This is a genomic window from Candidatus Amarolinea dominans, assembly GCF_016704685.1.
Classification (GTDB): domain Bacteria; phylum Chloroflexota; class Anaerolineae; order SSC4; family Amarolineaceae; genus Amarolinea; species Amarolinea dominans.
Map to the genome: position 1 here is coordinate 173,014 of NZ_JADIZS010000006.1, position 57,671 is coordinate 230,684.

At 62.0% G+C, this 57,671-nt stretch carries 39 protein-coding genes (2 of these 39 only partly in view); 12 read left to right on the forward strand and 27 right to left on the reverse strand.

Translation table 11 applies throughout. From position 1 onward, the window contains the following. Positions 1-247 carry the 5' portion of a CBS domain-containing protein gene (locus tag IPF85_RS05965; protein WP_343407154.1) on the reverse strand. Its footprint begins 176 nt before the window's first position, so 247 of the gene's 423 nt are visible here — the first part of the coding sequence; it begins with the start codon at positions 245-247; its stop codon lies beyond the left edge, outside the window. A gap of 201 nt (positions 248-448) precedes the next feature. Continuing rightward, a complete protein-coding gene (locus IPF85_RS05970) occupies positions 449-748 on the reverse strand; it encodes a hypothetical protein (protein WP_343407155.1) in 300 nt (99 codons plus the stop codon). A gap of 143 nt (positions 749-891) precedes the next feature. On the opposite strand from IPF85_RS05970, the gene IPF85_RS05975 reads away from it, so the two are divergent. Beyond that, positions 892-3,147, forward strand: coding sequence for a DUF2142 domain-containing protein (locus tag IPF85_RS05975; RefSeq protein ID WP_343407156.1), 2,256 nt, complete (start codon positions 892-894; stop codon positions 3,145-3,147). 17 nt (positions 3,148-3,164) lie between these two features. Here the strand turns inward: IPF85_RS05975 and IPF85_RS05980 are convergent, their stop codons facing one another. Continuing rightward, the gene (locus IPF85_RS05980) at positions 3,165-4,208 is read right to left on the reverse strand and encodes a LysM peptidoglycan-binding domain-containing protein (protein ID WP_343407157.1); all 1,044 of its coding nucleotides are present in this window, start codon (positions 4,206-4,208) and stop codon (positions 3,165-3,167) included. A gap of 55 nt (positions 4,209-4,263) precedes the next feature. Beyond that, entirely contained in the window at positions 4,264-5,112 is an 849-nt protein-coding gene (locus IPF85_RS05985) for a hypothetical protein (RefSeq protein ID WP_343407158.1), read from the reverse strand. 446 nt (positions 5,113-5,558) lie between these two features. Here IPF85_RS05985 and IPF85_RS05990 point away from each other — a divergent pair, with 446 nt between their 5' ends. From IPF85_RS05990 to IPF85_RS06000, 3 genes are read left to right on the forward strand one after another with little or no spacing between them, the layout of a single operon-like run. Continuing rightward, a complete protein-coding gene (locus IPF85_RS05990; protein ID WP_343407159.1) occupies positions 5,559-6,716 on the forward strand; it encodes a hypothetical protein in 1,158 nt (385 codons plus the stop codon). 17 nt (positions 6,717-6,733) lie between these two features. Beyond that, a complete protein-coding gene (locus tag IPF85_RS05995; RefSeq protein ID WP_343407160.1) occupies positions 6,734-7,387 on the forward strand; it encodes a response regulator transcription factor in 654 nt (217 codons plus the stop codon). Beyond that, positions 7,384-9,135: a cache domain-containing protein gene (locus IPF85_RS06000; protein ID WP_343407161.1), complete on the forward strand. Its 1,752-nt coding sequence runs from the start codon at positions 7,384-7,386 to the stop codon at positions 9,133-9,135. The genes IPF85_RS05995 and IPF85_RS06000 overlap by 4 nt, the downstream gene beginning before the upstream one ends. Positions 9,136-9,161: 26 nt before the next feature. Here the strand turns inward: IPF85_RS06000 and IPF85_RS06005 are convergent, their stop codons facing one another. From IPF85_RS06005 to IPF85_RS06040, 8 genes are all read right to left on the reverse strand, one after another. After that, positions 9,162-9,581 carry a DUF1801 domain-containing protein gene (locus IPF85_RS06005; RefSeq protein WP_343407162.1) on the reverse strand — a complete coding sequence of 140 codons (420 nt, stop codon included), beginning with the start codon at positions 9,579-9,581 and terminating at the stop codon, positions 9,162-9,164. A 621-nt stretch (positions 9,582-10,202) separates the two neighbouring features. Then, positions 10,203-10,685: a DoxX family membrane protein gene (locus tag IPF85_RS06010; protein ID WP_343407163.1), complete on the reverse strand. Its 483-nt coding sequence runs from the start codon at positions 10,683-10,685 to the stop codon at positions 10,203-10,205. A 213-nt stretch (positions 10,686-10,898) separates the two neighbouring features. After that, on the reverse strand, positions 10,899-11,705 hold the full coding sequence (heR, locus tag IPF85_RS06015; protein WP_343407164.1) for a heliorhodopsin HeR: 807 nt from the start codon (positions 11,703-11,705) through the stop codon (positions 10,899-10,901). A 244-nt stretch (positions 11,706-11,949) separates the two neighbouring features. Next, on the reverse strand, positions 11,950-13,218 hold the full coding sequence (locus IPF85_RS06020; RefSeq protein WP_343407165.1) for a glycosyltransferase: 1,269 nt from the start codon (positions 13,216-13,218) through the stop codon (positions 11,950-11,952). 62 nt (positions 13,219-13,280) lie between these two features. Then, positions 13,281-13,859 (reverse strand): hypothetical protein, encoded by a 579-nt coding sequence (locus IPF85_RS06025; RefSeq protein WP_343407166.1) that lies wholly within the window; start codon positions 13,857-13,859, stop codon positions 13,281-13,283. Positions 13,860-13,876: 17 nt separating this feature from the next. Continuing rightward, positions 13,877-16,804 carry a S8 family serine peptidase gene (locus tag IPF85_RS06030; protein ID WP_343407167.1) on the reverse strand — a complete coding sequence of 976 codons (2,928 nt, stop codon included), beginning with the start codon at positions 16,802-16,804 and terminating at the stop codon, positions 13,877-13,879. 3 nt (positions 16,805-16,807) lie between these two features. Continuing rightward, positions 16,808-20,608 carry a WD40 repeat domain-containing protein gene (locus IPF85_RS06035; RefSeq protein WP_343407168.1) on the reverse strand — a complete coding sequence of 1,267 codons (3,801 nt, stop codon included), beginning with the start codon at positions 20,606-20,608 and terminating at the stop codon, positions 16,808-16,810. Beyond that, the gene (locus IPF85_RS06040) at positions 20,605-23,013 is read right to left on the reverse strand and encodes a CHAT domain-containing protein (protein ID WP_343407169.1); all 2,409 of its coding nucleotides are present in this window, start codon (positions 23,011-23,013) and stop codon (positions 20,605-20,607) included. Before IPF85_RS06040 ends, IPF85_RS06035 begins: the two co-directional genes overlap by 4 nt. Before the next feature lie 300 nt (positions 23,014-23,313). On the opposite strand from IPF85_RS06040, the gene eno reads away from it, so the two are divergent. Together eno and IPF85_RS06050 are read left to right on the forward strand one after the other, a co-directional pair. After that, complete coding sequence (eno, locus tag IPF85_RS06045; RefSeq protein WP_343407170.1) at positions 23,314-24,612, forward strand: phosphopyruvate hydratase; 1,299 nt, start codon at positions 23,314-23,316, stop codon at positions 24,610-24,612. Between the two features lie 236 nt (positions 24,613-24,848). Then, positions 24,849-25,121 (forward strand): hypothetical protein, encoded by a 273-nt coding sequence (locus IPF85_RS06050; protein WP_343407171.1) that lies wholly within the window; start codon positions 24,849-24,851, stop codon positions 25,119-25,121. 327 nt (positions 25,122-25,448) lie between these two features. Here the strand turns inward: IPF85_RS06050 and IPF85_RS06055 are convergent, their stop codons facing one another. Next, positions 25,449-25,601 (reverse strand): hypothetical protein, encoded by a 153-nt coding sequence (locus tag IPF85_RS06055; protein WP_343407172.1) that lies wholly within the window; start codon positions 25,599-25,601, stop codon positions 25,449-25,451. Between the two features lie 145 nt (positions 25,602-25,746). Here IPF85_RS06055 and IPF85_RS06060 point away from each other — a divergent pair, with 145 nt between their 5' ends. Further along, positions 25,747-28,281 (forward strand): DUF87 domain-containing protein, encoded by a 2,535-nt coding sequence (locus tag IPF85_RS06060; RefSeq protein ID WP_343407173.1) that lies wholly within the window; start codon positions 25,747-25,749, stop codon positions 28,279-28,281. A gap of 737 nt (positions 28,282-29,018) precedes the next feature. Here the strand turns inward: IPF85_RS06060 and IPF85_RS06065 are convergent. From IPF85_RS06065 to IPF85_RS06075, 3 genes are all read right to left on the reverse strand, one after another. Next, positions 29,019-29,942, reverse strand: coding sequence for an SUMF1/EgtB/PvdO family nonheme iron enzyme (locus IPF85_RS06065; RefSeq protein WP_343407174.1), 924 nt, complete (start codon positions 29,940-29,942; stop codon positions 29,019-29,021). Continuing rightward, complete coding sequence (locus tag IPF85_RS06070; RefSeq protein WP_343407175.1) at positions 29,936-30,589, reverse strand: hypothetical protein; 654 nt, start codon at positions 30,587-30,589, stop codon at positions 29,936-29,938. Before IPF85_RS06070 ends, IPF85_RS06065 begins: the two co-directional genes overlap by 7 nt. A gap of 228 nt (positions 30,590-30,817) precedes the next feature. Then, positions 30,818-31,975, reverse strand: coding sequence for a serpin family protein (locus IPF85_RS06075; protein WP_343407176.1), 1,158 nt, complete (start codon positions 31,973-31,975; stop codon positions 30,818-30,820). Between the two features lie 329 nt (positions 31,976-32,304). On the opposite strand from IPF85_RS06075, the gene IPF85_RS06080 reads away from it, so the two are divergent. Next, positions 32,305-33,108, forward strand: a complete 804-nt coding sequence (locus tag IPF85_RS06080) for a DUF4397 domain-containing protein (RefSeq protein WP_343407177.1) — start codon at positions 32,305-32,307, stop codon at positions 33,106-33,108. A gap of 180 nt (positions 33,109-33,288) precedes the next feature. Here the strand turns inward: IPF85_RS06080 and IPF85_RS06085 are convergent, their stop codons facing one another. Beyond that, positions 33,289-33,546, reverse strand: a complete 258-nt coding sequence (locus IPF85_RS06085) for a hypothetical protein (RefSeq protein ID WP_343407178.1) — start codon at positions 33,544-33,546, stop codon at positions 33,289-33,291. Positions 33,547-33,816: 270 nt separating this feature from the next. On the opposite strand from IPF85_RS06085, the gene IPF85_RS06090 reads away from it, so the two are divergent. Then, positions 33,817-35,025 (forward strand): 6-phosphofructokinase, encoded by a 1,209-nt coding sequence (locus IPF85_RS06090; RefSeq protein ID WP_343407179.1) that lies wholly within the window; start codon positions 33,817-33,819, stop codon positions 35,023-35,025. Positions 35,026-35,107: 82 nt separating this feature from the next. Here the strand turns inward: IPF85_RS06090 and IPF85_RS06095 are convergent, their stop codons facing one another. Together IPF85_RS06095 and IPF85_RS06100 are read right to left on the reverse strand one after the other, a co-directional pair. Next, complete coding sequence (locus IPF85_RS06095) at positions 35,108-39,226, reverse strand: LAGLIDADG family homing endonuclease (protein ID WP_343407180.1); 4,119 nt, start codon at positions 39,224-39,226, stop codon at positions 35,108-35,110. Between the two features lie 142 nt (positions 39,227-39,368). Further along, the gene (locus IPF85_RS06100; RefSeq protein ID WP_343407181.1) at positions 39,369-40,289 is read right to left on the reverse strand and encodes a hypothetical protein; all 921 of its coding nucleotides are present in this window, start codon (positions 40,287-40,289) and stop codon (positions 39,369-39,371) included. Positions 40,290-40,525: 236 nt separating this feature from the next. On the opposite strand from IPF85_RS06100, the gene glgP reads away from it, so the two are divergent. The 3 genes from glgP (at position 40,526) to IPF85_RS06115 (ending at position 48,866) form a co-directional block, all read left to right on the forward strand. Then, positions 40,526-43,069, forward strand: coding sequence for an alpha-glucan family phosphorylase (gene glgP / locus IPF85_RS06105; protein WP_343407182.1), 2,544 nt, complete (start codon positions 40,526-40,528; stop codon positions 43,067-43,069). 72 nt (positions 43,070-43,141) lie between these two features. Then, entirely contained in the window at positions 43,142-46,879 is a 3,738-nt protein-coding gene (locus IPF85_RS06110; protein WP_343407183.1) for a glutamine synthetase adenylyltransferase, read from the forward strand. 19 nt (positions 46,880-46,898) lie between these two features. After that, positions 46,899-48,866 (forward strand): hypothetical protein, encoded by a 1,968-nt coding sequence (locus tag IPF85_RS06115; protein ID WP_343407184.1) that lies wholly within the window; start codon positions 46,899-46,901, stop codon positions 48,864-48,866. Positions 48,867-48,938: 72 nt separating this feature from the next. On the opposite strand, the gene IPF85_RS06120 is transcribed toward IPF85_RS06115, so the two are convergent. From IPF85_RS06120 to IPF85_RS06155, 8 genes are all read right to left on the reverse strand, one after another. Beyond that, positions 48,939-49,151 carry a cold shock domain-containing protein gene (locus tag IPF85_RS06120; RefSeq protein WP_343407185.1) on the reverse strand — a complete coding sequence of 71 codons (213 nt, stop codon included), beginning with the start codon at positions 49,149-49,151 and terminating at the stop codon, positions 48,939-48,941. 290 nt (positions 49,152-49,441) lie between these two features. After that, positions 49,442-50,935, reverse strand: a complete 1,494-nt coding sequence (locus tag IPF85_RS06125) for a glycoside hydrolase family 32 protein (protein ID WP_343407186.1) — start codon at positions 50,933-50,935, stop codon at positions 49,442-49,444. Positions 50,936-51,011: 76 nt separating this feature from the next. Then, positions 51,012-52,043 carry an oligopeptide/dipeptide ABC transporter ATP-binding protein gene (locus IPF85_RS06130; RefSeq protein WP_343407187.1) on the reverse strand — a complete coding sequence of 344 codons (1,032 nt, stop codon included), beginning with the start codon at positions 52,041-52,043 and terminating at the stop codon, positions 51,012-51,014. After that, a complete protein-coding gene (locus tag IPF85_RS06135; protein WP_343407188.1) occupies positions 52,024-53,043 on the reverse strand; it encodes an ABC transporter ATP-binding protein in 1,020 nt (339 codons plus the stop codon). Before IPF85_RS06135 ends, IPF85_RS06130 begins: the two co-directional genes overlap by 20 nt. A gap of 37 nt (positions 53,044-53,080) precedes the next feature. Then, positions 53,081-55,291 carry a GH32 C-terminal domain-containing protein gene (locus IPF85_RS06140; RefSeq protein ID WP_343407189.1) on the reverse strand — a complete coding sequence of 737 codons (2,211 nt, stop codon included), beginning with the start codon at positions 55,289-55,291 and terminating at the stop codon, positions 53,081-53,083. A gap of 13 nt (positions 55,292-55,304) precedes the next feature. Next, positions 55,305-56,381 carry an ABC transporter permease gene (locus tag IPF85_RS06145; RefSeq protein ID WP_343407220.1) on the reverse strand — a complete coding sequence of 359 codons (1,077 nt, stop codon included), beginning with the start codon at positions 56,379-56,381 and terminating at the stop codon, positions 55,305-55,307. Positions 56,382-56,528: 147 nt separating this feature from the next. Next, the gene (locus IPF85_RS06150) at positions 56,529-57,626 is read right to left on the reverse strand and encodes an ABC transporter permease (RefSeq protein WP_343407190.1); all 1,098 of its coding nucleotides are present in this window, start codon (positions 57,624-57,626) and stop codon (positions 56,529-56,531) included. Next, positions 57,627-57,671 carry the final stretch of an ABC transporter substrate-binding protein gene (locus tag IPF85_RS06155; protein WP_343407191.1) on the reverse strand. The gene runs 1,917 nt beyond the window's last position, so only the last 45 of its 1,962 coding nucleotides appear in the window; its start codon lies beyond the right edge, outside the window; the stop codon is at positions 57,627-57,629.

The following is a 57,671-nucleotide window of genomic DNA, read 5'->3' on the forward strand; positions in this document are numbered from 1 at the left end:
CCAGGCTGGCCGTGACGACACTGCGGGTCATGATGTCGGCCGCTGTCTTGCCTTCCAAAGGCTGCCCATAGTGCGGAATGACGTCCATGTGCGAGATGATGCCCGTCAAATCACCGTCGGGACTGGTGACGACAATCGCGTGAACTTCCGTGTCTGCCAGCACGCGCACAACCTCCGTCACGGCCGTGTTGGGATGGCAGGCAATGACACCCTTGTGCATGATGTCTTTGACAATTTTGACCGACATGAAGTACCCCTTTCTATTGCTGTGGAATCAGGTTGGGGCGCACCCCTGTGGTCGCCCCGGTGGGTGGGCACACAGCCGCGCCCCGCCTATGGCTCACAGTGTAGCAGGTTGTCATCAGGACGCAATGACGCAGGTCAGGTCAATCATGAGAAACCCGTTTGCAGAAATGCAGAAACCCGTTTGCTGCGAGAAAACGGGTTTCTAGACCTGGTGAACGTCCGTGCGATCCAGATAGGTCAACAGATAGGCCGTGCGCCCGGCCGGCACCGATTCATAAAACACGGTAAAACCGGCCTCTACCTCCAGGGCGAACGCGGCCTGTGCCTCGACCACCACGCTGATGCCACCGCCGTGGTCGGCCAGCGCATCCAGCCGAATGCGGTTGTCGCCCAGGCGCGCATCCACCCGCGACGGCACCGCTTCGATACGCCAGACGATGCGATTCTCAGCCGCCACGATCTCGACTGCAGCCTGCGCAGCGCTGATTTGTAAACCAGTCATAATTTATCGTTTCAACGCGCCCTTCAACGCGCCCTTCAACGCGCCCTTCAACGCGCCCTTCAACGCGCCCTTCAACGCGCCCTGTGCTATAATTGGGTAACGCGGCCATGCGCGGGCCGCCAGACAACCTGGGACAGGCAAATATGCTCGCTCAACAATCACCGGCGGCACGACGCCCCCTCATCCTGATCTTGACCGCGTTCCTGCTCCTGGGCCTTGTGACCAGCAGTATCAACCCGTTGTTCGAGTCACCGGATGAAGACCTGCACTTTCAATACGTGCGCTGGCTGCGCCAGGGTTATGGTTTGCCGCCGGCCCAGGCCGCTGCGGACCTGCCCATGCGCCAGATCGCGGCCCAACCGCCGCTCTACTACCTTCTGGCTCACTGGTTGACCCTGCCCATTGACATCAGCGACGCCGATCAGGTCATTCGCCCAAATCCATATGCCAGCAGCGATCAGGTAGGCAGCACCGCCAACCTCAATCACGTCATTCACGGGGCCGATGCGACGTGGCCTGGCCGCGGCGCCGTGCTTGCCATGCGCGTGCTGCGCTTGTTCTCCTTGCTGCTCGGTGCGGTCACAGTGGCTGGCACGTTTGCCCTGGCCTGGCAGGTTTTTCCCAATCAGCCTTCGATCGCGCACCTTGCCGCACTCTTCGTGGCTGGCAATCCGCAGTTCATCTTCATCAGCACGTCGGTCAACAACGATAACCTGGTCATCGCCGCCACCACGCTGACCTTGCTGCTCCTGGCGCGCACACTCAATCGTCCGCCCACCACCCGACGCCTGGTCATGCTTGGCCTCGCGTTGGGCCTGGCAACCCTGACCAAGCAAAACGCCTTGCCGCTGCTCCCCCTCACCTTCATCATCCTGACCGCCTTTGCCCTGGTGGAGCGTTCCTGGGGATACTTTTGGCGTTGGCACGGCATCACCTTTGGCCTGGCCTTTCTCGTCGCAGGGTGGTGGTATGTCCGCAACCTGCTGCTCAGCGGCAACGTTTTTGGTCTGCGCAGTCTCTTTGATCTTCTCCCCCCGCGGCCTGACTGGCCGTCCTGGAGCGAATTCGCCATGCACGGCGCCCGCGCCTGGCGTTCGTTTTGGGCGCTGTTCGGCTGGCTCAATGTGCCCCCGCCGGCCTGGGTCTATGTCGTCTACAATATCCTGGCCATCATCGGGGCCATTGGCTGCCTGGGTGCATTGATCGTCTGGTGGCGTTTCAATCGCGGTCGTCTCAACGAGCATACGGCCGGCGAACACCTGGCGCGCGCCGCACGCGGCAGTTCACTTCAGTTATGGCTGCTCATCATCTGGTGCGCCATCGTTTTCGTATCGGTGTGGGGCTGGACCACCCTCTACCCGCCCCAGGGTCGCTACCTGTTCCCGGCCCTGGCAGCCTTTGCCGTGCTCTGGGCCGCCGGGGTCAACACGTTGACGCCCTTTGTTTGGCGCCACCGCGTGGGCCTGTGGCTCGGCGCTGGCCTGATGACCCTGGCCCTCATCATCCCCTGGCTCAGTATCGTGCCGGCCTATGCCGTACCAGCCGCGCCCACGCCGGCGGCTGTCGCCGCGGCCAGCGCCGTGGAGACCACTTTCGATCAAACCCTGCGCCTGCGCGCGGTTGCGGTGACGCCCAACGACCTGACACCCGGCCAAACCGTGGCGGTCACGCTCTTCTGGCAGGCTCTGACCGCACCTGGCGCCGATTACAGCATCAGCCTGACCATCGTGGACGATGCCGGCCTGGTCATCTTGCGCCAGGACAGCTTCCCCGCCCGTGGCAACTACGTCACCAGCCGCTGGCGGGCCGGCGAGCAGGTACGCGATGAGCATCTGCTCACGCTGCCGCTCAGCGCACCCGCGCCCTGCGTATGTCGCCTGGTGGTCAGCGTGACCCGCGCCGCTGACGGGACGCCTGTCAGCGCCAGTCCGGCCACCCTCTTTCAGGTGTCCCTGGGCGATCTGCGCATCCACCCGCGGCTCGGCCTGGCCGGCATACCCAATCCGGTGGCCTGGAATTTCGATGACCAGATCGAACTGGTGGGCTACGATGTCAATCGTCGCAGCCTTGCGCCCGGCCAGACCCTCGACCTGGCCCTGTTCTGGCGGCCGCTGCAACGGCTGCGCACCGATTACGTTGTGGTCACAAGTTTGCGCCCGCCGGCCAATGGCGCGGCGGCAGTTGACGCCGCGCCGATCAGTACCACCAATGTCACCCCGACGCAAGACTGGCAGGTTGGACGACTGCGCGAGGAACACTATCGCCTGACCATACCGGCCAACGCAGCCATCGGCGAGTACGACATCCTGGTCAGCATTTTCGACTCATCCACGCAGTTTCAGTTACCCGTCAACCTGACGGCAAAGGCTGCCATGCTGGGTCGCGTGCAGATACGGTAAAAACCGCGCCCTGGCGGCTAGAAATCCTTCGCCTCCGGCGCCACCAGCACAATGCCGGTCCAGCGCATTTGTCCCTGCTGTGCGCCCAGGTAGAGGAATGCTGACCACGTACCGTCTTCGCCCCACCCGGTGCTGTAGGCAACATGCTCGACCCCCGGCGGTACTCCACCGCTGTCTTGCAGTAACGGGCGCGCGTCCACCGAAAAATCTACAAATACGGTGGGGTTGTTCAGGCCGTACGACGCCAGCAGATCCATGACCTGCACCGGGTCTTCACTGAGCAACGCCTCGCTGCGATAGAGTCCAAACAGGAAAGGGCGGCCCAGCAGTTGGCGCAACGCCTCCGCGTCGGCCTTCTCCAGCGCGGTCTTGAGCTGCTCCAGGGTAGCATCCAGCCCGGAGCCAGGCAATTGCACTGAAACCGAGTTCAGGTGCTCGAACGCGCCATCGCGTGGGCTGGCGGCAAATACCTGGATGCGGCCAGGCTGCGCATTGGCCGGCATGGTAAACGTGATCACGCCGGTGTAGGGGCCGCGCTGCCCCAATTCGCCGCTAATCATGGCATTGCCGCTGCCGATCTCGAAACCGCTGGCGTCCAGGATGCGCACGCCCAAGTTCTGCTCGAAGCCGCGCCCCACACCCATCACCGTCACCGGGCTGGTAATCATCATCCCCATCGAGGGTTGGATGATCGTAATTTCCTCCACCGGCTCGCCGGGTACCGTGGTGGGACCGGGCGTTGGTGTGGGCGTCGGCCCGGCGGTCGGGATCAGCAGGCGCTGACCGATGTAGATACGATTGGGATTGCTGATATGGTTGACCCGCATCAACGTGGCGACAGATACGCTGAAGCGCCGGCCAATGGCTGACAGCGTATCGCCCCGACGCACGACGTAGACGATGGCGCCAGCTTGCGCGGCCTTGCCTGCGCTGATCACCTGCGGTGCATGGCTCACCGGTGCGGCCAGGGCCACACCCTGCCCGGCCGCCAGCAGCAGCAGCGCGCCCAGCAAGATGCCACCCACAGCCAGCGCCAGCCACAATCTGTTGATCGCTTTCATCCTATTTTCTCCTCTCTGGTTGCTCTGATTACCTGTCATTACCTGTCATGACCTGTCATGACAAACACTGCAGAACCTTGCCCGTCCGCCCTTCGATCGTCGCATCCTGCTGCAAACGGCCATCTGCGTGGAGGCGCGTCACAATCTGATCCAACCGCCACGGTTCCCAGTCGAACAACCGGCAGACCGCGCCTGCTGGCGCCGTCACCACCGTGTTCAGATAAGCGAGCAAGATACGACTCATGGCTTCCGTACTGTTGATATGACGAGCAACCGTGATGATGGACGCGAAGCGGCGCGGCAGCAGGTCATAGATGTAGCAGTATTTCCAGGCGTTGGTGTCCGCGATGCCCACTTTGACAATTTGCCACTTCATTTGCAGTTCGGCCAGGGCACGATCGAAGCGACCCATGTTATCTTCACCGGCCAGGCGGGCCGCGCGGCGCAGTTCGCTGGTGGGCAGTGCGCCCTGCAAGAGCAACGCTTCCGCCACCTGGCGCGCCTCGGCCGTGAGTTTGGCATCGTGATACAGCTCACGGAAATCGTCTGGCTCCCCAAAGCTGCCGCTGAGGGCATAGAAACTTGGGGCGAGGCTCAGGCTGATGAAAACCGGCTTGCGTTTGAGAAACTTGCCGTACAGCACATCGCCGGCAATCGGCAGATCGTCCTTCCACTGCCAGGCCAGGCCCAGCTCGCGCTCGTTATGATGGGCCGGCGGCGCCTTTTCCATACCGCACAGCGCCCCATACAGCGTCGGCAGTTCCATGCCCTTCGCCGAAAAGAGCAGGCACATCCCCACCTGGTTGATGAACGCCAACGCTTCCGCCGGCGTGTTGACACGCAGGTCTGCTCGCTGGCGATAGCGGCGCGCCCGCTCCGTCGCCAGGGTCACCTCGTTCCACACGTGCGATTTTCCTCCATGTCCTCGCGGCTGCAGGCAGCATCAGCGCCTGTTCGATCGGTAAACAAAAAGACCGGCGCGCCCAAAGGGCAAACCGGTCTCGGCGCTGCCGCGGGCGCCATGCACCGTCAGAGTGAAAAAACGCGGCGCTCAGCTCTGGCGGAAGCTGTATCACCCAGTCTGCTCGATAGTCGAGCAACTTGACAACAGGAAACTTGATGCCGACTTCGCAGCCCCACAGGTTGTATGACGAACAACCAAATTGTAGCACAGGTTGTGGCAAAGCGGCAACATGGATGCACCGAAAAAAGCGAGGCGTCCTTGTTCCCCTCTACGCCGTTTCGCCTACCTCGCCTGCGCCACTTACCGGTTGACCATTCACCACGAACCGGGTATACTGTACAACCAGAATCCAGTCAGGCATAGGCCATACCGGAATTCAGGATGACATGACGATTCTATTCGAACCTTTGCGACATCACCGCTGCCCCTGGCGGATCATCACGTTGATCGTGATTGCCGCCGTCGTGCTGAGCGGCTGTTCTGCGGCAACCAAACCGCGCGATTTACGCAGTGTGCCGCTGGAAAGCAGCGTGCTGTATCTGCAGAACGGGGCCTTGCGCACCCAGACCCTCAATGACGGCGCCGCGCGCGTGCTGGCGACCAGCGTGCGCGTCGGCTGCGCGCCCTATGCCATCGCGCCAGACGGCAGTCGCGTCGCGTACCAGGATCAAAACGGCGTCTGGTGGGCCATCTCCACCGCGGGCGGTGCAGCCGTGCAGATCAGCGACAAGCCGGTGCAGATGGTGGCGTGGTTGCCCAGCAGCCAGGGCGTCTATTTCAGTGACGGCGCTGACATTCGCGCCCTGCTCTTCGATCAGACGCGCAGCAGCGCGGTGCTGCCCGGCGGCGGTCAGCGTTTCGTCTCGCCCACCTGGGCGCCCAACGGGGAGCATATCGCGCTCATTGAAAACCCGCGTGCCAACGTAGCTGAAGTCAAGCTGGCCAAAGCTGACGGCTCTGGCATGCGCAGCCTGGGTCGCGTCTTGCTCTCCCCCACCGAAGCAACGGAGCTGTGTCCGCCGCAGATCATCTGGTCGCCAGACAGCACCCGCTTTCTGTTCAATCCCGGACGCAGCGCTACCATCTTCTACCTGACCGGCGGAACCCCTTTGCCTCTGCCCGCGCATGGCGCCGACGCAGTCTACGCCTGGGCGCCGGATGGCAGCCAGGTGGCGTTCACCGATGGTCAGGGCACGCTGTGGCTGGTCAGCAGCGGCGGCACGGGCGTGCGCAACGTGGCAGACGCCGTCGCCGGCCCGGCCTGGTCGCCAGATGGTAAGCAAGTGGCTTACATCAGCCAGGATAAAGGCGGCTACGCATTGCGCACCTATGATCTGAGCCGCAGCAGTACACGCCTGCTGGTGCAGGTACCGAATGATGCGTTGCTCAACCCGCAGTGGTTCCCCGCTGCTGAGGCGCTCCTGTTCACTCGCCAGGCGCGTGATGGCAACAGTACCATCTGGACGGTGCCGGCCAGCGGGAGCGGCAGCGCGCAGCAGATCGCATCTGGCGCGGCGGCCACGTTGTTCCAGAAACCCAAATGACCGGTGGTAAGCTCACGATGTCACCCATTCGCTTGATCCTCGCGGACGATCATGTGATGCTGCGGCAAGGCACTCTGGCCCTGCTGGCGCGCGAACCGGACCTGATAGTGGTCGGTGAGGCCAATGACGGCGCCGAGGCTGTGCGCCTGGCCGAAATGCTGCGCCCCGATGTGGTGGTGATGGATGTGCGCATGCCCAACATGAACGGCATCGAGGCTACGCGTCAGATCTGCAGCCGCACGCTGGGCGTGCAGATCCTGGTGCTCACCGCGCACGAAGATGATGAGTATGTCTTTGCGTTGCTCGAAGCCGGCGCCAGCGGCTATCTGCTCAAAACGGCTCCGGTATCCGAGCTGGTCCGCGCCATTCGCGGCGTGATGGCCGGCGAATCTGTCATGGCGCCCAGCATCGTGCGCAAGCTGGTCAACCGCGTCAGCGGGCGCAAAACCCATCCAGCCGAAGACGAGATCGAAGCTCTGACCGGCCGCGAGATGGAAGTGCTCAGGCTGCTGGCGCAAGGGATGACCAACAAACAGATAGCTGATACCCTGGTCATCAGCGACCGCACGGTGCAGACTCACCTCAGCAATATCTTCGCCAAATTGGCAGTCAGCTCACGCACCGAAGCCGTTCTGGTCGCCATGAAGCGAAACCTGCTGCAAGCACCGTGAAACCTGCTGCTGATCGTGCCCATTCGCCGCACTCCCTGTCTGATCGCCTGAACAGCCTGCGTGTTCAGGCCGTCCTGTGGCTTTTACTTCCTTTTGCCCTCCTGCTCTTGATCATCCTGGCTGTCACCACCCTGGCCTATCAGCAGGTCGTCAACTCATTGATTATCGCACGCGACCGCGAGATCGCCGTAGTGGCGGCCGAACGGATCTCTGAGAAACTGCAGAATTACGCCGACATCCTGACCGTTCTAGGCAACGACCCAGGCTTGCGCGCCGATGACGAGGCGCGACGCCTGGCGGTGCTGCGCGGCGCGTCCGAACAGCTCGCGCCCTTCGATGGCGGCGTCTTCATCCTGGACGCCTCCGGACAGCTCGTCGCCAGCCTGGCGCCGGCTGGCGTCAAGCAAGCGCCGGTGAATCTTGAACCCTATTTTCGCAGCGTGCGCACGCTGCAAGTTCCGGCTTTTTCTGACATCCTCGACCAGCCCGATCAGGCTGATAGCGTACTGGCGGTGCTGGCGCCGATCGGTGGGTCAACAGGCGATGTGGTTGGCGCGCTGGTGGGCGTCTTCCAACTCAAGAACCAGCAGTTGGGAGGCGACATCCAGCGCCTGCGCATCGGTGAGCGGGGCCTGGCCTACCTGGTAGATCGTCAGGGCCGCGCCATTTACCACCCCGATGCCTCGTTGTTGGGGCAGGACCTGCGCCGCGAGGCGGTGGTGCAGCGCGTGCTGCAAGGGGACCACAACGCGCTGGTCGCCACGGCCGGCGACGAGCAGGTGGTCTACGGCTATGCCAGCGTAGCGGCGAGCGGTTGGGGTCTCATCACGCGCGAGTCGTTTGCCACCCTGACCGCCCCTGTGCGCCCCTACCTGGGCACCGCGCTATTGGTGCTTGGCCTGGGTTTGCTCCTGGGCCTGTTCTGGCTTGCTCTGGGCGCGCAGCGCATCACCGAGCCGATCAATCGCCTGGCGGCCCAGGCGGTGCGCCTGGCAGCCGGCGCCGAGGTGACGCACGTGGACGGCGGCGCCATCCGCGAACTGCAAACCCTGGCGCAGGCTTTCGATGACATGGCGCAGCAGGTGGCCGGTTCGCGGGCCGCGCAGCGCAGCTATGTGGCCGCGCTGACCCGCACACAGGAAGACGAGCGCCGCCGCATCGCCCGTGAATTGCACGACGGCACCGTGCAGGCGTTAGTCGCCATTGGGCGCCGGTTGGAGTACCTGGAAGGCAGCGCGCAAAACCCGGAGCTGGTTGGCCAGTTGGCCGCGCTGCGTCAGGAGGTGGGGGCGGCCGCAGCCGAGGTGCGGCGATTCAGTCATGAATTGCGGCCGCTGGTGCTGGAAGACCTGGGGCTGACGCCGGCCCTGCGCTACCTGGCGAATCAACTGCACGAGCAGCACGGCATCCTGGTCACGCTGACGGTGCGCGGCGCCCTGCGCGGGTTGACCGGCGATCAGGAGCTGGCGCTGTTTCGCATCTTCCAGGAAACGCTGACCAACGTGGCCAAACACGCCCAGGCCACGGGGGCCAGCGCGCTGCTCGAAAGCGATGCTGAGGGTGTTCTCTTGCAGGTGAGCGACAATGGCCGCGGTTTCACGCAGGCGCTTTCAACCGACGATTTTGCGCGTCGCGGCCATTTTGGTCTGATCGGCATCCAGGAGCGCGCCCAGCGGCTGGGCGGCCGCCTGGAAATTGAGTCGCAGCCCGGTCAAGGAGCTACCGTCCGCGTCTGGCTGCCCGTTTGATTGCCATCTACCGGCTACGGCCGCCCTCAGCTCACTGCTTTCTGCACGAGCGCGGCGATTGCTGCCTCTTGCGTGGCGGTCAACTCCTTCAGCGCGAAGGAGGCCGGCCACATGGCGCCTTCGTCGAGCCGCGCCTCGTCGGTGAAGCCGAGCGTTGCGTACCTCGTCTGGAACTTCTGCGCACTTTGGAAGAAGCAAACGATCTTGCCGTTCCTGGCATACGCGGGCATCCCATACCAGGTTTTCGGCGAGAGGGCTGGCGCGCTGGCCTTGATAATCTCATGAAGCCGCATCGCCATGGTGCGCTCTGGTTCCGGCATCTCCGCGATCTTTGCCAGCACGTCTGGGCCCCCCCTCGGGCCGCTCTCTCGCCGCCTCGCCTTGAGCCTCCTCCTTGTTCGCGCGGCGTCCCGGCCTTCAGCTGTTTCTTGGGTCACGCTCCTCATCGCCGCTCGTTCGGCTCAGCCAGGTGGAATTCCTTCGACTCCTTGCTGGTCGCGCCGGCGTCCCCCGCCCACGGCAACCGGACTGGGGTGCGCTCGAAACTCGCTTGTTTTGCGCCCAGACGCGGTTGCGGTCATTCCTAGGACTCCTCGTCTTCCTTTCGGCTGCCAGCCGGGCTGGGCCGTTGGCGTGGCATCAGATGCCCAGCCAGTGAAGCTCCCGACGGACTTTCCTGGCATCTGTCTCGGCAGTGCTGCGCGTTGGCCAGGGCAAGCCGGGTTGGCTGACCTGCTGAAGAAAGGGGGAGCCCCCGGGCGCCCGGGGGCGGTTGCGCGGGTTCCGCCTGAGATTGGGATCCCCATCGGCGACTTGTTCATGGACACCCCGTTCGGTATGCCACAGGGAACAATCACGTCGGGTAGAAAGAACGCGTTCTCTGCCGCTATCAGGCTCAAGCGAATCGGGCCTCGCGGTTATGCCCAATTGGTGCGTTTGGCCAAGAGGGAAGACGCCGTAGTGGAATGCCCAACGGTTTCGAGCTAAGCTGCCCGGCGGAAGCGGACAGGCCGGCGGGCCAAGCGCCCCACCCTATCCGCCAGCCCGGGGTCAGCTTCAGCGAGTTGTCAGGCCGCATCTTCGCTTGGAGGTCGCGCAGTGAATGGGCCTCCCCTGAGCGTTGCCCCGATGACAAGTCCGGCCGTCACCAAGACCAGGTTCTTGATAATGTATTGACCCTCGAGAGTGGGCGCAATCGGCACTACAGTGAAGCATTGCTCAGGAAAGAGGAACAAGGGAGTAATCGTGCCGAGCATCTGGAGCCATAAGAGGAGGAGCGTCGCCCGGAGGAGGTAGCCGACAATCAACCCGATCCCAATTAGGCACTCCCAGACTGCGAGAATGAACACAGCCAGCTCGGGGGTGAGAAGACCGAAGGACAGGATTGAGATAGTGTTGCCGGCGAGCGTCTGGGCAGGGCTCAGCCCGGGGAAGAACTTGAGGACGCCAAACCACAAAAAGACAACGCCAAGGCTGATGCGCAAGAAACGGATACCGTTCCGAGCCATCCACGTTGTCAACGCCGTATCTATCCGGTCGTAGCTGCGCAAGAGAGTGCTCATCTGGATTCCTCAACCGAGTGAGAGGCGGTTATTGAAAGACCCCCAAGACGGAGCTGGCGCCGCCTAACGGTTTGCGTTACCTGCGCTGGGGCGGGGACGGCAAGGCCGTCCAACTGGGAAAATGCTCAGGCGTAGAAAACTGCTTGAGATTGCCGCAGAATCCCCAGCGTCAGGTGCATGCTTTGTTAGGCGGCGTGTGCTTTAGACCGGGGCCAGCGTGCCAGTCCAAATCAGCCAGCACAGAACGCTCTTGGCTAACAGGCTCAGAATGATGTAGACGCGTTCTCCGTATAGATAATCCTTCCACGGCCCCACTTTTTTGTACTGCAACACCATGTTGATAGCGAAAATGTTGAAGAAGACAAACAGTGTGGGAACGATTGCGTATACAAAGGCCGGCGGTTTGGCGTCGCCAGAGTTGACCGCGCCCACGAAATACAGCGCGATGACCACCCACGGGACGAACCCGGCAACGCAACCGTAAATGAATGCAGTCCAGTCTGTTTTGGAAGTATGTTGGTTATGCAACTCCATCATAATGCCAAACAGGTTCATTGTGGCATTGAGTGTGAAGATCAAGATGAGCGCGCCCAGATCCCAAAGCCCAATCAACATGCCGATCAGCACGATCATTAGCGAAGAGCTCAAGGCATATTCATAGAAGCGGACTGGATTCATGCCTTTCTTCAGATTCTCCACATAACGTCCATAGCCAATCGTCGCCAGGTAGAAGTGCGCCACGGCTGAGATAAGCAGGAAGCAGGCAACAGCCGGTCCAAAGGGGAGTTCATAGAAGAGTTGGGTGTTCGGTTTCAGCGAGCGGGTTGCAACATCAAAACTCAGGTAATTGGTAAAGATGGGATAAGTAGTGGCCCTGCTGACCACGATCATGAAGATACCTTGAATGAGATGCAGGAATCCCATGATGGCGTTGAAACGCCGCAACCCTGTGAACTTGCGATCCATTACGCTGGTTGAACTGGCTGTTTCGATACTCTTGGATGTCATTTTATTGTCTCCTTGTCTCCTTTTGTGCAACTGATCTGGTCAATCGCAGCATTAGCCTGAGCGTTCGTCTCTTCTGCAGGATGTAACCTGCTACTCAATATCTTACCATTGGAACAACTTGCTCGCAAAAAAGCTGATAGCACTTACGAATGCCAAGCATAGAATTAGCTCCTGCCTGAAGCAGCCCAACTTCTGGCATCAGCGGCGAGCGTAGCGAGTCCGTTGCATGCCGGGGCTGGGCGGATTATTTAGGGTGCCTATTCTGCTCAATAATTGTCACAGCCCGTGCAATTCCATTCTCGGCGCGAATATGCTCCCCCAGACTGGATGCGTTCTTCCGCATCGTCATGTCGTACACAGCACACTGAATTGCGTCCGCCAGGTTCTTGACTGTTAGGCGCTGGCGCGAAATGGGCTTAGGGCCAACCCCCAACTCATACACCCGGTGTCCCCAAAACGGTTGGTCACCAAAAAATGGTGTGATAATGGATGGGATTCCAGCTTGCAGCCCTGCGCCCGTCGTCCCCGCGCCGCCATGATGCACAACCGCAGCCATCTTTGGAAATAGCCAGCTATGGGGAATTGAGCCAACGATAAATACGGTCGTCGGAAAATTCTCTTTTTTTAGCCCGCCCCAGCCCGACGATAACACCGCACGCTGACCGGTGCGCGCCAACGCTTGCAAAACCAAATCGGCGGTTTCTTCTGGTTTTCGGCTGAGCATACTGCCAAAGCCAACATAGACTGGCGGTGGGCCAGCCTGTAGGAAATTTACCAAGTCACTCGGTGGTTCCCACCCGGCGGGCGGCTCCAAAAACCAGTACCCGGTGACATGAATGTAATCCGCCCAATCGGCAGGAGGTGGTATCACTTGCGGGCTGTACCCATAGATAATCGGTTGTGATTTCCGTTGCAGGGATGCAAATGGTCCCCAGAATGGGGCGGGCGCCATCTGCAAGATCTGGGTACGAGCTTTGTTATCGGCTGAACGTAACATCTGCCACATCATCTGTTGTGCCAAGCGATGCGACCAGCCATTTGCCCATGGAGTCAACCGTGTTTGTGGTAACTGCGGCGTCAGGACACCGGGGAATTCGCTTGTCGGCGTAAACGGCATTAAGTAAGCCTGAAGAAATGGGATACCCAGCTTTTCCGCAAGAGCTAACCCGTTGGAAAGCCCGGTGAAGCCGGCAAGGATCATGTCAGAACCCTGACAAGCCACCAGCCCATTTATGGCTGATTGAAGGGCAAGTTGTTGCGCACCTTGTCCTGTAACCGCCAGAATTTTCAGGATATTGCCTTGCTCGACGATATCCTGAATCTGGCTTTGCGCCATTGTTTTCACCCCGCCGCCCATGTCAAAGAATTCCAAGCCATAGGCTGTTATCAGGTCTTGGTAATCCTGAGGAGCCAGGACCCGAACCGTATGCCCCGCTTCCTTCAATCCCTTTCCTAACGCCACATAGGGCTGAACATCGCCGCGGCTTCCTCCTGCGATTATAGTTATTTGCATAACAGGCGACTCTTCCTGACTATAGAACCAGGGGTGGATGTGCGCGCCAAGAACAGCGCCGCCTAGCCCCATTTCCAGTCAGCATAGAACAGACCGGCGATCAGCAGAATGGGAAAGACGAAAATCAGCAGGTTGGGCAGGGACCCGGCATCACGCACGAAGAAGAGGGCGAACAGGACGCCGGCGACCAGGAAGGCCACGAATCCCACCGCGGGGCGTTTCCAGGCCACGATCAGCAGCGCCAGCATGCCGATGGACGGGATGTTGTGGATCAGGAAGCCGCCCAGCAACTCCAGCGGGGGCGCATCCATGCTGAACACGTCGAGGGAGAAGAGGCTGATGAAAAAGATGATCAGGATGGCCGCGATGCGGGGCGCCCAGTGGATGATCCTGGTCAGGCGGGGGCTGACCTGACCGAGGGCCTTGCGCTCGCGCCAGGCGACCACCAGCACATAGATCGCCCCATACAACAGCACCAGTGGGATAGACAGCAGCACGCTGTTGACCAGCGTCATCCACCATTGCATGAACTCCGGGTCCGCAGCCCAGTTGGCATAGTTGAACGCGGCAAGGGTGAGCACGTACAGGACGATCAGGACGGTCAACAGAATCCGGTTGAACTGAGATTTCTGAGTGTCCACAGCAAAGACCTCCTTCATCATTCATCCTTCATCATCATCGGCATCCACACCATACCCGGTGCGCTCGCTGCGGCCGTGACGGTGCGCGCCTGCCCGCTCTGATCGCTGATGGTCGCGGTCGTCAGGGCCTGGGCGCCGTGCGGCCGCACCGTGAACCAGGCCTGCCCACTGGCCCGCGGGCGCAGGTTCCCCAGGTTCCAGGTCAGCACACCGCCCTGCGGCTGCACCCCGCCCGCCGCGGCCACGAAAGTGCTGCTCGCCGGCACCGTGGCGGTCAACACGGCCGACGCCGCGCCGCCAAAACCGACCTCGTTCCAGTGCAGGTGATAGGTCACCGTGTTGGCCGCAACCACCGGCGCCGCGGTCAGCGTGTACGCGTGATCGCAGCCCCAGGAGACCCCGTTGCCACTGGCGGGCGTAAAGCGCACGGCCCGCCCCGCTTGCAGCCCGGCCGAGTTGGCATACGAGTAGAGCTGACCCACGCTGCCGGCCGCATCTTCCAGCCCCACCGTGGTGTAATCCGGCCAGCTCAACGTCTGATACTGATAGGTGACGGCGCCGGTCGGCAAATCCAGAATGATCTCGAATGTCTCCGGGTCGCCGCTGGCCCAATGCTCCACGGCCTGCCACTGCGCAATGAACGCGTTGGCCGTGGACTTGACATGTACCAGCCCCTGCGTGCCCTGCGCCGGGTTCAGGTCTTCGCCCAGCGCGGTGAGCGCGGCGTTGGGCGGGCCTTCGAAGGGAAGCATCATCTGCACGCGCGACCACCAGGCGTTCGTGAAATAGATGTAACCGTTGGAGTTGACGGTGACGGTGGTGTAGGGCGTGCCGAAGTAGGTGAACGGCTGCGCCAGGGGCAAGAATGCAGTGCTGGCGTCATCGCCCAGGTGGTAGGTGACGCCGTCGCTGGCGTCCTGCCAGTTGAAAACCGGGCCGCCGGGCTGGCGGTCGTCCAGGCAAGTGTAGTTGGGCCGCGCGCTCAGGCTGAAATCCAGGGCAACCGTCCCGCTGACCGCCGCCGATTGGGTGAGCGGGTGGAAGCCGGGGTGCTGCGCGGTGATGTCAACGGTCGCGACCGGGCCGCGGGTGGTCACCGGCACGGGCAGCGAATACATCCCGCTGGCGTCGGCAAAGACCGGCGCCGCGCTGGCTTCGTTCGCCAGCATGACCAGCGCCGGCGCCCCCTCGCCGGTGACGCTGTCGGTGACGCGGCCATGCACGACGGCCGCAGGCAAAGCGGCAAGGTCAGCGTCCACGGCCGTGGTTTGATCCTGGCTCACGGTCACATGGGCATGGAGCGCCGGCGCGTAGCCGAACGCCTTCACCTCCACGGTCCATACGCCGGCGCCGGCCACCACGCGGAAATCGCCCCCCGCGTGGGTCATCGTGGTCAGGCTCTTGCCCATGCGGCTGAAGGTGACGGTAGCGCCGGCCATGGGCAGGCCGCTGCTCGTCACCCGGCCGGCCAGGTAACCCGCCTGCCAGACAAGGTCGGCCGCGGCTTTGACATCCAGGCGGCCCCAGCCAAAGGCGTTGTTGGGTACTGCGCTGCCCGCCACGCCGCCGCAGGACTGCGTGCTGGTGCGGGGCACGGCCGTCTTGCGCAGCAGCTCTTCGATCTGCTCCACCTGTCCGGCCAGCCTCGGCTCCAACGAAATCAGGAGCGCCACCGCGCCGGCCACATGCGGCGCGGCCATCGAAGTACCGCTGTAGTTCTGATAGCCGCCGCCGGCAATGCTCGAACGCACCATCACCCCGGGCGCGGACACCTCCGGCCCGGTCCGCCCGCTGAAGGGATTGGGGCCGCGCGAGGATGAACCGGCAATGGTATCGCTGCTGTCGGTGGAACCAACGCTGAACACCAGCGGATTGTCGCCCGGCGAGCCGAGCGTGCCGCAGGCGCTGCCCATGTTGCCGGCCGAAATGCTGGAAAAGATGCCGCTGGCGCGCAGCGCGGCCAGCGCCGGCTGGAAAATCTCACTGCCGCCCGGGCCGCCCCACGACTGATTGAGCACATGCGGCCGCAGCGCGGGGTTGGCATTATTTCCGGCCAGGTCGGTGGGCGCCAGCATGAACTGCTGCGCCAGCAGCAGGGTCAGGTTGTCGGGGCAGCACCCGTACGCGGCGATCCAGGTCGCGCCGGGCGCAACGCCGATCTGATTGGCGCCGCCGTCCCAGCCCACCTCCGTGCCCATGACGTGCGTGCCATGACTACCCTCCACGGCCACAGGCGCGGGGTGTACGCCGGTCGGGTCATACCAGTTGAAATTGTGATCGAACACACCGTTGCTTACTGCGTTTTCTCCGAAAACGCTCAGGTTGCCGCGGTATTGGTTGACCAGCGCCGGATGGGTGAAATCCACGCCCGTATCCACATTGGCCGCCACCGCGCCCGCGCCATTGACCTGATAAGTCGTCCAGACCTCCGGCGCGCGAATTTTGCTCACGCCCCACTCCACCCCCGCGGGCGCCTGCGCCTGGCCCGCGGCCATTTCCACGCCCGGCGGCTCCAGCTTGCGATTGGGCACGATGCGCGCCACCTCCGGCCACGCGGCCAGCGTTTTCAGCGTCTCCGCGTCCGCGCGCACAGCAATTGCATTCACAATCCACAGCGGCTGCACCGCCTGCACATGGCCGGCCGCCTTCAGCCGCGCCAGCCGGTTCAACACACGCGGCTGCGTGCGCCCGGCCACCTCGCTCAGCGCCGCGTAAACCGCCCGCCCCCGCGCCGTCCAATCTTCGATCGTGGCCGCGCTCGTCAAATCTGCCTGCTCCCCCAACAACAAGAACACCGAGGAAAATTCCGCCCCGGCATCCCCAATCTCCGCATCGGGCGCCCCCGCACGCCCGGCCTCCAACCCGACGCCCCTTGCAGAAACCACCGCCCCCGCCATCAGCACCGCCACCACACCGATTCCAGCCAGTAGCCATTTCCCACACACTTCCTACCTCCTCACCGCCAGCTCATACAAATACTTCTGCCGCTCTTCCGCGGTCAGCTCGCGAGTCACATGGCTGGGCGCCAGGGCCAGCAGGTCGTCCAGGCTGCCGCAGACGTTGCAGTCGTAGACCTGCGCGGCGCCATCCGCGCCCGCGCTGGCGAAGTGACGACCGTCCGCGCTGAAGCTCAACCCGCGCACGCCCGCGGCATGTCCCCAAAAGGTCATCAGGGTCTGGCCGGTGCGCAGGTCCCACAGGCGCACCGTCGGGTCGCCGGTGTCGCCGCCGGTGATGGCAAAGCGGCCATCCGGGCTGAACGCGGCCGCGGTGACCGGCGCCTGGTGCCCGGCCAGCCTGAACAGGCGAAGACCGCTTGCCGCGTCCCACAGCGCCGCGGTCTGATCCTGGCTGGTGGTGAGCACGAAGCGGCCATCCGGGCTGAACAGGGCGTGCGTGACCGCGCCTTCGTGCGCCAGCGGAGCGCCCTGCGGCTGCCCGCTGCTCGCATCCCACAGGCGGGCCGTGCCATCGGCGCTGGCGGTGGCGACCAGGCGGCCGTCCGGGCTGAAAGCGGCATCATAGACCAACGCGCTGTGCCCGCTGAGGGTGCTTTGCGCCTCGCCGCGGCCCACATTCCAGATGATGGCGCTGCCGTCGGCGCCGGCCGTGACCGCACGCGTCCCGTCTGGGCTGAACGCGCCGGCCAGCACCGCGCCGCTGTGACCGCGTAGCGTTGCCATGACCTGGCCGCTGGCGACGTCCCAGAGCAGGGCGGTCTGATCGTTGCTGGTGGTGAGCGCCCGCTTGCCGTCCGCGCTGAAAACCGCGTGGTTGACCGGGCCGCTGTGCCCGCGCCAGATGACCGGTTCACCCGCGGGGTTGACCGGCCACAGACGCACGCTGCCATCTTGACCGGCGCTGAGGATCTGCTGTCCATCCGGGCTGAAGGCCGCCTGGTAGACTGCGCCCTCATGGCCGGCCAGCGTTGCCAGGCGGGCGCCGCTGAGCGCGTCCCACAGGCCGACTGTGCCGTTGGCGTTGGCGGTCACGACGCGACTGCCGTCCGGGCTGAAGACCGCGCTCCAGACCGGGTTGCACGAACCGTCGCAGCCGGGCGCGGTAGAGGGCATCTCCGCCAACACCTGCAAGGGCTGCCCGGCGTTGGCGGTCCACACGCGCACCGTGTTGTCCTGACCCGCGGTGATGACCAGGGCGCCGCTGGCCGAGAAGCGTCCGCGGTTGACCGCATCGGTATGGCCGCGCAAGGTGGCCAGGCGCTGCCAGGTGCGGGTGTTCCACAGGGCGGCCGTGCGGTCGGCGCTGCTGGTCAACAACAGGCGCTCATCAGGGCTGAGTTCCAGGGCGGTGATTCGATCCTGATGGCGCAGCTCGGCCTGCGGCTGCCCGCTGGCCACATCCCAGACGATGGCACGACCGTCGGCTGAAGCGGTGAAAAGGCGGCGGCCATCTGCGCTGAGCCTGACCACCAACACGCGGTCGGTGTGACCGCGAAATTCGCGATGGAACTCGCCGGCGGGCAGCTTCCACACGCGAGCCGTGTCATCCCCGCTTGCGGTTGCCAGCCATTGCCCGTTGGCGCTAAACGAGACATCTACGATCTCGGCATCATGGCCGGCCAGCACGGCCAGTGGCCGGCCGGAGGCTGTCTCCCACAGGCGCGCCGTGTTGTCCTGGCTGGTCGTGGCAATGACCGAGCCGTCGGGTGAAAAGACCGCATTGATGAGACCGTTGCGATGCCCTTCAAGAAAGAGGGTCATCTCCCCGGCCTGCACGTCCCACACATAGCCGGTGTGACTGCCGCTGCCAATGGCGAGCAGGGCGCCGTCCGGGCTGAAATTGACATGGTAGACCTCACCGCCGAGATTGGCGATCTCCGCGTGCAGCGCGCCGCTGGGCACGTCCCACAGACGCACGACCGCCCCGGTGCCGCCGCTGGCGAGCAGACGGCTGTCCGGGCTGAAGGCCAGATCGAGGATGCGCGGAGCGTGGCCGGTGAGCCAGGCGAGGTGACGGAAGGTGGCGGCATCCCAGATTCCGATCAACCCGTTGTAGTCCGCGGCCGCGAGATAGCGGCCGTCAGGCGAGAAAATGGCCTTGACCACGCCACGTTCATAACCCGAAAGAATCGCACGAATGGGAGAGGCGATCAGCGCCTGGCGCAGGGCATCTTCGGCCTGCAGATTGGGGTACAACTGCGCGGCAGACTGCGCCAGCAGCACGCTCAACTCGGGGTCCGTCTGCATCTGCAGGTTGGCGCTGACGGCAATGTTGCGCGACGCGGCGTCCCTGGCCGCAACAGTGGCCTGCGTCGCGATCAGGTACTGGTTGCGCGCATAGGCCGCCAGGCCCACCATGAGCAGGAGCAGGGCGAGAAGGCCCAGCGCGGTCAGGCGCAGGCTCCGGACTCGGCGGCGTTCCTGCGCCAGGCGGGCCGCGGCTTCGGCCTGCTGTTGGCGCAGGCGCTGCTCGGCCGCGGCGCGTTCGGCCAGCAGCCGCGCCGCGGCCGCGGCCTGTTCCACCGCGTGGACGAAACGCGTGCGCCAGTCCAGGATGGGCGCGGCCAGGACATCGTGAAAAATCTCGAAGCGCGAGACAGCCGCCTGATCGGGCGGCGGCGCCACCGGGCGCAAGATGCGCATACTCGAACTGGACAGTTTTTCCAGCACCGGCTCCAACTGGGCAGGCGTCAGTCCGCTGTACTCGGCCAGGTCGGGGACGCTGTGCGCAATCTTGGTGCCGGACGGCGTGACCAGATGATGAAAGATGCGTGCGGCGTGATCCTGCTCGGCGGGCGTCAGTGTGCTGATGACGGTGTCGAGATGGGTCCGTACGATGCGCTCCGCGCCGCCCAGACGCTGCAAGGTCGCCAGGCGCAGGACCGATTCGCCGGCCTGCACTTCTTCGGCCCACAGACGGCTCATCACCAACTGCAGATAGGGCGTCTCCACACGCGCCGGACCGCCGGCGCCGCTCACGGCGCCGCGGCCCGATTCTCCCACAAACACCTGGTTGGTCTGCACCTGCGCCAGCACCTCATCCACCAGGGCCGGTTCGATGGTGACGGGCTGGACTGGCGCCATAAGGCGGTTATAGGTCAGCAGCGGCTGCTCGATGGCGTCGCGGGCGGCCGCCACATCCAGGTGTTGGATGCGCAGGTAGTTCTCGAACAGGCGGGGAATGCGGCCCTTGAAGCGATCAAGCCGGGCCAGGGCATCCTCACGAATGGCAATGAGGAAGTTGACGCGCAAATCAGGATGATTGACCGCGCGCGGAAACTCCATCGCCAGGGTGCCCAGACCATCTTCCGTGGCATGGTAGAAGAGGTATTCCTCGAATTGATCGAGGATGAGCAGGAGGTCGCAGTCGAGCGCGGTGGTCCAGGCCTGCAGGGTGGGCACGAACGCGGCGGCAGAGGGCGGAGCCAGGGAGGCGACGGCCGGATGCAGAGGTCCCAAGTCGGCCTGCAGGGCGGTGTAGACGCTGTTCAGCAGGCTGGTCAGGGGGTCATCGCGCCAGGCGTTGACGATGACGACGGCGAACTCCGGGTTGCCGTGGTTGGCCAGGTCCTCGGCGGCCAGGTGACGCAGGTGATGGACGACTCCGGCGCGCAGCACGGAGCTTTTGCCCACGCCGCTGGCGCCATAGAGCAGCGTCAGGCGTGTGGCAATCAGGTTGGCCTCGATCATGTCGCGCTCACGCTGGCGGCCAAAGAAGAAGTTGGCGTCATTCTCGCTGTAGGGAATCAAGCCTTTGTAGGGCGAGAATGGCAAGGCATGATCGTTCATGAACGGCTCCCGGTTCCCCGTCCCCCGTCGTTAAAGAGGTTTTGCAGACGTTCACTCAAGCCGGCCACGAACTGCTCCAAGCTCAGGTCGAGGATGTCCACGTTGTGACGGCTCCAGAATTTTTGGCTGATGATGGCCGGTTCCGGCTCCACGGCCCAGGCATAGCCACGCTTGGGGGAGAAAACACGGTGCAAGACCGTGCGCGAGTTCCAGGCGCTCAGATCGAAGCCGAGGAAGAGAAAGTAGCTGCGTTTGAGAAAGGCGAGAAGCGGCGCCGGCGCAATGGCAGCGATGTCCATGCGCGGGATGAAGTTGATGAAATGATCCTCGGTGATGACATAGCTGTCAGCGTCGTCGTGCTGGCGGTCAATGGCGCCATGAAGCTTGAGAATGAGCATGCGCCGGGCCGCGGTCTGATCAATCGGTAGATCCAGGTACTCATTGGGCCGCTCGATCAGGATATTCTCTGTCTCGCCGCTGGGGTCGTGCAGGAAAGATCCCCGCTGATCGCCTTCCGCCACATAGGTTACGACATCGCACGGTTCGCCCGCGGCCTGCAAGGTGCGCTCCAGAACATCATCGTAGTTAAGAGTAATAATTAGTTGATGCGGATAAGCGCAGCCCTGCTTGCGCAGCGCGGCGGGCAGAGCGGCCAGCAATTGGTGTACCGGCGTTGGCGGATAGTTGGCATCGAAGATAGGGTGCAGTTCTTCATAGAGCGGGCCCACATCGCGCATGACTGCGATGACTTGCGCGACTTTGGCCAGATTTGAGCGCTCGGTCAGGGGATACCCAAAGGTGTCAGCCAGGTGCGTGGCCAGTTCATCGGCCGTAGGCAGGTATTGGCCGGTCTGCCAACCGACGCCGGGCGGCCGGCTGCACAGGTTGACGCCTGGCCCCAACACCGGCACCAGGCGTCCGGCCATCAGCGCCTTGATGATCGGACCATACACCAATTGCGTTTTCTCCGAAAACGCATGGTCGGTAGCAGCGGGCTGGCGGGCGATTGGCTCGGGTTGTTCGCTCTGCGCGATCTTCATCTTGACCGTGGCCAACAGGCCAAAGACCCCTCTGAAGTTGCCGCCCAGGTCTTGCACGCGCAGGAAATAATCGAGCGCCTGCCGCCAGCGGCCGGCGTTGTAGTGCTCCTGCCCGCTGGCAAAGGCTGCGACCATTTCCTGCTGTTTTTGCACATCACGCAAGCATTGAGCCGCTTCGGTCTGGTTTGGATCGAGTTGCAGAATCGTCTGTAATTTCTGAACGGCTGTGGGCCAGTCCCCGCCGGCCTGTGCGCCCGCGGCCTGACGCAGCAGAGTGGCGATCTGATTCTGCTGGCGCTCGGCCTGGCTCAAGGGCTGCACGTCGAACAGGCGGCCATCCGGCGCACGCATGAAAAGCACCGGCACGCCCCATTCCAGCGGGTTGCCGGTGGCAAACACGGCTTTACGCGCTTCCACCAGCGCGCTGTCCACGGCATAGCCATCAGCCAGCGCGCCGTAGAATTCCTGGCTCAGGGCCACGGCGGCCGCATCGCTGATGGCGGTCTGCATGGCGATGACGGCGGGGATGCCCTGCTGTACCAGGCTCTGCGCCACCCCGGCAAAGGCATTACCGCTGCTGCTGGCCGCGCCTTCGCACGCGTTGAGAAACACCAGCGCGGGCGGGCGGCCGCCCAACAGGGTGCCCACGGTTTGTCCGCTGACCAGCCGACTCTGGCGCGCCTCATCCTCGAAGATCAGCAGCCCCTCCTGGGTGGTTGGATCGAAAGCGCCATGACCGATGAAGTGCAGCAAATGCACATCCTGCTGGCGTAAACGGCGCTGCAGAGCGGGCAGGGTCGCCTGCTCCAACCGCTCCACCTGCAACAGGCCGCGCGCCTCCAGGGGTTCCACCGCGGCGGCCAGGTGCGCCCATTCTTGCGCGGCGTTGAGCGCGGGCGTATCGCTCGGGTTAGCGATGACCACCAGGAGGCGCAGCGGCGGTTTGACGATCGCGCGGTGTTCCGGGATAGGCAGTTCCAGGAAGCGCACCAGCGGTGTGTCTGGCGTCAGGCACAGAAATCGAGCCTGCTGTGGGTCGAAAAGATATTCCCAGGGCCAGGCGCCCAGTTCGGGCGCGTCAGCCAGGCGCAGGCGCAGGCGCAGCCCCGCGCCCTGACGCCGCGCTTCGTCCAGGCTGCGGCGGTAGCAGGCGCCAACGTCGTCCGCCAGCACGGCTTCGAACAGGCGCTGCCCCTGCACGCGGGCCGCTGCCGGCGCGGACCAATCCGCGGACGCGGCGAAATCCGGCGGCAGGGTCAACGCGCCGCTGGCCTGACCGGCCGGCGAGTTCAGCACGCGCACCCGATAGCCCGTGGCGCCGCGGTCAATCAATAAATCGAATTGCAGATACGTCGTGTCGGACATAGTATGGAATGATGAACGCTCAGAGCTGAATAGGTGGGAGCATCGCCGGATTATACAACGCGCAGAGGGCAAAGTGCAAAGCCCCCGCAGACAATCTCAATCTCAATCTTCGACTCCGACCCAAAGTCTCCGGTCTCCAGAGTGCAAAGTGATCCGAGCGCAGATCCGATCTCCGATCTCCACTATAACCTTGCACTTTTGTTACTTTCGGGGTATCATCTTCTTGTTTGCAGTCGTCGGCGGCTGGTCCGCGGTGGCGCAGCAAAGAGTAATACAAGAAGCCCACAAAGGAGACTGAACATGACTATTATCGAAGATATTTCGGCCCGTGAGATCCTGGATTCACGCGGCAACCCCACGGTTGAGGTTGAGGTGGTATTGACCGATGGCTACAGCGGCATGGCGGCGGTGCCATCCGGCGCTTCCACCGGTGTGCATGAGGCGCTGGAGTTGCGCGATGGCGATAAGTCGCGCTATGGCGGCAAAGGTGTGCTGAAGGCGGTGGAGAACATCAACGACAAGATCGCCGAGCAACTGCTGGGCTGGGACGCGCTCGACCAGGTGGGGATTGACAACTTCCTCATCGGCCTGGACGGCACGCCCACCAAGCGCAACCTGGGCGCCAATGCCATCCTGGGTGTTTCACTGGCCGTGGCCAAGGCGGCCGCGGCGGCTGTCGGCCTGCCGCTCTACCGCTACCTGGGCGGCGTCAGTGCGCGCACCCTGCCGGTACCGATGATGAACATCCTCAACGGCGGCAAGCATGCGGTCAACTCCACCGATTTTCAGGAGTTCATGGTGATGCCGGTGGGCGCGCCGACCTTCCGCGAGGGCCTGCGCTGGGGCGCGGAGACCTACGCGGCGCTGAAGAAGGTGCTGACCAAGAAGGGCTTCGGCACCAATGTGGGCGACGAGGGCGGTTTTGCGCCGTCGCTCGGCTCCAATGCCGAGGCTATCGAGGTGATCTTGCAGGCCATCGAGGCCGCCGGTTACAAGCCGGGTGTGGACATCTGGATTGCCCTGGATCCGGCTGCGAGTGAGATTTATGACGCGGAGCGCAAAGTCTATGTCCTGGCCAAGGAAGGCCGCGAGATGACCAGCGAGGCGATGGTAGAGTTCTACGTGGGCTGGGCAAATCAGTACCCGATCATCTCGCTGGAAGATGGCCTGGCCGAGGATGATTGGGAAGGCTGGCAGCATCTGAATGCCAAATTGGGCCACAGACTGCAGATCGTAGGCGATGACCTGCTGGTGACGAACGTGGAGCGCATCGAGCGTGCCATTGCCGAGAAATCGTGCAACTCCCTGCTGTGCAAGGTCAATCAGATCGGCACACTGACCGAGTCCATCGCCGCGGTGGACATGAGCCATCGCGCCGGCTGGACCGTCGTCACCTCGCACCGCTCCGGCGAGACCGAGGACTCGACGATTGCCGACCTGGTTGTGGGCCTGAACTGCGGCCAGATCAAGACCGGCGCGCCGGCCCGTTCGGACCGCGTGGCGAAGTATAATCAACTGCTGCGCATCGAAGAGCAACTGGGCGACGCCGCGGTTTACCCCGGCCTCAAGGCGTTCCGTCAGAAGCACCAGGACAGTTAGGTGTAAGTGATCCGCTGGTTCGTAGTGGCGACTTCAGTCGCTCTGGCCGCAGAAACGGCTAAAGCCGTCACTACGAACTATTGAGCACACGGGGACACAAAAGCCAGGATGCGACCACGTCATGTTCGGGAAGAATACAGATTTGACAGACTAGAACACTTGTGCTATTCTTGGTTCATGTCTCAGCCGATAGGTGAGGCTCAGGAAGACCGGTGACTATGGAGGAGGAAACGATCATGTTGGCATCTTTTGGGGCCATTTTGGCGCTTGTCACTCTGATTTTGGGCGGTATCGTATTGACCCTGACCTCCCAGGGCCGCGCGTGGCTGGGGCGCCTCTTCCTGCGTGTGACGCTGAACCTGTTGCGCGTCAGCCCGCGGCTGATGGGCAGTCACCCCATTGCCACACGGCGTCTGCACAACGCCAGCAGCGAAGTGGCCTGGGCCTTGCAAGCGATCCCCTCACGCCCCATGCGTCATCGTCGCAGCCCGGCTGCCCGGCTCGGCTAAAATCAATTCAAAGATCTATGCTGCAAGCGGGAATAGACTTCACTTTTCCGCCTAAGGAAACAGGCGCAAATCGTGCCTGCTTGCAGTAGCCTGGGCAAAGAGCGAGAAATTGCTCCTTGACCGATTCTAAAAAACGTCGGCGGCCAGATTGCCTGGTCGGCGGCGTTTTTTGTTGTCGGTACGCCGGAAAGGATAATCCTGGCTTCTACTGTTATCGCCAGCGCCGATCCGCTGACGCCCAGCGGGCTTGCGTTACGGCCGTTCATGATGACAATCCGCGTCACTTGTGCTAAAATGACCTCAACGAGGAACCTGGGCATGGACACATCAACCTATCCTGCCGACGACATGGCGCGGTACGTTGCGGTTTGTCGGCGCAGCCAGCAGCAGTTGGCAGCCCATCACGCATGCCTCGCCCGCCAAGCGCGCGCAGAGGCCGACCGTTTGGCCGATCATCTGCGCCAGCAGTACAGCATGCATCGCGTGATCCTGTTCGGCTCCCTGGTGCGCGGCGGCTTCGTAGAGGGATCCGACTGGAGAACGCGCAGACTTCATCTGACTCTTAACCTTGGATGCGTAGACTGTGTTGATTGCCCCTGAACTCAAAAGACAAGGAGATGGCACTATGCAGGATTTCGAAAAACTCGGTGTGTTCTACCTGGGACGCGAGTATGACCTGGCCCGCAAAGCGGCGGAGGATAGCCCCATCCTCTACGACTCTAAAGACCTGGTTACCCACGCGGTCTGTGTCGGCATGACCGGTTCGGGCAAGACCGGCCTCTGTATCAGCCTGATCGAAGAAGCCGCGATTGACGGCATCCCATCCATCTTGATTGACCCCAAGGGCGACCTGAGCAACCTGTTCCTGACTTTCCCGCAACTGCGCGGCGAGGACTTCCTGCCCTGGATCAACGCCGAAGATGCCGCCAAGAAGGGCCTGTCGCCTGAAGACTACGCCAATCAGCAGGCCGCCACCTGGAAAAAAGGCCTGGGCGATTGGGGCGAGGACGGCGGCCGCATCCAGCGCCTGCGCGATGCCGCGGAGTTCGCCATCTACACCCCGGGCAGCAACGCCGGCATGCCGGTGTCTATCCTCAAATCGTTCGCGGTGCCGCCGTTCGAGATCCTGGACGATGGTGAGATGCTGCAAGAGCGCATCAACACCACCGTCACCAGCCTGCTGGGCATGGTGGGCATCAGCGCCGACCCGCTGACCAGTCGCGAGCACATCCTGGTCTCCACCATCATCGCCCGGACCTGGCTCGATGGTCACGATCTCGATCTGGCTTCGCTCATCCAGGCGATTCAGACTCCGCCCATGACCCGCATCGGCGTGCTCGATCTGGAGGCATTCTACCCGGCCAGAGATCGTTTCAACCTGGTGCTTGCGCTCAACAATCTGGTGGCCTCGCCCGGCTTTGCCACCTGGATGGAAGGCGTACCCCTGGACATCGGTCAAATCCTCTACACGCCCAAGGGCAAACCCCGCGTCGCCATCTTCTCGATTGCCCATCTCGGCGACGCCGAGCGCATGTTTTTCGTCTCCCTGTTGCTCAACCAGTTCCTCGGTTGGATGCGCACCCAGTCGGGCACTACCAGCCTGCGCGCGCTGGTCTACATGGATGAGATTTTTGGCTATTTCCCGCCCGTTGCCAACCCGCCCTCCAAGCTGCCGCTGTTGACCCTGCTCAAGCAGGCGCGCGCGTTTGGCGTGGGCATCGTCCTGGCCACGCAGAACCCGGTTGACCTGGATTACAAGGGCCTGAGCAATACCGGCACCTGGTTCATTGGCCGCCTGCAGACCGAGCGCGACAAGGCGCGCGTGATGGACGGCCTGGAGGGCGCGGTCACCGCGGCCGGCGCCAGTTTCGACCGCTCCCGCATGGAGCAGATCATCTCAGGTCTGGGCAATCGCGTCTTCCTGATGAACAACACGCACGAGGATGAGCCGGTGGTCTTCACCACGCGCTGGGCCATGTCCTACCTGCGCGGGCCGTTGACACGCAGCCAGATCAAGATATTGATGGATCCGTACAAGGCGCGCCTGCCCATTGCCGCGCCCGCGGCGGCGACCAGAACCAGGCCTGCGCCGGCGGCGGCGGTGACTGGGGCGCCTGACGACGCCGCACCGCCGTCCACATCTTTTGATGAGGATGCCCCGGCTGCCGTGGTCCTGGGCAAAGCGCCGGCCAGGGCCACACCAGGCGCCCAGGCCGCCGGCCTGCAACCCACCCTACCGCCAGATGTCAGCCAGTTCTTCATTCCTGTGCGCGGCAGCGGCGGCATGTTGGTCTATCAGCCCGTGCTCGTGGGCGCCGCCAAGATTCGCTATGCCGATGCGCGGTCGAAAATTGATACCGCAGACAGCACCATTGTGGTGACCGCCATCAGCGACGCGGCGGTGCCGGTCAACTGGGATGAGAGCGTCGCACCAGAGTGGAGCCTGAAGGATGTGGAGAAGAAGCCATCCAAGCCCGGCCAGTTTGCTGACCTGCCGGTGGCGGCCGGCCGCGCGAAGAGTTACGTGTCATGGAGCCGTGATTTTGTAGATTGGGTCTACAGCACGCGCCGGTTGGAGCTTTTCCGCAGTCCCGGCACCGGCGCCATTTCCAACCCCGGTGAAAGCGAGCGCGACTTCCGCGTGCGCCTGAGCCAGGTGGTGCATGAGCAGCGCGATGAGGCAACCGACACCCTGCGCAGGAAATACGCGCCGAAGCGCGCCGCGCTCGTGGAGAAGCTTCGCCGCGCGCAGCAGGCGGAGGATCGCGAACAGAACCAGGCCAGCCAGGCCAAGATGCAGACCGCCATTTCGGTCGGCGCCACGATCCTCGGCGCCTTCCTGGGACGCAAGACGGTCAGCAGCTCAACCGTGGGCAAGGCCACAACGGCCGCGCGCGGGGTGGGCCGCGCCATGCAGCAGGGCGATGACGTGACGCGTGCGCAGGAGAATGTACGCGTGCTGCAGCAGCAGTTGGAAGACCTGGACGCCGAATTGGAGTCGGACATCAAGGCGTTGGCAGCCAGGAACGATCCAGCCATCGAGGACATGGACACGCTGGTGCTCAAACCCAAGAAGAGCGATATTGCGGTCCAGCTCGTTTCACTCGTATGGACGCCTTACTGGCAGAACGCCAATGGGATGCTAACCCCGGCGTGGTAGGCTGACCCAGGCGCACAACTTCCGCATCAACCGGCAGACCCTCGCCGTCGAACGGATTTGAGGGGGAGAAGTTTCAACGCAGGGATGCCAGAACGCAAAGCATATTCGGGAGAGCGTTGCTCATTCACGGGTGGCTCAGCCCGTGAATTCGCTCTGCCCCGAATCTCGCGCCTCGAGCCGTCACACCCAACACCACCGAATGAATTCGGTGTCTGATACGTCAAACCCGCTCAAGCGGGTTGCGTTGGTGGGAACCCGTCGTGACAGGTTCTGGTGGTTGAGGCCGTGAATTCGCTCTCCGCGAGTTTTGCGAATTCAGCCGTCATACCCAACACCACCGAATGAATTCGGTGTCTGATACGTCAAACCCGCTCAAGCGGGTTGCGTTGGTTGCGTTGGTGGGAACCCGTCGTGACAGGTTCTGGTGGTTGAGGCCGTGAATTCGTTCTCCGCGAGTTTGCGAATTCAGCCGTCATACCCAACACCAACCCCCGCATCCAGCAGGTTGGGGTTTCGGTGGTATCAGACCGGTGAATTCATTCACCGGGAGTGGGAATTGTATCAGACCGTGAACGCTGCGATGTGTACGTACCCCTGCGAGGGTTGGCAGCCGGCCAATCACCCAACCTTGCGCAGGCCCGCCGGGTAAGGGGCCTTCGCCGCCGAGAACGATCTCGGCTTGCCCGGCGATTCGAGCGGCAGCCAGCCTGCGCAAGGGGAGTCAGAGGCCAGAGTCATCATGGGGACACCACCACCCGAAAACCGCCAAGGTTGTCCCAGTAATCCGGGTAGTACCAGCTGCGCCGGGCGCACCGAACGCGGATTCTATTGACATAATAAGAACCTCCTCGTATGATCCGCAGATCAGAAAACCCGGCCGCCAGGTTCTCGCGGCCATCCGATGCCACATACGGATAGCCGTAACTGGACTTTTGGTAGTCGGATCCCCACAGGCTACGCGTCCATTCCCACACGTTGCCGCTCAGCTCCTCCACCCCGTACACACTCGCGCCGCCCGCAAAACAGCCCACCGCGCTCGTCGTCCCGATCCCGCTCTCGTCGTAGTTTGCCCGGTTGGCGTCCGGCTCGTTCCCCCACGGGTAGCGCTGCCGTTCCTGCAGATTGGGATGCATCGTCGGCGCCCTCTCGTCGGTCAGCCCTTCTGTAACCAACCGCAGCAACTTTTGCGCCGGCATCTCCACTCCGCCCCGCGCCGCCTTCTCCCACTCCGGTTCGTTGGGCAGACGCACGCGCCACCCGGCCGGGATCTGTCCCGTCAGCCATTCCTGCAGCCAGCGCGTGTACGCCAGCCCCTCGTACCAGCTCACCTCGACGACCGGATGGTTGGGGAGAGTGTACGGTTCGCCCACATCGCGCGGCTTCTGGCGCCGCTCGTTGTCTCGCCAGCCCTTGTACCCGTCCGAATTCCAGTATTTCGCCGCCCTGGCCTCGCGCCAGTAACGCGCCTCGCGGTAACCGCCCGCGGCCGCAAACTCCCCGAACTGGGCGTTCGTCACCGGGTAGCGGCCGATCCAGTAGCCGTAAGGGATTTCCAGCCGGTGCGGCTGCTCGTCCCTCTCCGCATCCGGATCGTCCCGGCTTCCCATCCAAAACGGCCCGGCCGGGACATAGCAGAACTCCATGGCCGCGCTGGTCAGCACCTCATCCCGCGGGTCGCCCAGCCGCGCCAGGCCGCGCCGGCCTCGGCTCGCTCGCGGGGCGTCAAGGCATCATGTCGCATACCAATCTGCAGCCAGCGCTGCACACGTTGTTGCACAGCCTGGCCCACCGGTTCTCGCTGCACGCCCACCAGGCCAATTTCCAGCAGCGCCATGGCGGCAAGCGGCGCCGCCGGCCAGTTTGCCGGCGCTGCCGACCGCGGCGCGTCCGGTTCGAAGGGGCAGAGCGCGTTGACGGCGTTGAGCGCCTGACCCAACAGATTGATGCGGGCAGAATAGCCGGCTGCCAGCAGAAAAACCTCGCGCCAGCGGTCTGGCTCTGCACGGACCAGCCGCGCCGCCTCGCTCGCATAATCGGGCAGGCTGGCCAGGTGACACGCGGCCAGAAATTCCTGGAAGGTGCGATGTGGAAAGGTGTAGGCTTCGGTCTTGTGGCGGATGAGCAGACCGGCCCGCTCACGAATGTAATCAATGAACACGCCGGCCTTGTTCCAGTCGTTGTTCAAGAATTGCACCGCCTCGGTGTACAGTTGGGTGCGGTCTTCGGGCAACTGCCCGGTGAAGGCGTGCAGCTGCGCCATGATCGTCAAGAGCAGAGGACGTTCGGCCAGGACACCGTGCGCAGGCAATCATACCGCAAGCGGACGCCGCGGTCAATCCCCCGCCGCGCCAGATTTTGCCACGAATTGCACGAATTGACACGAAGGCAGAAGCTGAAATTCGTGCAAATTAGTGAAATTCGTGGCAGAGAAAGCCGGGCGGACTTTTGCCACGAATTGCACGAATTGACACGAAAAGATCCTGAAATTCGTGCAAATTAGTGAAATTCGTGGCAGAGAAAGGCGTGATCCACGGTTCTACTCCGCGCCGCTGGGATCCACCACGCGGCCGCAAAACAGAATGCTGCGCGTGGCGTGGTCCATGATGAGAAAGACGAAGGGATGATCGGCGCGGAAGACCGGCGGCGGCTCTGACACACAGCGAAAGTTCATGACAACGGCTGTGGCCGCGGCCGCCTCCGTACCCTCCTCGTTCACCTGCACCCAGGCCTTCTGCACCGCTGCGGCGATGTAGAGCCAGCGTGGGATGCCGTCCATGCCGGAAAAGTCGGCGATCATATCGTCGAACGCGTCGGTCATGCCCAACGCTTGCAGGGTGGCGTCCAGCCTGAGGGTGCTGGAGATCTTGAACCGCGGCAGGAAGACCTGCACCTCTCGCTCTTGCAGACCCAACAGCCAGTGATCCAGGCGTTCCGCGGTGAACAGCGCGTCGAGACCGGCCAGCCCCTTTTCCCTGGCAGGCAAGAGCACGACCATCGAAAGAGCGTCGTCGGCGTAGGGCAGGCTCAAGACCTGGATGTCGTCAACCTCTGCATACGGCAGGCGGCAGGTCTGCTGCATGAGCGGCGCGGTGACGTGCTCACTGGCCGTCAGCCAGAAGCGCGCCTCGGCCGTGTGCGCCGGATCGAACTGGTAGAGCCAGGTTCCCTTGAAGTAAATGGCGTTGACCAGCACCAGGCGCGTCAATTCGTCGAGAATGCCGGGTTCCAACAGGTCTTTGATTTTGCCGGCGGTGTGCTGCTCGGCCCAGGTGTTGATTGCCTGGCGCGCCGCTTCGGTCGCTGTGGCATAATCCACGGGCGTGATGCTGACGCCGTAGAACCGCTGCAGCAGCGCCAGGAATTCTGGCAGGAACGGGTAGCCGATCTGCGGCCAGATGGAGTTCGCCAGCGCCAACTGCACCTGGCCGGGTCGTTGGGCCGCGGCCAGGCTGGCCTGCAGTTGGGCAAAAGCGGCGTGAAGCGCCTCGTCGTCCAGGTCGAAGTGCAGAGTCTGGGCCATTTGGCCGGCCGTGTTGCCGCGCGCGCCGGCGAAGGTCATCGCCAGCGCGCTGGACAACGAAAACGGAGAACAAAAAAGATTGCCCTGGGCCTTGCTGAGCTGCCGGTAGAGATCAACGGCAAAGCCGTTGTTCCCCGCCACGAGCCGGGTCAGGGATGTTCGATCAGGTTTCATAGCAACAACCCTCCTGTTTGCTGGCGCATACTGCGAACCAACATTTCGCGACTGCACCGCCGCGGACCAACCGCCGGCGACTGCAAGCAATTTCATGGTACCCCGAAAGCGGCAAAAGTGCAAGGTCTTGTGGGCGTCATCCCCGTCACAACCCTTGAATGCACAAACTCGGAGCCTCTCAAGGGTAGGTTTTCTGAGCTGAGATTGTAATGACGAACACTGTGCAAACGACAAGAGATGTATAAACTTTGCATCATGTTAGTAAATGGTTTGTTTAATGTAAAAACAAACTATCAATGTTTCAGACGAGTTTCAAGGAGATTACAGTGATGAAGTTCGGTCGTCTTTTCAAGAGCACAGTGTTGCTTGTGATGGTTGCCGCCCTGATGGTTTCTGCGCTCAGCGCGTATGCTGCAGGCCCACGGGTCCGTGTTGTTCATGCTTCACCGGATGCACCGGCTGTTGATGTGTGGGTAGATGGGGCTAAGGCTTTCACCAATGCACCGTTCAAGGGCATTACGCAGTACGCCGGTCTGACCGCGGGCGAGCACAAGGTGCAGGTTGTTCCCACAGGCCAGACTGAACCGGCCGTGATTTCCGCTACATTGACCCTGGACAACGACAAGGATTACACCGTTGTCGCCGTTGGTAAGCTCGCCAACATCGAGCCGCTGGTTCTGGTTGATAACAACAGCGCCCCGGCCGCTGGCAAGGCTCACGTGCGCTTCGTCCATGCGTCTCCTGACGCTCCGGCCGTTGATATTGCCGTCAAGGGTGGGCCAGTGATCTTCAGCAACGTGGCTTTCAAGGGTGTAGGCGACTACACGCCGGTGGATGCCGGCACGTATGACCTGGAAGTGCGCCTGGCCGGCACTGAGACTGTAGCTCTGTCCGTTCCTGGCGTCAAGCTGGACGATGGCTCGGTTTACACCGTCTTCGCGATGGGTCTGGCTGGCGGTGAGCCGGCGCTGGTAGCGGTTCCGAGTGTGGATTCAACCCATGCGAGCGCCGCTGCGCCGACAACCCTGCCCACGACTGGCGGCGAGAACATCATGCTGTTGGCCCTGTTGGCTGGCGCTGCTCTCCTGATGATGGGCGGCGGTGTGCGTATGGCCGCTAAGCGCAACCGCTAAAACCAACTGCTCCCCTGATGATCGTGAAAAAGGCCGGTGTTGAACACCGGCCTTTTTTGATATACTCATCCCAATCACCGGAACAAAGGGGGGCGAGTTGGCAGCTCGTTTCACTCGTATGGGCGCCTTACTGACAGAACGCCAATGGGACGCTAAGGGCTAACCCCGGCGTGGTGAAACTCAACGCGCCGACCGCGCCCCGCGCAGCAGCCATACGCCGAGCCAAATTTGAGCCACGGCGAAGATCGCCACAAACAGAATTAGCCCCAACGACACGACATCGAAAAGACCGGTGCGTTGGAAAAAAATAAAACTCAGGACGGTGAGGATGGCAAATGCGCCGCCGGTGCCGATGAAGATGCAGCCAAAGCCGTTGGGCTGCCGTTCTTCCCAGGGCGCTACGCCCATCGCCTGGTCTTGGTCGTCTGGAGATTGCATGGTTCGCCTCATTCGTAAATTCCAATACTCCAGCCATTGTACACCGGCGGGAGATGCTGTCAATTGGAGACCGGAGACCGGAGACCGGAGATTAAAGATTGGAGATCGGACCGGAGAGACCCCCTGTAGGGGTATGATATAGACCATAGTCAGGCTGACATGCATGGCTATACTTTGGTCGTGGGTTCAGGTGTCCATGGGGGGCCTGGCTCAGGAGCAAAATTCGATCACCATCCGATGAACAGACGAGGACAGACAGAGGTTGACTTTATGGCAAACATCAACAAGATCAAGGGCGTTATTGGTATCCTGACCGGCGGCGGCGACGTGCCCGGACTCAATCCGGCCATTCGCGCCGTGACGATCCGGGCACTGCGCGAGGGCTACAAGGTGGTCGGCATCCGTCACGGCTGGGCCGGCGCCATTGACATCATGCGCGATGACAAGGCTGACAACAGCGATAACTTCCAGTGGCTGACGGAAGAGGTGGTGAACAGAGCGGGCCGCACCGGCGGCACCTTCCTGCACAGTTCGCGCACGCGGCCCAGCACCGTGTCACGCAAGAGCGTGCCCGCACATCTGCAGGAGCAATACCAGGCAGACACCAACGACCTGACCCCGGAAGTGCTCAAGAACCTGGCCTGGTTGGGCGTGGATTACATGATCCCCATCGGCGGTGATGATACCTTGAGCTACGGCGTGCGCCTGGCGCAGGAAGGTTTCAAGGTGGTCGCCATTCCCAAGACGATGGACAACGACGTGCCTGGCACCGATTACTGCATCGGTTTCAGCACCTGCGTCACCCGCACGATTGCGATGACCAACATCCTGCGTACTTCGGCCGGCTCGCATGAGCGTTTTCTGGTCATGGAAGTGTTTGGCCGCTATGCCGGGTTCACGGCCATGCTGCCAACCATGGCCGGCGTCGCCAATCGCTGTGTGATCCCGGAGTACAGATTCAACGTGGAGCATCTAACTGAATTGCTCGTGGCCGATCGTTTCAAGAACCCCAGCAAGTATTCTGTGGTGCTGGTTTCCGAAGGCGCCATGTTCGAGGGCGGCGAGATGATTTTTCACAACGCGGAGAAGGACGCGTATGGTCATGCCAAACTGGGCGGCATCGGCGACGTGGTTTCGGAAAAGCTCAAGGAGACCTCGGCCAAATTCAACAACGGCAAGAAGATCGAATGTATCAACCAGAAGCTGGGCTACCTGGTGCGCGGCGGCGACCCCGACGCCATTGACTCGGTGGTGCCGATGGCCTACGGCAACCTGGCGTTGGACTTGATCCTGCAAAACTTGCATGGCCGGCTGGTGGTACTGAAGAACGGACGCTACGATCACGTGCCGCTGGACGTTGTGACCAGCACCAAGAAGGTGGTGGATGTCGGGCGCTTCTACAACACCGAGCGCCTACGCCCTCACTACAAGAGCTTCGAGATGAAGCCGCTCTTCATCATGACCAGCAGCGATTTATAACATGACCAGCAGCGATTTATAACGGTCCTCACATGAGACTTCCGAAGTCATCAAGGCTTCGGAAGTCTCTGTCAATGACTTCTCATACATCCAGATTCCTGACCTGCTTGGCGTGCGTCTGGATGAAACGCTTGCGCGGGGGCACCGCTTCGCCCATCAACATGTCGAAGGTGCGATCAGACGCCGCCGCGTCCTCGATGGTCACCTGCAGTAGGGTGCGGTTCTCCGGGTTCATGGTGGTGGACCACAACTGCTCTGGATTCATTTCGCCCAGACCCTTGTAACGCTGCACGACCAGGTTGCCGCTGTCGCTCCCCATCTCCTTCACCAGGCGATCCTTCTCTGCATCCGAGTAGGCGTAGCGCTGATCTTTGCCCTTCTTGACGAGATAAAGGGGCGGTTGCGCGATGTACAGATGTCCCTTTTCGATCAACGACTCCATGTAGCGGAAGAACATCGTCAGCAGCAGCGTGCGGATGTGGCTACCGTCCACGTCAGCGTCTGTGTTGTGCAGCGCTATGCCGCCGACGCCGGCGATGAAGTTTTCGTCTCCTTCAACCGAAAAGTCGTAAACCTTGCGCTTGGACGCCGGCGTCTGGTGTACCGAACGAACTGCAAGACCAAGCAGATCACCGCGCAGCGGGGTGGCTGCATGCGGTCCGCCATGACCAGCATCGGTTGCCAGCCAACTGCGCACGTCAGGCGCCCGCTGATGATCCTGCCAGATCAACGCCAGGGTAGTCATGGCCCCGCGCCCGGACACCGTCACGTGAAAGGCCGTGCGCCGCGTGATGACCGGCTTGCCGCGAATCAAACCGCTCGGCTGCCCCGTCGGCTCACGCTGCGACAAGGATGCTGTCACCCCATGCGCGGCCAGCAGATACATCAATTGGTTGGCCAGCAGCTCCGATGTCGTCGTGAAGGACATCGCGCGCGTGCTCAGGGTGCCGTCGCCGAGGAAATAGCCGCGCAGGAACGCAATCTGCATGGATTGGTCTACATTGAACACAAGATCAGGAATGTGCTTGCTTTCGGCATGGACGCCGTCGAAGCCGAACAGCAGACGGAACACCGCCGTGACGACTCGATTCAAGATTCGCAGCTCATGCGCACGCCCATCCGCTGCGGCATACCAGGTTGGCTCCAGTCCAAAGACTCGCTTGATCGCCTCCGTGAGTTCAGGCACCAGGGCTTCGTTCCGCTTTCCGATGGACAGGCGCACACCGTTGCGCTGGCTCAGGGAGCCTTCAGCCACAAAGAAGCCAAGCAGCAGCATGAGCGATTCATCAATGGGCAAGTAACGCGGCACTCCCTGGTCGGCGTAATGGCGCGGAGTCAGACAGATGTTGTCACCTAACAAGGTCAAATCAGCGTCCTGCAGCCGCGACAGAGTCACGTAATTGCGCACGCGATTGGCCGGCGCAGCCCGATACTGCGTGTTCCAGATATGATCCAGGCGACTGTTCCCCACCGTGACCTGGGAGAGAACCGTTTGTCTGTTGATACCCAGCAGGTCCACATAACGAAGGAAATGGTCCAGGGCGGGACGACCGCTGCCTTTTTCCCAGGCATAGTACGTGACCGGTTGACGAATTCCCACCGCCTCACAGATGTCAGCCTGACTCAGGCCCAGGGCCTGGCGCTGCGCCTTGAGCAAGTTGCCAACGTCGGGTGGAATCGTCACCCGCGGCTCCACCATCTGCGGGGCGTCGGCATATTCAGCGCGCACCGTGGCCTTGTACCACGCCTCGACGCCAATACCGCGCACCACCAGGTCTGTGTCCAGGGCCTCATCCAGCGCCAGGAAGGCCTGGAGAAGGTCAAGCTGCGCCGGCGCCGGCTGGCTGAGCGGCAATCGTCCGGGTGCAACCAGGAGATCGCCGGGGCGAACCTCGTCGCCCCGCTTGAGCACCGGCTTGCCATCCGCATCGGCCACAAAGACGCTGTGCTCGCCGGTCACTCGCACACTCCGGCCATAGGTCGTCTTGATCTCGAAGAGCGGGCCATCGTGATCGTGGCGCAGAACGGCCTTGATGGGCTTGAAGCGCACCTGGCCCGACGTCGCGTCGAAACAGATCACTTGATAGGCTGACGGATTCGCGCCCGTTTCCCACAGCCAGTCAATGAACGGCCCTACCCGCTCGGCGCAGATGCGCCCGGCCGGGTCCTTGACGAAGGTCAATTCCTCGCCATCCACGCTCATAATCACAACCCGGCCATAGCGCAGGTTGTCCAGCGAGAAATCGTTGCCAATGCCGGTGCCCAGGGCGGTAATCAGGGCTTGAATTTCGCGATTGGCCAGCGATTTCTCCAGCCGCGCCTTCTCCACATTGAGGATCTTGCCGCGCAGAGGCAAGATGGCCTGGAACCTGCGATCACGACCCTGCTTGGCACTATTATGGACGAATACGCCGCTCGCCAGGGCAAAATTGTGTGAATGCGGCACCTCGATGTCGTATACGTCTATCCATTCTGCCAATCTTTCGACCACCGCCACACGATGATTGTAGTTTGCTGGTTCTTTCATGTCCGACAGCTTACGATACAGGGGCATTAGTGAATCCCCATTGGCAAGTGATGCTGCTGGCTTGTAACTTCCATCTCGGAGCATGAATGGATGATCGGGCGTGCAGACAATCGTCTCTCCATTATCGAGCGTGACGCGGATGACTTCCGCGCCAGCCTTCGTCATGCGAGGGTTGACGATCTGCTCCAAGCCGATTTTGCCGTCATGGCGTATCGTATAGCAGAAATGCTTCAAACCGGCCTGGTGTTCGGCAACGATCTCCTTGAGACTCAAGGCTCGCCCATCTGCCAGCGCAATCTGTGTCTCTCCCGAAAAACAGCCTCCGGCCGAATCTCCTTCTACGATATAGATCTCTGCCTTACTCGGATCGCGTTCGGAGCAGTCGGCCAGTTTGCCGGGGAGGGTCATGCTCTCCAGCGCGCTCTTGCGGAAGACCAGGTCACGCGCCTGGCGGGCCGCTTCGCGCGCGCGCGCCGAGGTGCGGCACTTTTCCACAATCGCCTTCGCCTCTTTGGGGAACTGCTCCATCCATGCGTTCAGCGCCTCGACCACAGCCGATTCCACCTGGCCGCGAACTTCGGCGTTGAGCAGCTTGACCTTGGTCTGGCTCTCGAACTGCGGGTCCGGCAGCTTGACGCTGACGATGGCGGTCAGCCCTTCTTTGGTGTCCTCACCAGTGAAACTGGCGTCGCCTTCCTTGATGAAACCGATCTTGCGCGCATAATCGTTGAGCGAACGCGTCAGCGCGGAGCGCAGGCCGGTCATGTGACTGCCGCCGTCCGGGGTGTTGATGGTGTTAGCAAAGCTGTAGCTGGATTCGTTATAGCCATCGGTATACTGCACCGCGACTTCGATCTGTGTGCCATCCACTTCCCTCTGCGCGTAGATCGGCTCGTGCAGCACCGCGCGGTTCTTGTTCAGATAGCGCACAAAGCTGCTGACGCCGCCCTCGAAGTAGAAGGTGGTGGCATGGGGATAGGCCACCTGCTGCCCCTGTTTGTCGAACGCGCCGCGTTCATCCATAAAGGTGATCTTCAGGCCGCGGTTCAGAAACGCCATCTCGCGGAAGCGCTGCAGAAGCGTCTCGTAGCGGTATTCCAGGACCTCGAAGATGGTGGGGTCGCGCAGAAAGGTGATGATCGTGCCGGTATCGTCCTCGGGCACATCGCCGATGATCTCCAGTTCGCTGACGGGCGTGCCGCGCTCGAAGCGTTGGCGGTAAATATGGCCGTGACGCCGCACGCGCACCTCCAGCCAATCCGACAGCGCGTTGACAGCCGAAACGCCGACGCCGTGCAAGCCGCCCGACACCTTGTATCCGCCGCCGCCAAACTTACTGCCGGCGTGCAGCTTGGTCAGGACAACGGTGACGGCCGGCTGGCCGGTCTGCGGTTGAATGCCCACCGGGATACCGCGGCCGTTGTCAATGACGCTGACGCTTTCATCGGGGTGAATCACCACCTCGATGTGCGTGCAATAGCCTGCCATGGCCTCGTCAACCGCATTATCGGTGACCTCATACACCATGTGATGCAGCGCCTTGCCGTCCGTGCCGCCGATGTACATGCCTGGGCGGCGGCGTACTGCCTCCAACCCTTCGAGTACCTGAATATCACTGGCTTCGTATTGCATCTCAGGCCGGTTGCCGTTCGCCCCGTTTTGTTTTCCTGCCATCTTATGTCTCCTCCGGCTCTATGTGCATGGTCTACTATTTCTGCGGCGCTCACTTGACCCCCATGGCGCCCCATGCGCTTGTGAGCGTGCGGGTCATTCATCATCGTTCTGCGGCGGTCGGGAGATCGCCGCTCGCAAGCCCTTACGCTGTCGCCAGGTTGGTGATGTCCGCCTGCCAGCGCTGCATGCGGTCGCGATAGAAAATAAACACGCCGATCAGCAGCCCGGTGCCGAGTGCGGCATTGCCCAGGATGCCGATCGCCATCCCAAGCGGCCCGCTTGCCAGGCGCTGCCACACCAGGCTGAAGCCGGTGCCGATCAGGTTCAGCACGATGACCAGGCCCATGGTGCTGAGCAGATTGCGCGCCGCCAGGTTGATGCTGCGCCAGATGCCCTGGCGCAGACCGACCTCATCCAACACCAGCGCAGGCACCATGAAGGTAAAACCGAGCCGGACCCACCAGCCAACAAATACGACCAATGATACCGCGAACAGGGTGCCGGCCGCGCCTCCCACCAGCGTCAGCACGCCGGCGAACAGCGCCAGGGGGATACTGGCCAGCGCCAGTAGCAAACCGATCAACAGGGTGAAGATCAGCAGACGCCCCAACGTGCGCACAAAACTGCGGGCCAGGGCGGGCAGCGACAAAGGCGCGGCGCGCACATGCTGGGCAATGAGCACCAGGTAGAGCGCGCCGATAATGACACTGAGGATGAGCAGGCCCACCAACCAACCGGTCAGCGAGCCAAACGATGACAGATCGAGTCGTCCTGCCTGGCGTGTGATGCTCTGACCCAGACCAATGTCACTGATCAGGCTGGGCGTCCCCAGCAGGCCGTTGGCCAGGACCGACAACAGGTTGTATTGATCGCCGAATTGGGTCAGCAGTTGACGGCTGGCATCCAGGGCTTCCTGGTACTCGCTGGTCAAGGTCGTGCCTGGTGGGGCCTGCACGGCAGCCACCAGTGGCGTCATCAGGGGTTGTACCGATAATTGGGGGCCAAGCCAGAGGGCCACATCGAGTAGAACCGGTACGAGAATGAGCCAGGGAGCGCGGGCCAAAACCCGAAATCCGGCTGCAATGCTTTCGATGACGCTAAGTTTTGGTGTTGTTTCGCTATTCACCGGCCTATTTTACCACAAACAGGCCGGAAATGCGAACAAAGGTGCGATACAGCAGCGTATCAGCGCGCACGGCAACCAGCTTGACAAGTTGCGCTATCCTGTCTAAACTGTGATTGTAAGGTGATGGTCCTGATCTATGGTGCATACCCCTCGCGGGTAAAGGAGCTCTTGTTGTGAATATCCTCGGAACCCTTTCCGTTTTTCCCCACATCCCCGAGCGCATCCAACGCCTGCACGAATTAGCCGATAATTTGTGGTGGAGTTGGAACCCCGATGCGCAGGCCCTCTATGCCACCCTGAATGTGTCTCTGTGGGACAGCCTCGCGCACAATCCCGTCAAGTTTCTGCGTGAGGTCAGTCAGAAGAGCCTCAACCAGGCCGCCGGCGATGAGAACTACACCGCACTGTACGACCGGGTCATGGCTGCATTCGACGCCTACATGCACCCGGACGCCACCTGGTTCGATCAGACCTACCCGGAATTGAAGGGCAAGAGCATCGCCTATTTTTCGGCTGAATTTGGCCTGCACGAAGCGCTCCCCATCTATTCGGGCGGCCTCGGCGTCCTTTCGGGCGATCATTGCAAGGCCGCCAGTGACTTGGGCCTGCCGTTCATTGGCGTGGGTTTTCTCTATTCTGGCGGCTATTTTACCCAACGCATCACCGGCGATGGCCGCCAGGATGCATTCTACAGCAAGATCAAGTTCGACGAAGTGCCAACGACGGCCGCGCGCAACAGCAACGGCGAGGAGGTCATTGTCAAGGTTGACCTATCGGGCCGTGCGGTCTACGCCAAAATCTGGAAGGTCCAGGTGGGACGTATCCCGCTCTTCCTGATGGACACCGATGTGCCGCTCAACGACCCCCAAGACCGCGAGCTGTCGGCCCGGCTGTACGGCGGTGATAACGAGATCCGCATCTCGCAGGAGATCGTGCTTGGCATCGGCGGCGTGCGGGCCATACGCGCGTTGGGCTACGACCCCGCCGTCTGGCATATGAACGAAGGCCATGCGGCCTTCCTGGGCCTGGAGCGCATCCGCGAACTGGTGCAAAATCAAGGGTTGACTTTCCAGCAGGCGCTGGAGGTTACCCGCGCCAGTTGCGTCTTCACCACGCATACGCCGGTGCCTGCAGGCCATGACGCCTTCGGTTTCGACATGATGGACAAACACTTTGGGCACTACTGGGGCCAATTGGGTATCAATCGCGAGGCCTTCCTGCAGTTTGCGCGCCAGGATCAGCCCTGGGGCGCCACCTTCAGCATGACGGTGCTGGCGTTGCGCTGCTCCGGACAGGCCAACGGCGTCAGCAAGCTGCATGGCGAAGTCTCGCGCGAAATGTGGACCTGGCTGTGGCCCGGTACTCCGGCAGCCGAGGTGCCCATCGGCCACATCACCAACGGCGTACACACGGAAACCTGGCTCTCGCCCGCGCTGTGTCCCCTGTTCGATAAATACCTGGGCACGGACTGGCGCATGCGCATTGACGATCCCACGCTCTGGCAGGGTGTCTACAACATTCCGGATGAAGAGCTGTGGTCGGCGCTGCAGGAAGGCAAGGAGCGCCTCTTCCGCTTCATGGAGGCACGCGCCACAAATCGGGCCTACCGCATGGGCGAAGGGCCGGCGCGGCTCAAGCAGATTGCCACCTTCTTCAGCCCGAATACCCTGGTCATCGGCTTTGCCCGCCGCTTCGCAACCTACAAGCGCGCCACCATGATCTTCAGCGATGTGGAGCGCATCAAACGCCTGGTGTCCAACCGCGAACGCCCGGTCATGATTCTGTTCTCGGGCAAGGCACACCCGGCCGACGAACCGGGCAAGGAGTTCATTCGCCAGATCTGCCAGATTGCCCAGCACCCCGATTTCGAGCACAAGGTGATGTTCATCGAGGACTACGACATGAACATCGGGCGCTACCTGGTGCAGGGCGTAGATGTCTGGCTGAACAACCCGCGGCGCCCGCGTGAAGCCAGCGGCACCAGCGGTCAAAAAGCCGCGCTCAACGGCTGCCCCAATTTGAGTGTCCTCGACGGTTGGTGGGCTGAGGGTTACGACGGTCGCAATGGCTGGTCCATCGGCGAAGAACGCATGTACAAGGATGAGGCTACGCAGGACGCAGCTGACGCCCTGTCCCTCTACACCACCCTGGAAGATGAGGTCGTGCCGGCCTATTACCAGCGCGACGACGATGGTATTTCTCGTCGCTGGCTGAACATCACGCGGGCCTCGATGAGCAGTGCTGGCTGGCTCTTCAGCATGGCGCGCATGATCAAAGAGTACACCACCGACATGTACGTGCCGGCCGCGCGTCATGACGCGGTGATGAGCGCCAACGGTTACGCACGCGCCCGCGAGGTGGCCGAGTGGAAGCATCGCGTCCAGTTCCACTGGCCGCAGATGTTCATCGAAGCCAGCGGCCCGCGCGATGGTCAACTGACCGTGGGCGAACCGGTCGAAATAAACGCAACCGTGCGCCTGAGCGGATTGACGCCCTCCGAGGTGGCGGTGGAGATCGTCCACGGTTTCCAGGATGGCGCCGTTGGCTTCACCGACGAGCCGATGCAGCTTGTGGGGCGCACCGACGATGGCGGCTATCTCTACCGTGGCCTGCTTGCCCCCGCCGCCAGCGGCCAGATCATCTATGGCGTGCGCATCGTTCCCGTGCATCCCGACCTGTTCAACAAACACGAAATGGCCCTGGTGCGCTGGGCCTGAACCCGTGACGTTTGTCGTCGCAGAAACCCGGCTTCTCGCAGCAGCCGGGTTTCTGCCCTTTGTAATTGACCTATGAATCCCTATCTTGAACTTCTGCGCGCGCAACTGACCCCGGCCGCGGCCGCCGACCTGTTGACGGCCGCGCAGGTCACCGACCCCCACGCGGCGGTGCGGCGGCTGCAAGGCATCAGCCAGGATGCACTGACCCAGGAGGCGTTGGCCGCGTGTCTGGCCGTTGTGCTGCCCGCGGTGGCCGGCGCGGCCAGCCCCACTGCAGCCCTCGTCAGCTTCGAACGCTTCGCCCGCAGCGCGGCACAGCCGGCCGACCTGTTTCTCTACCTGGCAGCCAACCCGCGCCAGGTGGAAATGCTCATCACCCTTTTTGCCGGCAGCCATTTTCTCAGCGAAATCCTCCTGCGCAATCCAGACTACTTTCGCCTGTTCAGCGAACGCCGCGAGCTGTCACAGCCCAAAACCGCGGCGCAGCTCTATGCCGAAGCGCAGAAGGCCCTGGCGCCTTTTGTCGAACCGTTCGACCAGCTCAACGCCCTGCGCCGTTTTCAGCGTTGGGAACTGCTGCGCATCGGCGCGGCCGACTTCTTCGGCCTGCTCGATCTGCCTAAAGTGACCCTGCAGCTCTCGCGCCTGGCCGACGCCCTGGTGTGGCAATGCCTGACCATGGCCGCCTGGCGCGCCGAGCGCGCCAGCGCCGGCTTCATCGTCATCGCCCTGGGCAAACTGGGCGGCGAAGAACTGAACTACAGCTCAGACATTGACCTGCTCTTCATCGCCCGTGACCATCCTACCGATTATCAGGCCCTCAGCCAGCACCTGATTGACGCCCTCGTGCGCGCCACGCCAGAGGGTTTCCTCTACCGGGTGGACATGCGACTGCGCCCCTGGGGCGGCGTCGGCCCGCTCGTCTCCTCACTCGATGGTTACCTGGGCTACCTGCGCCAGGACGCCCGTCTGTGGGAAAAACAGGCCCTGCTCAAGGCGCGCGTCATCGCCGGCGATGACGCGCTGGCCGCGGACTTCATGCAACAGGTGCAGCCGTTCATCTTCAGCGCCACGCCCGCAGAGGTTCGCACCAGCGTGGCCGCCATGAAACAGCGCACCGAATCCAGCCTGGCCGCGCGCGGACGCACCTGGGGTGAGGTCAAACTGGGCGAAGGCTCCATCCGGGACGCCGAATTTGTCGCCCAATATCTGCAACTGGCGCACGGCGCTGAGCGCCCAGCTTTGCGTACCGGCAAGACCCTGGAAGCCCTGCCGCAGCTCTTCAGCGCCGATTTGATCACCGCCGACGACTATCGCACCCTGTCCGACGGCTACATCTTCATGCGCGCCGTCGAACATTACCTGCAGCTCATGCACTACCGTCAAACCTCCAGCCTGCCCACGGCCGCAGACGAACTGACCACCTTTGCGCGGCGCCTCGGTTTCAACGGCGCCGACGCCGGCGCGCGCTTTCTCGCCCGCTACGAACAGCAGCGCGCCGCCATTCGCGCGGTCTATCTGCGCCACCTGGGCGATCTCAGCGTCCCCGCCGCGGACCCGGCCCAGCCGCCGGCCGACTCGATGGCCTCGCCGGCCGTGCAGCGCCACCTGGCCCGGCTTGACCCCGCCTACACCCTGGTCTTCAGCGAGGCGGAGATCGAACGCCACACGTCGCTTGTCGCGCGCCTGAGCGCCGCTAACCTGGTGGAGGTGGATGCCGCGGCGGTCGAAGGCGGCCTGTGGCGGGTGACCATCGTAGCGTTCGATTACCTGGGCGAGCTATCGCTGATCTGCGGCCTGCTGGCGGTGCATGGCTTCGACATCCTGGATGGCGATGTCTTCACCTACGAACCGGTCAGCGGCCCCGCGCCCCCCGGCGACCGCGGGCGCGGGTTCTACCGCGATAGCCTGCGCCGCGCGCCCCTGCAGGCCACGCGCCCGCCGGAGGCCGATGTCCGGCAAAAGATCGTAGATGTCTTCACGGTGCGCCCCACCCTACACGATCTGGCGCCGGACGTGTGGACGCGTTACCGTCGCGACCTCGACGCGCTTTTGCGCCTGCTGCAGGAGCATCAGAGCGCGCTGGCGCAGGGTGCTCTGGTCAAACGGTTTGCCGCGCGTCTGCGTGAGGCGAGCAGCAGCGGCAGCACGCTCTACCCCATCGAAGTGCAGATTGACAACCGGCAGTCTGCGCGCTACACCGTGCTGACCATCGAGGCGCAGGACACGACCGGCTTTCTCTACGAACTGACCAACGCGTTGGCGCTCAACGACCTTTACATTGCGCGGGTCACGGTGGACACTCTCGGCAGCCATGTGCATGACACTCTCTATGTCACCGACGCCCGCGGCGACAAGATCACTGCGCCGGCGCGCCAGCGCGAGCTGCGTGCCGCGATCGTCCTGGTCAAACACTTTACCCATCTGCTGCCACGTTCGCCCGACCCGGAATCGGCCCTGCTGCACTTTCGCGCCTTCCTGGGCCAGCTCTTCAGCCAGCCCAACTGGCCCGATGAACTGGTGTCACTGGAACGGCCAGAGGTGTTGAGCGCGCTGGCCCGCCTGCTGGGCGTCAGCGATTTCCTCTGGAACGACTTTCTGCGTATGCAGTACGCCAACCTCTTTCCGGTGGTACGCGATGTGGATGCGCTGCACGCCGCGCGCCCCCGCGCACAATTGGCCGCCGATCTGGATGCTCGCCTGCGCGCGACGCCGGATGCGCCCGGCCGGCGTGACGTGATCAACGCGTTCAAGGATCGCGAGATGTTCCGCATTGACATGCGCTATATCTTGGGCCATGTGACCGAGTTTGGTCAGTTCTCCGGCGAGCTGAGCGATCTGGCGGATGTGGTGGTGCAGGCCACCTTTGGCGTTGTCCTGCAGCCACTGCTCGCCGAGCACGGCGCCCCTCTCCTCGACCCTGTGGCTGACCAGACGCCTGCATCTGCGCCAACCGCTTGCCCGCTGACGGTGTGCGCGCTGGGCAAGGCTGGCGGCCGCGAGTTGGGCTTTGCCTCAGACATCGAACTGCTGTTCATCTACGCGGGCAGTGGTCAGACGCGCGGCCCGGCCGTCATCTCCAACGCGGAGTTCTACGAGCGCCTGGTGCAGTCCTTTGTCAGTACCATCCGCGCCAAGCGCGAGGGCATCTTTGAGATTGATCTGCGCCTGCGCCCGTACGGCAAAGCCGGCAGCCTGGCCGTCTCCCTGGCCTCATTTCAGCGTTACTTTGCGCCCGGCGGCCCGGCCTGGGCCTATGAACGCCAGGCCCTGATTCGCTTGCGCCCCCTCGCCGGCGATGCCGAGTTTGGCCGCCAGATCGTAGCGCAGCGCGATCAGTTTGTCTACACCGGCGAGCCATTCGATGTCGCGGCCATGCGCGCCATGCGCGAACGCCAGTTGCGTCACCTGGTCACCGCAGGCGCGTTCAACGCCAAGTTCAGCCCCGGCGGCGCGGTGGACATCGAATACCTGGTGCAGGGGCTGCAGATCAACCACGGCCTTGCGCACCCGGCCCTGCGCCTGACCAACACGCGCGAGGCCCTGGCCGCGCTGGCGCAGGCCGGCATCCTGGCTCAGGACGACTATGAGCGCCTGCGTGACGCCCATATGTTCATCCGTCGCCTGGTCAACGCCCTGCGCATGGTGCGCGGCAACACCAAAGACCTGACCGTGCCGCCGGCCGCCAGCGAAGAATACCGCTTCCTGGCTGACCGCCTGGGCTACAGCGCCGATCTGGAGCGCCTGCGCGCCGATCTCAACCGCCATCCAACCTTCGTACAACAACTGAGCGTACGCTTATTGGGCTAATAGCCGCGTGGAGGACGCCATGAAACACAGCCAATCTTTCATCGTGACGTTTGTTCTTGCTCTGTTCGTAGCCGTGACCAACGCAGCCTCGGCGCAACCTGTTGCCCCCGGCAACTGGCAGTGCTGGGGGCCGAATGATCCTAATCCGTGCCAGCTCTCATTAAGCTCGGCGGCGATGGTCTCGCCCACGGACGGCTGGGCCGTCGGTGAAGGCGGCATCATCCTGCACTGGAATGGCAGCGTGTGGTCTCAGGTTACCAGCCCGATCACCGGCTGGCTACTCTCAGTGGCGATGGTTTCGACCACGGACGGTTGGGCTGTTGGTGAAGGAGGCGTCATTCTGCATTGGAACGGCAGCACCTGGTCCTCAGCACCAGTTTCGCTTGCTGCAAAGGCTGCCAGTCCCCTCACGAGTTCGCTCCATTCCGTAGACATGACCTCGGCCAGCGACGGGTGGATTGTGGGTGAAGCGGGCATCATCTTACACTGGAATGGCAACACTTGGATGCAGGTCGTTGGCCCGACACTGTCGGACCTGAAGTCGGTCGCCATGGTGTCGGCCATGGACGGCTGGGCAGTGGGCGAGGGCGTTATCCTGCACTGGGATGGCAGTAGCTGGTCCCAGGTCACCAGCCCGACGACTCAGGTCATAAGCTCTGTCGCCATGGTATCGGCAACGGATGGATGGGCTGCGGGCTACGACACCCTCTTTCACTGGGACGGCAGCGCCTGGGTGCAGTTCGCTACTCCTGCCACGGAGCCGTTGTTTTCAGTGGGAATGGTATCGGCAACGGACGGCTGGGCGGTGGGCTACAATGGGGTTATCCTGCACTGGGACGGCGACACCTGGGCTGTGGCCACCAGCCCAACCACAGGCTCACTCAATTCTGTGTTCATGGTGTCGCCAACGGACGGCTGGGCCGTGGGCGAAGGGGGCATCATCATACACTGGAATGGCGGCTTTTGGGCCTATGTCGTCAGTCCGCGACAACATGACCTGACTTCGGTGGACATGGTTTCAGCGACAGACGGCTGGGCCCTGGCCTACGACACCATGTTGCGTTGGAACGGCAACACCTGGACGCAAGTCGCTCTCCCCACGACAGAGGCGCTCTTCTCAGTGGACATGGTCTCAGCAACGGACGGCTGGGCGGTGGGCTACAATGGGGTTATCCTACGCTGGAACGGCAACGCCTGGACACAGGTCGCCAGCCCAACCACGGAATGGCTGCTGTCAGTGGCAATGGTCTCAGCTACGGATGGCTGGGCAGTTGGCGGAGGCGGCAATATCGTACACTGGAACGGCAACGCCTGGACGCAGGAGGCCAGCCCCACATCGTCGGGCTTGGGTTCGGTGAGCATGGTATCGGCCACGGATGGCTGGGCCGTGGGCAACTACGGCATCATTTTGCATTGGAACGGCAGCGACTGGTTACAGGTCACCAGCCCAACCACTGGCTCACTCAATTCTGTGTTCATGGTGTCGCCAACGGACGGCTGGGCCGTGGGCAACTACGGCATCATCATACATTGGGATGGCACTGCGTGGATGCAAGCCGCCAGTTCGACCACGCAATGGCTGAGATCGGTGGTCATGGTCTCAGCCGCGGAGGGCTGGGCAGTGGGCAATGGTGGGGCCATTCTTTACTGGGATGGCACTACTTGGACCCAAGCCGCCAGCCCTACCACCCATCCCCTGTCTGCGGTGGACATGGTGTCGGCCATAGACGGCTGGGCGGTGAGCGATTCGGGTGTTATCGTGCGCTACACGGCGCCAGCGCCTCCCACTGGTATTCACTTCACCGCGTTCAACCAGGCGCCGCCAGGCCTGGCCAAGCGAGGGTGGGTACTCTTCGGACTGGGAGCGATGCTACTCCTGCTGGGTCGTTTGGTTCGACATTTGGCATTGCAGACGCCAGCCGACGTTGATATTCGGAATACAAACGAGAAGGACCCGATCAATGACCGAATCCTTCTCGTTTACTGAGCACGGGAGGAGGTAATCTCGACGATTGCCTCCTCGTGCATTTTTCAACCCGCGCATCACGCGCGCGAGTCACTAGATCTTTTGGACGTTGCTAGCCGACGGGCCTTTGGGTCCCTGTTCGATTGCAAACTCGACGTGATCGCCTTCGGCCAGGCTGCGGAAGCCCTGACCCATGATTGCGGACTGGTGGACAAATACGTCTTTTGCGCCGGACTCAGGCGTAATGAAGCCGAAGCCCTTCTGATCGTTGAACCACTTGACGACGCCCTTTTCGCGAACTGCCATGTTGAAAACTCCTTTTCCAAATTATGATCCTGCGCTACAACCGTAGCCATGGTGCAAAACGTGGTCGTTCCCAACGGTAAAATAAAAGAGCCGTAAGACTTAAAGTCTTTACGGCTCATTTGCTTGGCACATCAAAGGACTTACTACATCTTGCAGAGTGTATCATACTTTAATTCGCTAACGGTGTCAAATTGACGATACGCGAAAAACAAGGATGAGGCGCGCAAGATCAGTTGGAGTAAGACCAAAACTCCACAGGGCCATGACTACATTCTCTGTCTTCTCGTCGCCTAATCTACCAGTTCCTCAACCTGCCAGATCGCCCCCATCGTCCAGACATCCAGCGATGTCACCTTCGCCGAACCACCGCGGCTGAAAAGGCGGACGCCCAGGCTGTCCGGTCGTGTGGGATAGATGCGGGTGACCAGGTTGGTCCGGCCACCGTTGGCGAAGACCTCCACCACCGAGCGGTCGAGGAAGATGTGTAGGGTCACCGACTCACCTGCGGCCAATGTGATCGGCGCGACGCACGGGGCGCGATCGACCTCGGTGTCTAGGCTGGCGTGATCACGCTCGATCACGATCCGCTGGGCCGCCTGTTGGATCATGATCGTCGTATATTCCTCGTCCTCCGGTGTACAGCGCACCTTGAAACCAACTTCTGCGCCAGCGCCCGGCTCCACCTGCGCGATGATCTCCAGGCAGTCACCGCGCACATTTTCTAGCCACGCGTTGGATTCGGCTGCGCGCGCGACGCCATCGCAATGCCAGTGTTGGCCGCGCAGGGCCTGCACTTCGGGCGTGGGTTCGAGGGCCAGGCTGCCGTCAGACGTCAACGAGACTCGCAGCGGCAGGGATAGCGCACCAGCCCAGCCTGCTTGCCGGCGCGCGGCCTCATTGCGGCCTTCGTTGAGCCAGCCCCACAGCAGGTAGCTACCATCGTTTCGCCGCAACGCTTGCGGCGCGTAGAAATCGCCGCCGGTGCCCGGATGCACCAGGATCTCCTGTCGTTCAACCTCGAAGCCGGAAAGCCCCAGGATACCCGTGACGTAGAAAGGGTACATTAGGCGCCAGGCGGGATCCTGGACCGAGATGATGAGGGCCTGCTTCGCCCCGAAGTCGAGCAGGTTGGGGCATTCCCACATCGCGCCCGTCGAGAAGGGGGCGGTTTGGTTGAGATTACCGCGGTGGATTGGCCCCAGGTACTCCCAGTCCCGCAGGTCATCCGAGCGGTAGCGTAGCACCAGGCCCCCCACGCCTGCGATCCGCGTACCGATGACCATGTGCCACTGGCCGTCGGCGCGCCATACGAAGGGGTCGCGGAAATCGCCGCCTGCGGTCGCAGCCAGCTCGGCTGGCAGCCCGGGGATCACGGGGTTGTCTGCCCATTTGTCCCAGGTCAGCAGGCCGTCCGTGCTGGTGGCGATGCTCACCGCCTGGGGGGCAACGCCTGTGTAGACGAGCGTGGGCAGCCCATTGTCGTCCACCGTACAGCCGGACCAGCACCCGCGCGCATCAGGGCCGCCTGGCGTGGGCGCGAGCGCAATAGGCAGATCGCGCCAGTGGACAAGATCGTCACTGACCGCATGACCCCAGTGGATACTGCCGTGGACCGGGGCATGGGGGTTGTGCTGATAGAACAGATGATACTGCCCCTGCCACTGGATAAGACCGTTGGGGTCGTTCAGCCAGTTGGCGGGCGCAGTGAAGTGATACTGCGGGCGGTGCGGGTCACATGCGTGCCGTCGCCGCGCGATAAGCGTCGGGTTGCTGCCGAAATTCATGAAAGAGATCCTATTCGCCTATATTTGGCTTGCTCCTGCCCGTTGAGTAGCCTGTTCTGATGGTTTGAACCTACGCCTACATCATCCCCTTCAGTTGAAGTTGGTCGGCATGATGGCAAGAGACAAAATGCTCCGGCGTGATTTCGCGCCATTGTGGCGTTTCGTTTTTACATTGTGAGGTCGCATAAGGACAGCGCGGGTGGAAGTAACAGCCGCTCGGCGGATGAGCAGGGTTGGCGACTTCGCCTTCCAGGATCATCCGCGCTGACTTGCGGGTCGGGTCCGGCAGCGGCACTGCCGACAGCAGCGCCTCGGTGTATGGGTGGCGCGGATGGTTGAACATTTCGTCCGACTTGGCCAGCTCGACGATCTTGCCCACATACATGACCGCCACCCGGTCGGAGATGTGCTCCACCACCGCCAAGTCATGGGCGATAAAGATATAGGAAAGATTCAGCTCTTGCTGCAGTTCTTTCAACAGGTTGAGGATCTGCGCCTGGACCGACACATCCAGCGCGGACACCGATTCATCGCAGACGATCAACTTGGGGTGACACACCAGCGACCGCGCGATGCCAATCCGCTGGCGTTGTCCGCCACTGAAGGCGTGCGGATAGCGGCGCAGGTGCCGTTCTTCCAGCCCGACCCGTTTGAGCGTGTCGATGACTTTCTCACGCACCTCTGCGCCCCTGGCAAGCTTGTTATAGACGAGCGGCTCCTTAACAATATCGAAAACCGTCATGCGCGGGTCGAGTGAGGAATAGGGGTCCTGGAAGATCATGTGGAAATGACGCCGGGTGGCCCGCAGCTCTTCGCCTTTCAGCGCGGTCAAATCGATCCACCGGCCGTCTATCTGCAGTTGGACCCGCCCGCGGGTCGGCTCAAGGGCCCGCACAATGCAGCGACCCAGCGTAGTCTTGCCGGAGCCGGATTCACCCACAATCGACAGCGTCTCACCCACGTTGACATACAGGTCCACATTATCCACGGCGCGGACATGGCCGGACACGCGCTTCATCAGGCCCTGTGTGATGGGGAAGTACTTAGCCAAATCATGCACGGCAAGGATCCGCGGGTCGGTCGTTGGGTTAGATATTTGTCCACTCATCTTCTGGCTCCGTTTCTTGGCTGTACAGGAAGCACCGCACGAAGTGCCCCGGTTCTTTTTCGAATAGCGCCGGCATAGACTTATCGCACAGGCCGGACATGGCGCTCGGGCAGCGGGTGGCGAATCCACATTGCCTGGGGCGGTCAATCGGGGTTGGCACCGTCCCGCTGATCACTTCGAGCTTATCCACTTTCTGGCCGGGTTTGGGGATGGAGCGCAGCAGCATCTGGGTGTAGGGGTGCAGCGGGTTGGCAAACAGCTGTTGCGTGGTGGTGCTTTCCACTACCTGGCCCAGGTACATCACGTAGACCCGCTCGACCGTTTCAGCGATTACCGCCATATTGTGGGTGATATAGATGATTGACATGCCCACTTCGTGTTGCAGCTCTCGCATCAGGTCAAGGATCTGCGCCTGGATGGTCACGTCCAGCGCTGTAGTCGGCTCATCCGCCAGGATGATCTTCGGGCTGCAGCTCAGGGCCATGGCGATCATCGCGCGTTGGCGCATGCCACCGGAAAGCTGATGCGGATATTCGTCATAGCGCTGGGCCGGGTTGGAGATGCCTACCCGGTTGAGCAACCCGATCACGTGCTCGCGATTCTTCTTCCGGTCGAGCTGCGTGTGCAACGCGACCATTTCGCTGATCTGGTGGCCGATGGTATAGACGGGCGAAAAGGCAGTCATCGGTTCCTGGAAAATCATGGCGATTTCGTTGCCCCGGATGGCGCGCAGCTCCGGCGCGTTGGGCGCCAGGGCGAAAACATCGATGGTGCTCCCATTCTTGCGGTGCAGCAGCGCCGTTCCCTTGACAATCTCACCCGGCGGCTGCACCAGGCGCATGATTGATTGGGACATCACGCTTTTTCCGCAACCGGACTCACCGATAATGCCGATCGTCTCCTGGTCCCCGACCATAAGGTCTACGCCATCTACCGCCTTCACAATGCCTTCATCGAGGAAGAAGAAGGTTTTCAGGTTTCGGATTTCTAGTTGATTCATTGGTGCGTATCCTTCGTTCTCGCGATTGTGCGACCCTTCACTCTGCGGGCACACCCCAGATGGAATCCAGCTCCCATGCCCTGAGACTCTGTAAATTAGTCTCGCCGCCTTCCGAGAACAATTCAGTGCCGAGACTGTTGGGGCTGGGAAACATCAGTGCAGACATGGTTACCACACCGTCATTGGCGAACACCTCAATGGATGACTGGTCGACGAAGATGTGCAGCCGGACCTTCCCATTTTGGGGAGCCAGTGGTGCGGTCATATACTTGGCAAAGCGGCCGCTGAACCTGGCGTTCTCCGAGTTTGTGCGGTCGAGAAACAGCGTCGCTGTGTTCGCGTCGTATCCGACGCTCACCCCATGATCACCGTTCACCACGGTCTTGATGCCGAACTTCGCTTTCGGATCGGTGATTTCAAAGGTCGCGTCGATCTCGTAGGTGTTCCTGGCTGGTTTGAACTCGGAAAGCGGCGTGATGCCTTGCAGCGTTCGCTGTTTGATCTGGATCGGTTCCTGGCGCAGGCCTTCGAAGGCTGGAATCGGCCGCTGGACGATGCGCAACCCGCCGGCATACGACGCCAGGCTGATTTCGCGGGGCAGGGCCAGCGCGCCTTTACCCCAAGAGGTGGGTACATCGTTGGCGTACTCCCAGTTGCCCAGCCAGCCCATCGTGACCACGCGATCTTCCGCGTTGTCGTAATCGCGATACGTGCGCACGGCGTAGTAATCCGCGCCGTGGTCGAGCCAGTTGGCGTGCTCGCGGCCGCTCACCATCGGCGTATCCGAGAACAAGATGTGATCCACGCTGACATGCCCGAGATCGGAAGCAGTGCGCTGATCGACGATCTGAATCTGCGCCTTCTTGCCCGCCAGTTCGGTCACGTCCCAGCTCACCCACTTCATGATATCGGAGCCGTCGCCGCTGGCGCGACGAATCGCGGCGCCATCCACAACCAGGCTGATACTGCCATCGCTGCCGTGAGCGCCACCGGCGACCAGAAAGTTAATGAAGCGCGTGCTGATGACAAACTCAGGCGACGTGACGGTTGCCAGTCCCCGGTCGCCGGTCTTTGATCCGGGCGTGTACGTGCTCAAGAAACCGGCGCCAAGAAAGCCTGACGTTTTGTAGAGGCCGAGATTTTCGCCGTTGCCGATGGCAATCTCGTCCCCTTCGCTGGTCCAGCCCGCCGGCAGGCCCTTCTCAAAGTCGGCAAACACTGCGCCCGGCAGGCCCTCGCCACGCAGGAGATACCCGTTCAAGGCCGGGTCCAGCGTGAATCTCTTCCCGTTAAAGTCCCCGACAAAGTACTGCTCCCGGTTGGGGCCTATCCCGCACAGCAGAACCCATTTCTTCTGAGTCGGGTCGCCATCCACGCTCAACTGGAAGATGTCAGGCACCTCCCAAACCTGCGACTGCGCGCCGATCGGGCCGAAGTCGCTCAGGTGCTCCCAGTGCTTGAGATCCTGCGAGGCATAGAAGCTGACCTTGCGATCATCCGAGAGCGTGATGATCATGATCCAGCGGTCGGTCTCAGGATGATAGAACACCTGCGGATCGCGGAACGCGGGTCGCTCGGAATCGAGCACCGGGTTCTGGTCGTAATATACGAAGCTCGTATAGTCGTAGCTGATCGATAGGCCCTGCACCTCTTCGCCTGTGCCTTGATAGTGCATGGTGTAGACGGCGATCATCGGCGGCTGATCGGAGTCCACCGCCAGGCCGCTGGTGTTATGTTTATCTACAACGACCGAACCGGAATAGTAGACGAAGGAGCCGTTATCGCCGATCATCGGCCAGATGCGTTCGTTCCAGTGCACCAGGTCTTTCGACTCGGCATGGCCCCACCAGAAGATGTGATAGAGGTTGTTGAAGCGGATCATCCCATCCGGATCGCCTAGCCATCCCTTGGCAGGTGAAAAATGAAACTGGGGACGATATACCTGCTGGTAACGCGATGCTTCCGAGATGGGATATTCGTATGCGTCCCGTGCCTCGGACGTCGCCAGATAGTCTACCGGGGTCTTCGGTCCCGGCGTGGGTTGCACGCTTGCCGCGGCTTGGGTCTCCACCGGCCGCGGCGTTGGGGCGGCGCTGGGAACGGCAGGCCGCGATTCCGGGCTATTCTGAGGCGCAAGCGCCGTCTGAGAATCATTCATCGGTCTCTGACATCCTCCAACTAACAAGAGCACCAGCAAAAGGAGCGAGAAACGTTTGTGCATCACAGAGAAAACCATTCGGCCACTCATGACAGGCCCTCCTTCAGCGTGTGTAGGGGTCCGCTGCGTCGCGCAGGCCGTCGCCAATGAAGTTGAACAGGACTACGGCCAAGATGATCGCAGCGCAGGGATATAGCAGCCACGGGTAGAAGGCGATCACGGTCACATCCTGGGCTTGCTGGAGCAGCGAGCCCCAGCTCACGTCGGGCGGGTTGATGCCCAAGCCCAGAAAGCTCAGGGTGGTCTCGCCCAGGATCATGCCCGGGATGGCGATGGTGATGTGAACGATGAGATAGCTCATGAAGCCGGGCAGCAGGTGTCTGAAGATGATCGCCAGGTTGCCGGCCGACGAGATCTTGGCCGCGGTGACATAGTCTTCTTCCCGCAGCGAAATGATCTTCCCGCGCACCACGCGCGCCAACCCCGTCCAGCCGACCAGCGACAGGATGATGGTAATGGCGAGGAAGGTTTGGATGCCGGTCCAATTCTCCGGGATGGCGGCTGAAAGGCCCATCCACAGGGGGATCTGCGGAATGCTCATGAAGAACTCGATCACCCGCTGGATGATGAGATCGATCGTGCCGCCGAAGAACCCGGAGATACCGCCAAGCAGGATGCCCAGGAAAAAGCTGACAAGCACGCCGCCGAAACCGATAAAGAGCGACACCCGCGCGGCATGCACGATTCGCGAAAACAGGTCGCGCCCAAGCTGGTCGCTGCCCATCAACATCAAGGGCTGCTCAGAACCAACTCCGATCAGATGCACGTCAGAGGAAATTACCCCCCACAGCTTGTACGGCTCACCTTTGGTAAAGAGACGCACGGGGTAACGCGTGCTGGTGTCGTCTGCAAACGTATAGGTATACGTCGCCTCATCCAGTTGGCTGGTCCGGCCGTACACGAACGGCAGGTGGAAAGCCCCTTCCGCGTCGCGGATGTGAATCTTGGTCGGACTGGCGTAGACCAGGTCGCCGAAGCGCGTGACCGGGCTGTAGGGCGCCACAAAGTTCGCCAAGATGGCCATCAGATAGATGCTAGCCAGCACCCAGAAACTAATCAGGGCCAGGCGGTGCTTTTTGAACTTGGCCAGCATCAGCCCATACTGCGACGCTTCCAGCATCTGCTCGGCGACCTTCTGGCGTCGTGCGCGGGTCCCGCGGTAACGCCGCAGCAGCTCGCCGGACCGGCGATTCACATAGTGTTCTGACGCACCTGATGCGCTGTTCGTGATAGTTGTTTGCATATTTGCACCCTTTCGCCGGGCTGCTTATTCGAAGCGAATGCGTGGATCGGCCCACGCCAGAAGAATATCGGATATCAACGTGCCGATAATGGTCAGTGTGCACAGGATCAACACGAACGCGCCGGCCAGGTACATATCCTGCCCCAAAGTGGCATCCAGGATCATGGGGCCAACCGTCGGTATGTTCAACACTTTGGATACGACCAACTCGCCGCCCACGACGCCAGGCAGCATCCAGCCGATAGTGCTGATGATCGGATTGATGGCGATGCGAATGGGATACAATAAAATCACCCGCCATTCAGGCAGGCCCTTAGCCCGCGCGGTCGTGACATACTGCTTCTTCAATTCATCCAGCAGCGTAGCGCGCAGGATGCGGATGAGCCCCGCCGCGCCGGTCACGGCCAAAACAACCAGCGGCAGCCAGATGTTCTTCAGCATATCTACGAACTTGGCCATGGACCAGGCCGCGTTGCGGAACTCATCTGAGAACAGCCCGGTCACCAGATATCCTGTCCGGGAGAAGACGACATACATGAGCACCAGCGCCAGCAGGAACGCCGGGATCGAAAGTCCTAAGAAGCTCAGAAAGGTGAAGAAATAGTCCCACACGGAGTACTTCTTCAATGCAGAGAGAATGCCGATGGGAATCGCGATGACCCAGGTTAGCGCAATGGACGCCAAAGACAATGCGATGGTGCGCGGCACGCGCTCCCCCAACAGGTCGGCGACCGGTCGCTGGTACCGGAATGAATTGCCGAAATCGCCGTGCAGGACGATCTTGGAGATCCACACGCCGTACTGCACGATCAAGGGCTTATCCAACCCATACTGCCGTTGAAGCGCAAGTTTCTGAGCGTCATTCAATGACCCGCCCTGCAGCTCAAGATTTCGTATGTAGCTGTCAACATAGTCGCCAGGCGGCAACTGAATGATGACGAACGAAACGATCGAGACAAGAATCAGCAATGGGATGAGGGCTCCCAAACGACGCACTAAGAACTTAAGCATGGCCGCTCCTTTCGGCTCGTTGGCGAGCGCGTGGGCGAGGATCGCTGTGGATTGCGCAGCCTTCAGGCCTGGCCCACGCCGCGGGCTGGGCCTGAAGGCTGACGACTTCATCTATTTCGCAGCAAACCAGTACCCTTCGGCGTTGATGTAAACGTC

Excerpts from the sequence above, each read along its gene's own strand:
- IPF85_RS05970 (WP_343407155.1), bottom strand. The coding sequence starts at position 748 with ATGACTGGTTTACAAATCAGCGCTGCGCAGGCTGCAGTCGAGATCGTG.
- IPF85_RS05975 (WP_343407156.1), top strand. The coding sequence starts at position 892 with ATGCTCGCTCAACAATCACCGGCGGCACGACGCCCCCTCATCCTGATC.
- IPF85_RS05980 (WP_343407157.1), bottom strand. The coding sequence starts at position 4,208 with ATGAAAGCGATCAACAGATTGTGGCTGGCGCTGGCTGTGGGTGGCATC.
- IPF85_RS05990 (WP_343407159.1), top strand. The coding sequence starts at position 5,559 with ATGACGATTCTATTCGAACCTTTGCGACATCACCGCTGCCCCTGGCGG.
- IPF85_RS05995 (WP_343407160.1), top strand. The coding sequence starts at position 6,734 with ATGTCACCCATTCGCTTGATCCTCGCGGACGATCATGTGATGCTGCGG.
- IPF85_RS06005 (WP_343407162.1), bottom strand. The coding sequence starts at position 9,581 with ATGAGGAGCGTGACCCAAGAAACAGCTGAAGGCCGGGACGCCGCGCGA.
- heR (WP_343407164.1), bottom strand. The coding sequence starts at position 11,705 with ATGACATCCAAGAGTATCGAAACAGCCAGTTCAACCAGCGTAATGGAT.
- IPF85_RS06020 (WP_343407165.1), bottom strand. The coding sequence starts at position 13,218 with ATGCAAATAACTATAATCGCAGGAGGAAGCCGCGGCGATGTTCAGCCC.
- IPF85_RS06035 (WP_343407168.1), bottom strand. The coding sequence starts at position 20,608 with ATGAACGATCATGCCTTGCCATTCTCGCCCTACAAAGGCTTGATTCCC.
- IPF85_RS06040 (WP_343407169.1), bottom strand. The coding sequence starts at position 23,013 with ATGTCCGACACGACGTATCTGCAATTCGATTTATTGATTGACCGCGGC.
- eno (WP_343407170.1), top strand. The coding sequence starts at position 23,314 with ATGACTATTATCGAAGATATTTCGGCCCGTGAGATCCTGGATTCACGC.
- IPF85_RS06050 (WP_343407171.1), top strand. The coding sequence starts at position 24,849 with ATGTTGGCATCTTTTGGGGCCATTTTGGCGCTTGTCACTCTGATTTTG.
- IPF85_RS06055 (WP_343407172.1), bottom strand. The coding sequence starts at position 25,601 with ATGCATGCTGTACTGCTGGCGCAGATGATCGGCCAAACGGTCGGCCTC.
- IPF85_RS06060 (WP_343407173.1), top strand. The coding sequence starts at position 25,747 with ATGCAGGATTTCGAAAAACTCGGTGTGTTCTACCTGGGACGCGAGTAT.
- IPF85_RS06075 (WP_343407176.1), bottom strand. The coding sequence starts at position 31,975 with ATGAAACCTGATCGAACATCCCTGACCCGGCTCGTGGCGGGGAACAAC.
- IPF85_RS06080 (WP_343407177.1), top strand. The coding sequence starts at position 32,305 with ATGAAGTTCGGTCGTCTTTTCAAGAGCACAGTGTTGCTTGTGATGGTT.
- IPF85_RS06085 (WP_343407178.1), bottom strand. The coding sequence starts at position 33,546 with ATGCAATCTCCAGACGACCAAGACCAGGCGATGGGCGTAGCGCCCTGG.
- IPF85_RS06090 (WP_343407179.1), top strand. The coding sequence starts at position 33,817 with ATGGCAAACATCAACAAGATCAAGGGCGTTATTGGTATCCTGACCGGC.
- IPF85_RS06095 (WP_343407180.1), bottom strand. The coding sequence starts at position 39,226 with ATGGCAGGAAAACAAAACGGGGCGAACGGCAACCGGCCTGAGATGCAA.
- IPF85_RS06110 (WP_343407183.1), top strand. The coding sequence starts at position 43,142 with ATGAATCCCTATCTTGAACTTCTGCGCGCGCAACTGACCCCGGCCGCG.
- IPF85_RS06115 (WP_343407184.1), top strand. The coding sequence starts at position 46,899 with ATGAAACACAGCCAATCTTTCATCGTGACGTTTGTTCTTGCTCTGTTC.
- IPF85_RS06120 (WP_343407185.1), bottom strand. The coding sequence starts at position 49,151 with ATGGCAGTTCGCGAAAAGGGCGTCGTCAAGTGGTTCAACGATCAGAAG.
- IPF85_RS06125 (WP_343407186.1), bottom strand. The coding sequence starts at position 50,935 with ATGAATTTCGGCAGCAACCCGACGCTTATCGCGCGGCGACGGCACGCA.
- IPF85_RS06130 (WP_343407187.1), bottom strand. The coding sequence starts at position 52,043 with ATGAGTGGACAAATATCTAACCCAACGACCGACCCGCGGATCCTTGCC.
- IPF85_RS06135 (WP_343407188.1), bottom strand. The coding sequence starts at position 53,043 with ATGAATCAACTAGAAATCCGAAACCTGAAAACCTTCTTCTTCCTCGAT.
- IPF85_RS06140 (WP_343407189.1), bottom strand. The coding sequence starts at position 55,291 with ATGAGTGGCCGAATGGTTTTCTCTGTGATGCACAAACGTTTCTCGCTC.
- IPF85_RS06145 (WP_343407220.1), bottom strand. The coding sequence starts at position 56,381 with ATGCTGGAAGCGTCGCAGTATGGGCTGATGCTGGCCAAGTTCAAAAAG.
- IPF85_RS06150 (WP_343407190.1), bottom strand. The coding sequence starts at position 57,626 with ATGAAGTCGTCAGCCTTCAGGCCCAGCCCGCGGCGTGGGCCAGGCCTG.